57 protein-coding genes and 1 rRNA gene (1 of these 58 cut by a window edge) are annotated in these 57513 nt (G+C 45.0%); 27 read left to right on the top strand and 31 right to left on the bottom strand.

All coding sequences use genetic code 11. From position 1 onward, the window contains the following. From JGK16_RS02425 to JGK16_RS02410, 4 genes are all read right to left on the bottom strand, one after another. Positions 1-888: the 5' portion of a PAS domain-containing protein gene (locus JGK16_RS02425; protein WP_293202704.1), read on the bottom strand. Its footprint begins 2256 nt before the window's first position; 888 of the gene's 3144 nt are visible here — the first part of the coding sequence; the start codon lies at positions 886-888; the stop codon falls past the left edge of the window. Between the two features lie 833 nt (positions 889-1721). After that, positions 1722-2867 carry a serine/threonine-protein kinase gene (locus JGK16_RS02420; RefSeq protein WP_293175290.1) on the bottom strand — a complete coding sequence of 382 codons (1146 nt, stop codon included), beginning with the start codon at positions 2865-2867 and terminating at the stop codon, positions 1722-1724. A gap of 248 nt (positions 2868-3115) precedes the next feature. Then, positions 3116-3280: a hypothetical protein gene (locus JGK16_RS02415; protein ID WP_293175292.1), complete on the bottom strand. Its 165-nt coding sequence runs from the start codon at positions 3278-3280 to the stop codon at positions 3116-3118. A 457-nt stretch (positions 3281-3737) separates the two neighbouring features. Continuing rightward, positions 3738-4400 (bottom strand): glycosyl hydrolase 108 family protein, encoded by a 663-nt coding sequence (locus tag JGK16_RS02410; protein WP_293175294.1) that lies wholly within the window; start codon positions 4398-4400, stop codon positions 3738-3740. Between the two features lie 99 nt (positions 4401-4499). Between JGK16_RS02410 and JGK16_RS02405 the strand changes: the two genes are divergently transcribed. From JGK16_RS02405 to JGK16_RS02390, 4 genes are all read left to right on the top strand, one after another. Further along, positions 4500-6689 (top strand): tetratricopeptide repeat protein, encoded by a 2190-nt coding sequence (locus JGK16_RS02405; RefSeq protein ID WP_293189438.1) that lies wholly within the window; start codon positions 4500-4502, stop codon positions 6687-6689. Positions 6690-7046: 357 nt separating this feature from the next. Next, a complete protein-coding gene (gene miaE / locus JGK16_RS02400) occupies positions 7047-7643 on the top strand; it encodes a tRNA isopentenyl-2-thiomethyl-A-37 hydroxylase MiaE (protein WP_293175298.1) in 597 nt (198 codons plus the stop codon). 91 nt (positions 7644-7734) lie between these two features. Next, entirely contained in the window at positions 7735-8232 is a 498-nt protein-coding gene (locus JGK16_RS02395; protein WP_293189440.1) for a GNAT family N-acetyltransferase, read from the top strand. A gap of 72 nt (positions 8233-8304) precedes the next feature. Then, complete coding sequence (locus JGK16_RS02390; RefSeq protein WP_293189442.1) at positions 8305-9696, top strand: cytochrome P450; 1392 nt, start codon at positions 8305-8307, stop codon at positions 9694-9696. Positions 9697-9997: 301 nt separating this feature from the next. Here the strand turns inward: JGK16_RS02390 and JGK16_RS02385 are convergent, their stop codons facing one another. From JGK16_RS02385 to JGK16_RS02375, 3 genes are all read right to left on the bottom strand, one after another. Continuing rightward, a complete protein-coding gene (locus JGK16_RS02385; RefSeq protein ID WP_293189444.1) occupies positions 9998-13834 on the bottom strand; it encodes a PAS domain S-box protein in 3837 nt (1278 codons plus the stop codon). 670 nt (positions 13835-14504) lie between these two features. Continuing rightward, entirely contained in the window at positions 14505-15896 is a 1392-nt protein-coding gene (locus JGK16_RS02380; RefSeq protein ID WP_293175307.1) for a malic enzyme-like NAD(P)-binding protein, read from the bottom strand. A 1132-nt stretch (positions 15897-17028) separates the two neighbouring features. Then, on the bottom strand, positions 17029-17424 hold the full coding sequence (locus JGK16_RS02375; protein ID WP_293189446.1) for a hypothetical protein: 396 nt from the start codon (positions 17422-17424) through the stop codon (positions 17029-17031). A 347-nt stretch (positions 17425-17771) separates the two neighbouring features. Here JGK16_RS02375 and argS point away from each other — a divergent pair, with 347 nt between their 5' ends. Further along, complete coding sequence (gene argS, locus JGK16_RS02370) at positions 17772-19529, top strand: arginine--tRNA ligase (RefSeq protein WP_293189448.1); 1758 nt, start codon at positions 17772-17774, stop codon at positions 19527-19529. A 22-nt stretch (positions 19530-19551) separates the two neighbouring features. Here the strand turns inward: argS and JGK16_RS02365 are convergent, their stop codons facing one another. The 8 genes from JGK16_RS02365 to JGK16_RS02330 form a co-directional block, all read right to left on the bottom strand. Beyond that, the gene (locus tag JGK16_RS02365; RefSeq protein WP_293175313.1) at positions 19552-19950 is read right to left on the bottom strand and encodes a type II toxin-antitoxin system RelE/ParE family toxin; all 399 of its coding nucleotides are present in this window, start codon (positions 19948-19950) and stop codon (positions 19552-19554) included. After that, positions 19940-20437 (bottom strand): hypothetical protein, encoded by a 498-nt coding sequence (locus tag JGK16_RS02360; RefSeq protein WP_293189450.1) that lies wholly within the window; start codon positions 20435-20437, stop codon positions 19940-19942. Before JGK16_RS02360 ends, JGK16_RS02365 begins: the two co-directional genes overlap by 11 nt. Positions 20438-20498: 61 nt before the next feature. Further along, positions 20499-21341, bottom strand: coding sequence for a YheC/YheD family protein (locus JGK16_RS02355; RefSeq protein WP_293189452.1), 843 nt, complete (start codon positions 21339-21341; stop codon positions 20499-20501). 107 nt (positions 21342-21448) lie between these two features. Further along, a complete protein-coding gene (locus JGK16_RS02350; RefSeq protein WP_293175319.1) occupies positions 21449-21628 on the bottom strand; it encodes a hypothetical protein in 180 nt (59 codons plus the stop codon). Between the two features lie 72 nt (positions 21629-21700). Then, complete coding sequence (locus JGK16_RS02345; protein ID WP_293175321.1) at positions 21701-22132, bottom strand: DUF4279 domain-containing protein; 432 nt, start codon at positions 22130-22132, stop codon at positions 21701-21703. Positions 22133-22154: 22 nt separating this feature from the next. Continuing rightward, positions 22155-22394, bottom strand: coding sequence for a polymorphic toxin type 33 domain-containing protein (locus JGK16_RS02340; protein ID WP_293175323.1), 240 nt, complete (start codon positions 22392-22394; stop codon positions 22155-22157). 59 nt (positions 22395-22453) lie between these two features. After that, positions 22454-23143: an ImmA/IrrE family metallo-endopeptidase gene (locus JGK16_RS02335; RefSeq protein WP_293175325.1), complete on the bottom strand. Its 690-nt coding sequence runs from the start codon at positions 23141-23143 to the stop codon at positions 22454-22456. Positions 23144-23158: 15 nt separating this feature from the next. Continuing rightward, positions 23159-23482: a helix-turn-helix transcriptional regulator gene (locus tag JGK16_RS02330; protein WP_190739559.1), complete on the bottom strand. Its 324-nt coding sequence runs from the start codon at positions 23480-23482 to the stop codon at positions 23159-23161. Positions 23483-23520: 38 nt separating this feature from the next. Here JGK16_RS02330 and JGK16_RS02325 point away from each other — a divergent pair, with 38 nt between their 5' ends. The 9 genes from JGK16_RS02325 (at position 23521) to JGK16_RS02285 (ending at position 29341) form a co-directional block, all read left to right on the top strand. Next, positions 23521-23784, top strand: a complete 264-nt coding sequence (locus JGK16_RS02325; protein ID WP_293175327.1) for a hypothetical protein — start codon at positions 23521-23523, stop codon at positions 23782-23784. Further along, positions 23738-24004 carry a hypothetical protein gene (locus JGK16_RS02320; protein ID WP_265234661.1) on the top strand — a complete coding sequence of 89 codons (267 nt, stop codon included), beginning with the start codon at positions 23738-23740 and terminating at the stop codon, positions 24002-24004. The genes JGK16_RS02325 and JGK16_RS02320 overlap by 47 nt, the downstream gene beginning before the upstream one ends. A 156-nt stretch (positions 24005-24160) precedes the next feature. Further along, positions 24161-24862, top strand: a complete 702-nt coding sequence (locus JGK16_RS02315; protein WP_293175332.1) for a hypothetical protein — start codon at positions 24161-24163, stop codon at positions 24860-24862. A gap of 61 nt (positions 24863-24923) precedes the next feature. Next, a complete protein-coding gene (locus JGK16_RS02310; protein ID WP_293175334.1) occupies positions 24924-25292 on the top strand; it encodes a hypothetical protein in 369 nt (122 codons plus the stop codon). 57 nt (positions 25293-25349) lie between these two features. Then, positions 25350-26327 (top strand): hypothetical protein, encoded by a 978-nt coding sequence (locus tag JGK16_RS02305; RefSeq protein ID WP_293189454.1) that lies wholly within the window; start codon positions 25350-25352, stop codon positions 26325-26327. A gap of 133 nt (positions 26328-26460) precedes the next feature. Next, positions 26461-27552 carry a hypothetical protein gene (locus tag JGK16_RS02300; protein ID WP_293189456.1) on the top strand — a complete coding sequence of 364 codons (1092 nt, stop codon included), beginning with the start codon at positions 26461-26463 and terminating at the stop codon, positions 27550-27552. A 146-nt stretch (positions 27553-27698) separates the two neighbouring features. Next, positions 27699-28421, top strand: coding sequence for a DUF433 domain-containing protein (locus JGK16_RS02295; protein WP_293175340.1), 723 nt, complete (start codon positions 27699-27701; stop codon positions 28419-28421). Further along, positions 28418-28825, top strand: coding sequence for a hypothetical protein (locus JGK16_RS02290; protein WP_293175342.1), 408 nt, complete (start codon positions 28418-28420; stop codon positions 28823-28825). Before JGK16_RS02295 ends, JGK16_RS02290 begins: the two co-directional genes overlap by 4 nt. A gap of 234 nt (positions 28826-29059) precedes the next feature. After that, the gene (locus JGK16_RS02285) at positions 29060-29341 is read left to right on the top strand and encodes a YiaA/YiaB family inner membrane protein (protein ID WP_293149023.1); all 282 of its coding nucleotides are present in this window, start codon (positions 29060-29062) and stop codon (positions 29339-29341) included. Between the two features lie 176 nt (positions 29342-29517). Here JGK16_RS02285 and JGK16_RS02280 read toward each other — a convergent pair whose 3' ends face one another. The 4 genes from JGK16_RS02280 to JGK16_RS02265 all read right to left on the bottom strand — a co-directional run bounded on the left by JGK16_RS02280 (position 29518) and on the right by JGK16_RS02265 (position 32289). Next, entirely contained in the window at positions 29518-29985 is a 468-nt protein-coding gene (locus tag JGK16_RS02280; protein ID WP_293175344.1) for a ferredoxin, read from the bottom strand. A 494-nt stretch (positions 29986-30479) separates the two neighbouring features. Continuing rightward, the gene (locus tag JGK16_RS02275) at positions 30480-30866 is read right to left on the bottom strand and encodes a DUF1257 domain-containing protein (protein ID WP_293175346.1); all 387 of its coding nucleotides are present in this window, start codon (positions 30864-30866) and stop codon (positions 30480-30482) included. A gap of 40 nt (positions 30867-30906) precedes the next feature. After that, the gene (locus JGK16_RS02270; protein WP_194071124.1) at positions 30907-31116 is read right to left on the bottom strand and encodes a DUF2997 domain-containing protein; all 210 of its coding nucleotides are present in this window, start codon (positions 31114-31116) and stop codon (positions 30907-30909) included. 300 nt (positions 31117-31416) lie between these two features. After that, a complete protein-coding gene (locus JGK16_RS02265) occupies positions 31417-32289 on the bottom strand; it encodes an ABC transporter permease (RefSeq protein ID WP_293189458.1) in 873 nt (290 codons plus the stop codon). Between the two features lie 323 nt (positions 32290-32612). Here JGK16_RS02265 and JGK16_RS02260 point away from each other — a divergent pair, with 323 nt between their 5' ends. Continuing rightward, entirely contained in the window at positions 32613-33941 is a 1329-nt protein-coding gene (locus JGK16_RS02260; RefSeq protein ID WP_293189460.1) for a pitrilysin family protein, read from the top strand. Between the two features lie 373 nt (positions 33942-34314). Next, the gene (locus tag JGK16_RS02255; protein WP_293189462.1) at positions 34315-35343 is read left to right on the top strand and encodes a C39 family peptidase; all 1029 of its coding nucleotides are present in this window, start codon (positions 34315-34317) and stop codon (positions 35341-35343) included. A gap of 372 nt (positions 35344-35715) precedes the next feature. Here the strand turns inward: JGK16_RS02255 and nadC are convergent, their stop codons facing one another. Beyond that, positions 35716-36573, bottom strand: a complete 858-nt coding sequence (nadC, locus tag JGK16_RS02250) for a carboxylating nicotinate-nucleotide diphosphorylase (protein WP_293189464.1) — start codon at positions 36571-36573, stop codon at positions 35716-35718. Between the two features lie 295 nt (positions 36574-36868). Here nadC and JGK16_RS02245 point away from each other — a divergent pair, with 295 nt between their 5' ends. After that, positions 36869-37225, top strand: coding sequence for a DUF2281 domain-containing protein (locus JGK16_RS02245; RefSeq protein ID WP_293189466.1), 357 nt, complete (start codon positions 36869-36871; stop codon positions 37223-37225). A 101-nt stretch (positions 37226-37326) separates the two neighbouring features. On the opposite strand, the gene JGK16_RS02240 is transcribed toward JGK16_RS02245, so the two are convergent. Beyond that, the gene (locus tag JGK16_RS02240) at positions 37327-37893 is read right to left on the bottom strand and encodes a hypothetical protein (protein WP_293189468.1); all 567 of its coding nucleotides are present in this window, start codon (positions 37891-37893) and stop codon (positions 37327-37329) included. A gap of 130 nt (positions 37894-38023) precedes the next feature. On the opposite strand from JGK16_RS02240, the gene JGK16_RS02235 reads away from it, so the two are divergent. The 4 genes from JGK16_RS02235 to JGK16_RS02220 all read left to right on the top strand — a co-directional run bounded on the left by JGK16_RS02235 (position 38024) and on the right by JGK16_RS02220 (position 41715). Continuing rightward, positions 38024-40345 (top strand): calcium-binding protein, encoded by a 2322-nt coding sequence (locus JGK16_RS02235; protein WP_293189470.1) that lies wholly within the window; start codon positions 38024-38026, stop codon positions 40343-40345. 362 nt (positions 40346-40707) lie between these two features. Beyond that, entirely contained in the window at positions 40708-40992 is a 285-nt protein-coding gene (locus JGK16_RS02230) for a hypothetical protein (protein ID WP_293189472.1), read from the top strand. Then, entirely contained in the window at positions 40989-41441 is a 453-nt protein-coding gene (locus tag JGK16_RS02225) for a nuclease (protein WP_293189474.1), read from the top strand. The genes JGK16_RS02230 and JGK16_RS02225 overlap by 4 nt, the downstream gene beginning before the upstream one ends. 79 nt (positions 41442-41520) lie before the next feature. After that, the gene (locus tag JGK16_RS02220; protein WP_293189476.1) at positions 41521-41715 is read left to right on the top strand and encodes a hypothetical protein; all 195 of its coding nucleotides are present in this window, start codon (positions 41521-41523) and stop codon (positions 41713-41715) included. A 54-nt stretch (positions 41716-41769) separates the two neighbouring features. Here the strand turns inward: JGK16_RS02220 and rrf are convergent. From rrf to sufR, 3 genes are all read right to left on the bottom strand, one after another. Then, positions 41770-41886: ribosomal RNA gene (rrf, locus tag JGK16_RS02215) — 5S ribosomal RNA — on the bottom strand. A 265-nt stretch (positions 41887-42151) separates the two neighbouring features. Further along, positions 42152-42529: a hypothetical protein gene (locus tag JGK16_RS02210; RefSeq protein WP_293189478.1), complete on the bottom strand. Its 378-nt coding sequence runs from the start codon at positions 42527-42529 to the stop codon at positions 42152-42154. 202 nt (positions 42530-42731) lie between these two features. Further along, positions 42732-43421: an iron-sulfur cluster biosynthesis transcriptional regulator SufR gene (gene sufR / locus JGK16_RS02205; protein WP_293189480.1), complete on the bottom strand. Its 690-nt coding sequence runs from the start codon at positions 43419-43421 to the stop codon at positions 42732-42734. Between the two features lie 186 nt (positions 43422-43607). On the opposite strand from sufR, the gene sufB reads away from it, so the two are divergent. The 3 genes from sufB to sufD all read left to right on the top strand — a co-directional run bounded on the left by sufB (position 43608) and on the right by sufD (position 47518). Further along, the gene (gene sufB, locus JGK16_RS02200) at positions 43608-45047 is read left to right on the top strand and encodes a Fe-S cluster assembly protein SufB (RefSeq protein ID WP_293189482.1); all 1440 of its coding nucleotides are present in this window, start codon (positions 43608-43610) and stop codon (positions 45045-45047) included. A 360-nt stretch (positions 45048-45407) separates the two neighbouring features. Further along, positions 45408-46199, top strand: coding sequence for a Fe-S cluster assembly ATPase SufC (sufC, locus tag JGK16_RS02195; protein ID WP_293175376.1), 792 nt, complete (start codon positions 45408-45410; stop codon positions 46197-46199). Further along, complete coding sequence (sufD, locus tag JGK16_RS02190; protein ID WP_293189484.1) at positions 46196-47518, top strand: Fe-S cluster assembly protein SufD; 1323 nt, start codon at positions 46196-46198, stop codon at positions 47516-47518. Before sufC ends, sufD begins: the two co-directional genes overlap by 4 nt. 442 nt (positions 47519-47960) lie before the next feature. Here the strand turns inward: sufD and JGK16_RS02185 are convergent, their stop codons facing one another. The 3 genes from JGK16_RS02185 to JGK16_RS02175 form a co-directional block, all read right to left on the bottom strand. Continuing rightward, entirely contained in the window at positions 47961-48560 is a 600-nt protein-coding gene (locus JGK16_RS02185; RefSeq protein ID WP_293175380.1) for a TerD family protein, read from the bottom strand. Between the two features lie 201 nt (positions 48561-48761). Then, complete coding sequence (locus JGK16_RS02180; protein ID WP_293175382.1) at positions 48762-49331, bottom strand: TerD family protein; 570 nt, start codon at positions 49329-49331, stop codon at positions 48762-48764. Positions 49332-49457: 126 nt separating this feature from the next. Then, positions 49458-50018: an AAA family ATPase gene (locus JGK16_RS02175; protein WP_293189485.1), complete on the bottom strand. Its 561-nt coding sequence runs from the start codon at positions 50016-50018 to the stop codon at positions 49458-49460. A gap of 188 nt (positions 50019-50206) precedes the next feature. On the opposite strand from JGK16_RS02175, the gene JGK16_RS02170 reads away from it, so the two are divergent. Further along, positions 50207-50893, top strand: a complete 687-nt coding sequence (locus JGK16_RS02170; RefSeq protein WP_293175386.1) for a PEP-CTERM sorting domain-containing protein — start codon at positions 50207-50209, stop codon at positions 50891-50893. 118 nt (positions 50894-51011) lie between these two features. On the opposite strand, the gene def is transcribed toward JGK16_RS02170, so the two are convergent. Both def and JGK16_RS02160 read right to left on the bottom strand, forming a co-directional pair. Then, positions 51012-51545 carry a peptide deformylase gene (gene def, locus JGK16_RS02165; protein WP_293175388.1) on the bottom strand — a complete coding sequence of 178 codons (534 nt, stop codon included), beginning with the start codon at positions 51543-51545 and terminating at the stop codon, positions 51012-51014. Positions 51546-51646: 101 nt separating this feature from the next. After that, entirely contained in the window at positions 51647-52891 is a 1245-nt protein-coding gene (locus JGK16_RS02160) for an HhoA/HhoB/HtrA family serine endopeptidase (RefSeq protein WP_293189486.1), read from the bottom strand. A gap of 410 nt (positions 52892-53301) precedes the next feature. On the opposite strand from JGK16_RS02160, the gene dnaA reads away from it, so the two are divergent. Then, positions 53302-54672, top strand: a complete 1371-nt coding sequence (gene dnaA, locus JGK16_RS02155; RefSeq protein ID WP_293175392.1) for a chromosomal replication initiator protein DnaA — start codon at positions 53302-53304, stop codon at positions 54670-54672. A 324-nt stretch (positions 54673-54996) separates the two neighbouring features. Here dnaA and JGK16_RS02150 read toward each other — a convergent pair whose 3' ends face one another. Together JGK16_RS02150 and JGK16_RS02145 are read right to left on the bottom strand one after the other, a co-directional pair. Then, positions 54997-55713, bottom strand: coding sequence for a glutamine amidotransferase (locus tag JGK16_RS02150; RefSeq protein ID WP_293202701.1), 717 nt, complete (start codon positions 55711-55713; stop codon positions 54997-54999). An 11-nt stretch (positions 55714-55724) separates the two neighbouring features. Beyond that, positions 55725-56675 (bottom strand): diiron oxygenase, encoded by a 951-nt coding sequence (locus JGK16_RS02145; RefSeq protein WP_293189488.1) that lies wholly within the window; start codon positions 56673-56675, stop codon positions 55725-55727. Positions 56676-57194: 519 nt separating this feature from the next. On the opposite strand from JGK16_RS02145, the gene JGK16_RS02140 reads away from it, so the two are divergent. After that, positions 57195-57404, top strand: coding sequence for a hypothetical protein (locus tag JGK16_RS02140; protein WP_293175398.1), 210 nt, complete (start codon positions 57195-57197; stop codon positions 57402-57404). Positions 57405-57513 lie beyond the last annotated feature (109 nt).

Below are 57513 nucleotides of genomic sequence, written 5' to 3'. Positions count from 1 at the left end.
ACTTTTCGCATTCTGCCAAATCAGAACAGTAAAAACGATCGCGTTCAATACGCTTAACAGCGATATTCCTAGCTCCGGGGAGTAGGCTTGCAACCGCTCTCCCGAGATGATGAAGTAACCAGCCAAAGTCGGAATAACCATCGCCTGTGGCAACAACCGCCTTGCCATGATGCCGCCCGCGCGATCGCTCACAATTACTGCTATCAATCCTCGCTCTGGACTAGCAAATAAAATCCCCAGGCTCAGTAACATAAATGCTACGGAGGTGTGCAAAGCCATTCCTGTATAGCCAATTGTGTAAAAGAAAGGTTTGCCGTAGATGTAGCCGATCAAACCCAGATATGCAATTAAAAATGCACAACAGCTTAAGATTTGAACCCGCAGGTATTTGGGGCGGCGTAGAGACAGCAGCAGCAAGGCAGTTCCCTGCAATAAAAAAGCAGTGGCAGTATTCGGCGCCATCCGTCCCGGTGCTGAGATACTTGTGAGGTTAGAATTGTCTTTAAATAGCAGTTGGTCGATGCCTAAGTCTAAATTAGAGCTATATTGAATTAGGGTGAATAGACTGATTAATATAATTAAAAGTGAACTGGAAACAATTAAAGCTTTATCTATTTTTTGAGCTTTAATTGTTGTTGATTTGGCACGCCTGCGCTGTTGCAGAAACAGAGACAATCCGCTCAAAATAAAGCAGACCGCTGTGTTGGCTTTCATGCTCGGGAGTTCTGGAAAAATGCTCTTTAAGAGTTGCAGGTCGAAGATCCAACCCAACATGACTGTACAGCCGATCGCGATTACTGCAATACCAGCCTTTTTGGAAAAAGACTGGAGTGCTGCAATTGGGGTTGAGGGCGGCTGCACTTTTTGCGATCGTTCAAAAAATTCCAATTTCTCGCTCCCTCAAATTATGTGGGTTTCTAGGTGTTGAAGGTAACAATAAACACTCTACTTATATTGTTGCTAGATATACCAAGCTGCTTAAGAGATTGTTAAAACTGCGTAGATAGCACATAATACTAACTATGTTATCTAACTTGAGATAGAGTGTCAACTAAAGTAACAGGCTTTGATGTATAAGGCATTGGTCAGAATTCAATAATTTTTCTTGATTGTTAGTTAAAATAAAAAATTATTTTTTCTTTCGGATTTGTCCTTATTGTTTGTTACTTATTCCTTGTTCCTGCGAGGTGGTAAAAAGTGCGATCGCCCGATTCATCTTCCGGGCAGAGTGTTTTTACTCACTCATTCGAGGGGTAATGGTAAAGGATTGTGCGATCGACTCCGCAGGGCGCTCACAACAAAAATAGCAGTCGGATTGTCAACCGGCTGCTGTCGCTGTGGTTCGTGTTCTGCTATCAGTTGGCTCCGCTAACCTCACAAAAGATAAAACTGTGCGCTTGAAACCAATCCTACACAAACTTTCGTCCGCTTTCGCAGACTCAAGAGGGGGATATTCAAGCCGGATTTGGTATCAAATCTGACCTCAACGGTGTTGGGTTTCCTTCTTTCATTAATGACTGTTGACTGTTGACTGCTGACTGCTGACTGTTGACTGTTGCTAGTAATTAGTTAACGGTTGTGTGTTGTTAGTAAGTAATTAACGATATTACTGGTTATTAGTTACTGGTTATTAGCACGAAATAACCAATAACTAATAACCAATAACCAATAACTAATAACTAACAACCAATAACCAATAACCAATAACCAATAACTAATGACTAATGACTACAGACCAAATTTTGAACTGCTTCCAAAGCTTCGGTTGCTGACTGGTAACGCTGGGGGAAAGAGTACAGCACCATCTGGTCTAAAATGCTAGCAAGCTCCGGCGTCACGGTTGCATTTTTCTGCCAAATAAGATTGCCTAAATTATCGACTTTGAGTTGTTTCGGGCGCATCCCTGTCAAGGCTTGAATCCCGATGATCCCAACAGCATAAATGTCGCTGCAAAATTTCGGTGCGCCGATGGCTTGTTCGGGAGGAATGTATTCTTGATGAGTGCCGCCGCCGCGCGATTTGGTTTGACCGTTGCTATTTTGGGAGGTATTAATTTCTTTGACGGCCCCAAAGTCAATTAATACAATCTTGTTATCTGGTGAGCGCTTGATTAAGTTTTGAGGGTGCAAATCGCGGTGAATTACATTTTCTTTGTGAACGAAGACTAGCACTTCTAAGATATCTTTCAACAAAGCAATAACTTGATGTTCTTTCCAGGGTTGACCTTCGATGAGTTCTTGATACAGTGGTTGTCCTTCGATGAATTGATAGACTAAATAAAAATATCCATCTTCTTCAAATCGAGCTAACAATTCTGGTATGCGATCGTGTTGGCCTAAGCGATATAACACTCGCGTTTCTAGATCGAATAGCTTGCTGGTTTTCTCTGACTGGCTTTTCAGGCGCTTGACGAGACACAAAGGTCGATCGGGCAAATTTTCATCTTCAGCGAGATATGTATCGCTGTACTCGGTGCTGACTAAGTGTTCTCGGATTCGGTAACGCATCCGCAGCAGCCTTTGCAAGATCGGATCGACAGATTTAACAGGTTTTGTGCCTTTTTCTAGAGATCTCATGATACAGTCCCAAAGATTTGCTCCGACTACTCTTTCTTCTGGTCGAATAATTTCTGCTTGCTTCAATACCTTGGTGAGGTCTTTCCACAATTTGTAGCCGACATATCGCCCCAGGTATCCCACTGTGTACCCGCGGGCGATCGGATCGTTTTGCTGAATTTCTTGATACGTCAAACCAGTTAAAACGCCTTTAATTATCGACTGCTGCAACCGACTCAGGTTTTTTTCTGTTTGTTGGTATACCAGGTTGTCCAAAAAAGTTATTGCTTCTTCTACCGTCATAGGCTTCATATTTTAAGTGATTTGTACGGGAGTCACGCATTTTTCTATGCTTAAGTTTCTGTTATACATGATTTGACTTAACTTTGATAGCTTTGTCTACTGATTGAAATATATTTTTATAAATATGACTTTTATGACTTTAAGTTATGACTTTTATGAATTGACATGATTCATAGTTGCGATTATTGTATCAAGTACAAGTTTTAAATAGAGAATATATTCCCAAATTAGCACGTTGCAATTTTGACTGTACCCAATTAAAAAAAATCCTTAGTTAGCTTTTTACCCAGAGCGAAGCCGAAGGGCTGTCTTCCTTCTATAACTACAGCAAAGTGCGATCGACTCGGTACCGATCGTAGCGTTACTTTAATCGGCGCCAGCGGTAACGATTTTATCAGCGGCAGATAATCAAGTGTTGGCAACGGTGACTGGGTTCAATAGTTTGGTTACTGCATCGGATTTCGTGTTGCTGTAGATTCATTTTTTTAGATTCCCTACTTTTGCAAGGAGTGGGGAATCTCGCAACTACGATTTTTTCTGGATGATTTTACCGCAGAGGGCGCAGAGAGCGCAGAGGATAAGAGAGAGATAATCTTAAGAAGGAATAAGAAGGAAGAAGGAAGAAGGAAGGAAGAAGGAAGAAGGAAGAGGGAAAAAGGGGAGAATTGGAGAATTGAAGAGAGGGAGAAACGGCTATTAATGCCCAATGCCCGGGAGCATCTCAGTTTTGTAAAAAGCATTTTTTTTATTGTAGTGCTGTCCTCGCTCGCGTATTGTACAATACGCGAGCGGGGACAGCACTGTAAATGCAAAACTGAGATGCTCCCCAATGCCCAATGCCCAATGCCCAATTCCCAATTCCCAATTCCCAATTCCCAACTACTTAATCTTGTTTACGTAGCCCCACAAACTGTAATCGCGACTCAGCCAACCCCGGAAAAAAGCCATTTGACTCGGATCTTCTTGCACTCGTTTGTAGCGGTAAATAATCCGTTCGTTAATCATTTGCAGCGCCGTATTTTTGTTATTAGCAGATTTTAGTGCATCCCTCGTGCGCGCATCAAAAACACCAGTTTGCGGCAATCCTAAAGCTTGCTGCAAAAATGTAATAGAATTGTTAATACCAAAATTAACAGCAGTGTCAAACATGACGATCGCCAAAGCAGGCTGCATCGTACCCGACAGGCTCGAATCCCAGTAATATTTATAAATTTCCATGAGCTCTGCTTCCGACATCTGCGTCACGTCGAGGGGTGGCAGCCCGCGACTGTAGCGGTAGGAGTTGTATTCCGTTTGCAGGATGCCCCGATAGGTTCTGCCGCCCTTATCTGCGGGGTGATTGCTGAATCCGCCCTCAAAATATAGGGTGAAATAAAGGGCTGTTTGAAATAGTCGCTGCCGAAAGTCGGCTGTCTGCTTTTGCGCGAGAGTCTTTTGGGCAAAGGGTAAGGGGATTGCTAAGGCTAACAAGAGTATCCCCAGCAGGAGGTTTGGTTTCCACTTGATGTGATGTTGGCGCTGTGTCGCTTGCTTCTCGCTCATAAATTATCTGTGACGATCGCCCGTAGTTCCGATAAAACTGCTACTCTGCAAAATAATCTAAATTCAACCTTTAACTTGATAGCACAGATAGGGCGCCAAATGAATTCCGATTTTCGCAACCAATCCGAAACACCCCAATTAGAAGATGCTGCATCGCTGACTGTCGTTGCAGAAACTTATTACTCTGAAGGCAATTTAGCAGCCGCCGTGGCTGCTTGTCGCCGAGCTCTGGAATTGCAACCGAATTGGGCGGCGGCTTACGTGACAATGGGCAATGTGCAGCAAGCAAGCGGCCAGATTCAGGAAGCAATGCGGTTTTATTCGGAGGCGATCGCCCTGAATCCCGATTTTGCTGAGGCTTATGCTAATTTGGGGAGTATGCTCTACAAACAAGGGCATTTCGTGGAGGCGATCGTTAATTACCAAAAGGCGATCGAACTTAAACCAACTTTGGCTGCTGCTTACTGGAATTTGGCAGGCGCACTGAAGCAGCAAGGGCAGTCGGATGCAGCCGTAGCCTACGAGCAAAAAGCCCTAGAACTCAATCCCCATCTAGCTCAGGTAGATTTTCACATAAATTTAGGCGATAAATTAGCGCGGCAAGGGAAGTTAGACGAGGCTGTGGCTGCATGGCAACAGGCGATCGCATTTAAACCCGATTTACCCGAAGCCTACTGTCAAATTGGCATAATTTTGCGCCACCAGGGCAAAACAAAAGAAGCCATACCCAACCTGCAAAAAGCCCTAGAAATCAAACCAGATTTTATTGCCGCCCACCAACATTTGTGCGGCATCCTCCGAGATACTAGCGATTTAGCAGCCGCGCGGCAAGCCGTACACAAATACAGCCAAATGTGCGCCGAAACCGATCCAATTATGACGGCGATTTACTACGTCAGCACCTATCAAGTCTCGGGATTGAATCAAATTGCGCGCGATCGATTTTTAGAGTTAGAGTCGTACTTGCAACAAAACTTAGAAACGGCTAGCTCGGTAGAAATTAAATCGCTTTATGCAAACTTCTTATTCAGCACGCCCTACGTGCGAGATGACTTAGCAGCCAACTCTAAACTTTACAGATTAATTGCCCAAAAGTATATCGAAAAATGTATCAAACCTAATTTTTCTCAACCCGCAAATTACAGTTTCAAACCACAATCCCCAGCCAGCAAATTAAAAATTGGGTTTTTGTCCAATCACTTCAGCCGTCATTCTGTAGGTTGGTGCAGCGCTGACATCATTCGCGAATTGTCCGAGTTCACACCCAATTTATATCTGTACGCTTCCGAAAGAATTACTCCTGACGATCGCACTCAGCAATTTGATAGTTTGGGCAAACTCACTTTCCCCAAAACTTACCCAAACGGACTTGCCAATTCCGCAGAAATTATCAACCAAATTCAGCAAGATGAATTGGATATTTTAGTCGATTTAGATTCTCTCAGCGTCCCAATTCACGCTGAAATTCTTCACCAAAAACCCGCACCAGTTTGTGTCTCTTGGCTCGGATTTGACGCCCCTTACATATCCTCAGAAAATTACTTTCTTACCGACTGGCATTCGCACCCAGCAGGTAGGGAAAAATATTATGACGAGCAGCTAATTAGAATGCCGGATTCCTTTGTCGCAGTGTCAGGTTTTCAGAGGTATGGAGTCGATCCGGTGGCGTTGAGAAAGTCGAATCGCATCGGTTTAGATCAAATAGTTTACTTGTGCGTCACTCCCGGCAGAAAATTCAATTCCGACTTAGTAAAAGCACAAATTGCGATTCTCAAACAAGTGCCGAACAGTATTTTAATTCACAAAGCTTTGGGCGATGCTGCCGTATTTGAAGGTGCGTACCATCAAGCTTGTGAAGCTGAGGGAGTTAGCCGGCACAGAATTAAGTTTTTGCCCAGGTTTGCTACGGAGGAAGAACACAGAATTGTCTATTTGCTGGCCGATGTTTTGTTAGATTCTTATCCTTATAATGGAGGTACTCACACTTTAGAGGCTTTGTGGTTTAATTTGCCGGTGGTGACTCGCACCGGAGAACAGTTTTTGTCGAGAATGGGTTATTCGTTTTTGCAGGCTTTGGGAATTGAAACTGGTGTGGCTTGGTCTTGGGCTGAATATGTGGATATGGGTGTAAAATTGGGTAAAGATGGTGAATTAAGAAAGGCAATTCAAGCACAGTTGATGAAATCTAAAGACGCAGCCAATTTGTCGCCGTTGTGGAATCCGAAAAAGTTTGCTGGTGATATGTATGCGGTGTTTGAAAAGTTAGGCAAAGTCAATTCCCAAAAGTAGGAAAACGGCACAGTAGATTGTCCTCGGTTGCCTATCCTTACCGAGGCAAAAATAAACTAGATTGTATCAAATCTGGTCAATAGATCGTGATTGTTGTAGGGGCTGGTTCACCCTGATATTCAACACAAATCCTAAATCCAATAAACCCGCCCCGACCGGATATTACGATCGACCGGACATGATATCATATCAAATCAAATCCGGTTACATCGTCGGGCGTAGGGGCGGGGCGGGTTTATATAATTTGTCGATACTTATCTAATATTTCGGCGAACCCGCCCCTACAGAACTCGATCGAATACCAGGACGAATTAAACGGAAATGATCTAAAATCTCACATCTAAAATGTCAAATAATATGAGTTCAACACTGCCAACAATTAAGTTTTTGAAACAGCCGACTTCGCCAGCTTGGATCGAACAGGCGATCGCCCATTTGGATACAATCTTATTAGATCATTCTCATTGCGAGCGGAAAGCGGCCGGAGTAGCGTTAAATTTAATGTTTCGCTACCCAGCGCGGGAAAAATTGGTGCGGATGTTAACCGCCATCGCCCGCGAAGAATTGGAGCATTTCGAGCAAGTCAACCAGCGCTTAGAAGAGCGCGGGATCGCTTTGGGCCCTTTGGCTGCGCCTCCCTACGGTGGGGGTTTGTCCGCCCAAATTCGCAAGCAGGAACCGGAGAGACTTTTGGATTCTTTGTTGGTTTCTGGTTTGATTGAAGCGCGGAGTCACGAGCGGTTGGGGCTGCTAGGCGAACACTGTCCCGACGCAGAATTAGCTAAGTTTTACCGCAGTTTGATGGCTTCGGAAGCGCGCCATTACGGGGTATATTGGATTTTGGCAACAACTTATTTCGATCGCGCTCTTGTTATTGAGCGGCTGGAGCAATTATCATTGATAGAGAGCGAGTTGCTGGCAACTCTTTATCCTGAACCGAGAATTCATAGTTAAAAGTTGGGTGCATTTCCAGACTGTAAAACACTAATTATCAGTAAAATTACAGTTGCCAAAGTCCAAAAATAAGTATAATTAGTAACAACTAATGAGAACCCAACATCGGGATTTTTTAATTCGTTCGTGGGAAACGCGCGATCGGGCTGAGGCATTCCATTTAATTCAGAATGTTTTGGTAGAGTACGGTTTACAATGCGAAGTTCATGGCGCAGATCGAGATGTCTATGATGTAGAACTACACTATCAGAAGAAGGGCGGGGAATTTTGGGTAGTTGAAAAGCACGATCAAATAGTCGGTACGGCGGCTTACTATCCCATCGAGCGCGGGAAGAATGCTGTGGAAATTCGCAAAATGTATATTTTGCCAGCAGCAAGGGGACAAGGTTTGGGGAAATTTTTACTGCAAGAATTGGAAAGTAAAATAATGGCTCGCGGCTTTGATGAAATCTGGATCGAAACTGCTAGCGTTCTCAAAGAAGCTGTTAAAATGTACGAAACTAGCGGATATCTACCGACAACGGGTGTGGAAACAGCAAGGTGCGATCGGGTTTACGTAAAATCTCTCGGCGTCAACAAGCTAGAATAGAGATTCGCGATCGCTTGGAAATAGTAATAATGCTTTCAGTCATCTGAAACAACAAAAGCAGGATAAAAACCAATGACTATCCTCACAGAAAATTCTCAATCTCAAAATAACACTAGCAACAAATTGCTAGACGGCCCTAAACAGGGGAGATTTGTTCAGACAGTCCGGGGGATTTTAAATCCCCTCTATTATTTAGAGAAAAATTATAAGACATACGGCGACATTTTCACCACCCAATTCAGCAACTTTCCGCCCCAGGTAGTTATTAGCAATCCTCAAGCAATTCAAGAAATTTTCACAGCGGATAGTAAATTCTTTGAATCTGGTACGGGAAACCAAGTAACGTTACCTTTAGTAGGCCCCAATTCCTTATTGTTGTTAGATGGCGATCAACATTTGCAGCAGCGCAAGCTTTTAATGCCACCTTTGCACGGTGAACGTATGAAAGCTTACGGAGAAATCATCCGCGACATCACCGAAAAAGCAATTAATACTTGGACTCCTGGTAATACTTTCGTCGCCCAAGCAACCATGCAAAACATTTCTTTGGATGTGATTTTGCACGCAGTTTTTGGGCTGAGCGAAGGAGAACGCTACCAACAAATTCACCAATTAATGGTTGATATGTTCAGCGTGTTTAGTAATCCATTAAATGCTACCTTTTTGCTGGTAAAGTCACTGCAAAAAGACTTGGGGGCTTGGAGTCCTTGGGGACGGTTTTTGCGGCAGAGACAGCGTTTGGATGAACTGCTTTATCAAGAAATTCGCGATCGCAAAACTCAATCTCAACCCTTGGGCGAAGACATCCTCAGCTTGTTGGTTTCAGCCCGCGACGAAGCCGGAGAGCCGATGAGCGATGTTGAATTGCGCGATGAATTAATGACAATGTTATTCGCGGGACACGAAACTACAGCTACAGCTTTAGCCTGGGCTTTGTATTGGATTCACTATCTCCCGGAAGTTCGCGAAAAACTGCTGCAAGAACTCTCTTCTATTGATGTTGACAATTGCGATGGGATGGAAATTGCTAAACTGCCGTATTTGAATGCTGTCTGTTCGGAAACGCTGCGAATTTATCCGATCGTATTTTTTGCATTTCCGCGCGTTCCGCAAGCTCCGATGCAGTTAATGGGTTATGATATTCCTCAAGGAGTGATGCTTTCTACCTGCATTTATTTGGTTCATCACCGAGAGGATCTTTACCCCGAACCAAATCGTTTTAAACCAGAACGTTTTCTAGAAAGGCAATTTTCACCTTACGAATATTTGCCGTTTGGGGGAGGGAACCGTCGCTGTATTGGCGCGGCATTTGCGATGTTTGAAATGAAGTTAGTTTTGGCGAAAGTGCTGTCGCGATATTCTTTGGAACTTGCAGAAAATCGTCCGATTTTGCCAGTACGCCGCGGTTTGACAATGGCGCCCGCTGGCGGTGTGCGTCTGGTGGTAAAGGGTAGTTTGTCGTAGTGTCGTAGGGTGCGTCAGTATGCGCGATATTTGGTGATGTTGAGAAGCTAGTGGCTGACGCACCATAGTTTGTTGAAAGGTGCGTCAGCTTACAGGATTTTCTGGGGAGCATCTCAGTTTTGTATTTACAGTGCTGTCCCCGCTCGCGTGCTTACAAGCACGCGAGCGGGGACGCTCGCACTACAAGAAAAAATGCTTCTTGCAAAACTGAGATGCTCCCATTTTCTGTGCTATTTGAATCCCTAACTGACGCACCCTACGAATAACCAATAACCAATAACCAATAACCAATAACCAATAACTAATTTCTTTTTTGCCGCAGCGGAATCTCGATCGCAAATTCGGAACCTTCTCCCAATACAGAATTGCAGGTCAGCTCGCCTCCGTGTTTTTCTACGACAATAGAGTGCGAAATCGCCAATCCTAAGCCTGTGCCTTTGCCGATGGGTTTTGTGGTGAAAAATGGGTCAAACAAGCGCCGTTTCACGTTTTCGCTCATCCCGGGGCCTGTGTCAGCTATCCGCATCATTACGCAGTTATTGTCGGTTACTTCGGTGCGAATTCTAATTGCTAAATCCTTCCCTTCCTTGCATTCTGGTTTATTTGTCTCCATTTCCAATGCGTCGATCGCATTGCTCAACAAATTCATAAATACTTGATTTAACTGGCCGGGATAACATTCAACTAAAGGCAAGTTACCGTATTCTTTAATAATATTAATTTGCGGGCGATCGGCTTTATTCTTTAGGCGATTTTGCAAAATCATCAGCGTGCTTTCTATGCCTTCGTGAATGTCAACTTGCTTCATTTCGGCTTCGTCCAATCTTGAGAAAGTCCGCAGGCTCAAAACTATGTCGCGGATGCGATCGGCTCCGACTTTCATAGATGTGACAATTTTTGGTAAATCTTCAAAAATATAATCAATTTCCAAGGATTCTCTGGCATTTAAAATTGCTGCACTAGGCTGGGGGTATTCACGCTGGTAAAATTGCAGCATTTTTAGCAAGTTTTGAGTGTATTCGCTGACGTAGCTGAGATTACCGTAGATAAAGTTAACTGGGTTGTTGATTTCGTGGGCGACACCTGCTACTAATTGTCCCAAACTAGACATTTTTTCACTTTGAATTAATTGAGTTTGGGTGCGTTGAAGTTGGTGTAAAGTTTGTTCTAGCTGTTGAGTTTGAGCTTGAGCTAATCGAGCGGTTGTGCGGGTTTGGGTGTACAATTTTGCGTGGTCGATCGCGATCGCAATTTGAGCAATCACCGCTTGCATCAGTTCGACTTCTGAGTCGCTCCAATGTCGCACATACAAAGCCTGATAGCACGTAATCGCCCCAATATCGCCGGAAGCAGTGTGAATTGGTAGCGACAGCACTGAGTTAACTTCTATTGCCTGGAAAGCTTGGCGCAATTCTACATTGTCAAAAGTGCTAACATCATCAACTTGCAGAATTTCTCGGCGCAAAATTTGTTCTACTCCTGCACTAGATGTGTCCTCTACAACATAAGTACCTAGGAAACTTGGCAAAGCTACATTTTTGGCTTCGCAGACTATATTCCAAACCGGAGGATTGCTGTTGGGACGGTACCAAGTGAAGATGCACCAATCTGGCTGCATGAGATTGTGAATTTCTTGAACGGCGGTTGCTAAAATTGTGTCTAAATCTAAAGAAATGCGAATTTGGTTGGCTATTTGATTGAGTAGTTGTTCTCTCTGAGCTTGCTGTCTGAGGGCTTGTTCCGATCGCACTAATGTTTCTTCTGCAAGGAAGCGATCGGTTAAATCTTGGACGACTGCTTGAATAACGCTTTCATTTCCAACTTCGATGACTGTCAGCACGACTTCTGCGGGAAAATTCGTACCGTCTAAACGCTGGTGAACCCAATCAAAACGGTGATTACCACATTCAAAGGCGATCGCCATCATCTCATTCGCCATGCTCAAAGAGTCTCTGCCGTTGGGTTGGAAAGGAGGCGACAATTCGCCTGGATTCTTGCCGACAAACTGCCCTTGGCTAGTGGCTCCAAATAGTTCTATGGTGGCGTTGTTGACATTGCGGATACCGTTTTCATCTAACATTAAAACAGCCAAGCTGGTTGATTCGTAAAGTAATCGAAATTTGGCTTCTGACTGCTGTAATGCGGCTTCTGTTTGCTTGCGATCGGTAATGTCGGCAACCATTGCCAAAGCGCCGATATAGCGCCCTTCTTTGTCTGGCAATGGATTAGTAGAAAGCATCGCCCACAACTCGCTCCCGTCTCGGCGCAGGAACTTAAAATCGTGCTGTTCGCGAATTCCTTGACTGCGGCGGTTGAGATTGGCTTGGGCGATCGCGATGCCTTCTGCATCCATGAAAGCAAATAGTGACTGCCCGATCGCATCCTCTGCGGTGCAGCCTAGCATATCAGCCATTTTTTGGTTAACAAAAGTAGTTTTACCCTCCGCATCGATCATCCAAATGCCTTCATCGGCTGTTTCGACAATGCAGCGATATTTTTCTTCGCTTTCTCTGAGGGCTTCTTCTGCTAATTGGCGAGCCGTAATGTTTTGAGTCATTAGCAATCCGCCGGTGATTTCTTGCCGTTCGTTTCTGACTGGCAAAGTATAAGCGAGGTAAATGCGATCGCCGTAAGTAAATTCTGTAACAACTGTTTCTCCAGCCAGGGCCGCCAGATAATTTGGCTCGACAGCAGCGCAAAAATCCGGCTGGAATACTTCCCAGATTGTCTTGCCTTCCATTAACTCTTTAGAAAGCCCCACTCCTGCTAATTCTGTGCCTTCTACCAGGGTAAAGCGCATTTCGCGATCGAACAGCATCACCGCACTGTTGGGAATGTTGCTTGCCATAGTGCGGTAGAGCTGTTCGCTTTTTTGGAGGGCTGCTTCTGCTTGTTTGCGATCGCTAATGTCAATAACCAGTGCACCCATGCCGATCGCCTCACCGTCTTTGTCGAGTAGAGGAAAATAAGAAGCTGTCATGTGTCGCATAATCCCCGGATTTCTGGGATTCTCAGCGCTCATTTCCATGTTAATTAGAGGTTGCTTGGTTCTCAATATTTGTTCGTATAAAGGCTCTACCATTGGAGCGATTTCCGGCAATATTTCGCGTAAAGTCTTGCCAATGTGTTCAGCAGGACTCAGGCTATTTATTTCGGCTAGAAATTGATTAATTTGCACGTACCGAAGTTGGGAATCAAAAATGCAAAATCCTGCGGGTGCCTCCTGCAAAAAGGAATCAAATAGTGCTTGTCTCTGTGCTAATTCTTGTTCTATTTTTTTGCGATCGCTAATGTCTCTGATGCAGCCGACACTTCCAATAATTTCGCCACGAACGTCTTTTAACAGAGAAAGTGACAAGTGCGAGTAAAAATTTTCTCCAGACTTGCGCTGCATGGTAATCTCTAGATCCGACTCGCCTGTTTCTTCTAGCTGTTGAGCCACTAATATAGATAGTAATTCTCGCTGTTCTTGCAGATAAAGTAGAGCAATATTTTGACCGATTACTTCACTATTCTCATATCCGTAGAGTCTTTGAGCCTGTTTATTCCAACTGGTGATTGAGCCGCCAGCATCCGTGCAAATTACGGCTTCGCGAATTTGCTCTAAAATCTGATTTTGGAGTTGCAGTTGCGATTTTGCAAGTTCGAGTTCGGCGATTTTTTCTTGGAGTAGTTCGTGAGTTTTTGCCAACTCAGTATTCTGGTTTTCCAGCAATTTTTCTAGATGACAATTGCAGTGCGACGGCGCTGATTCCAGCAGCTCGCTATTTTCAGGCTCCCAATTAACAACTTGTTCAGCACTCAACCAAATCGCCCACTCTCCGTCTGTTTCAATTGCCCGCTCCGACACTCGCACGGGTACGAGATGGTTGTTTTTATGTTTGTATGCTGCTGCACACGTGCCCGCGCACCTATTTTTGGTTGGAATTTCTAGATACTTGTCTCTGGCAGTACACTGTGTTTGCACAATTTCCCAGTAGTTGAGGTTGAGAGTTTCTACAACTGTCCGACCAATAATATTCGCAAAAGCTGGATTTACGTCAAGAAAAGTCCCGTCCGTCCGGCACAATGCCAGCCCGAGCGGGGACGGTTCTAATAATTTGCTGTTGCTGCGCTCTTCTCCTAACTGGCTTTGCATCTGACCTAGCTGGGCTTGGGATAATTAATTATATCTTTATTATGTCGATTATCTGGTTTATTGGTGTGATTTTTATCACTCAGCAAAAAAGCAGGAAGAAGGAAGTTCGGCAACGGATTGTATAACGGATTTCATTCAGTTGACAGTTGACAGTTGACAGTTGACAGTTGACCGCTTGAGGGCAACTTCTACCTGGAAGTCCGAGGATTGGAGTAATGAATCGTCTGATTTTAATTTATCCCTAAAACGGAGAGGCTTTCAACCAATGATTTCTGGTAAGGGATAGATGTTGAGGTTCGGGGGCAGAAGGAAGAGGTTAAAGGTTCGAGGTTCGAGGGAAGTTCGGCAACTAGCAGTGTACGGAATTTAATGCCGATCCGCTGAGGGAGGAGAGAGGGACAAAGAGAGGATGGGGAAGAAAAAAGGAGTAAGAATGAACGGGAAGGAGGAAACGGAGAATGAGAATAAACCAGAAAAATCCCAAAACAAGAAGTACAAAACTGCGACAAAGACCATGAATTTATACATGGTATCTTCCCCCTTCCTTCTTCCCTCTTCCCTCTTTTCTCCCTCAACTGTCAACTATTCTCGACTGTCAACTGCTTTCCTGCTTTCGGAGTCAACTGTCAACTGTCAACTGTCAACTGTCAACTGTCAACTGTTCCTTCTGTTAATCGCGGGCGATACCTTCGGATCGGGCGGCCAACTGCACTGCACCGGCGACAGCAATGGCAACTCGCTCGTCAAAAACTGAGGGTATAATGTGTTCTTTGTCAAGCTGTGAAGGACTGACTAAAGAGGCGATCGCGTAAGCTGCACCTAGATACATACTGGTCGTAATCGTGCGAGCTTTGCAGTCCAAAGCACCTCGAAATATCCCCGGAAACGCCAAAACATTGTTAATTTGATTCGGGTAATCGCTGCGTCCGGTAGCAATAATCGCCGCATCCTCCATAATTAATTCTGGCTGAATTTCGGGAATGGGATTTGCCATGGCAAAAACGATCGGATTCTCGGCCATCGATCGCACCATCGATCGCGTGAGCACGCCAGGGGCGCTGACACCTAAAAATACATCCGCACCGGCGATCGCATCTTCCAAAGTACCGCTCGAAGCTACAGCAAATTCCAGTTTTTCTGGGTTCATATCCGTGCGATCTTTGGAAAGGACGCCTTTGGAGTCGCACATGATGATGTTTTCGGCACCTGCTTTCCGCAGCAAACGGGCGATCGCGACTCCGGCCGCACCGGCGCCGTTAATTACGATACACACTTCTGCCATTGTTTTTTTGACGAGTTTCAAGGCATTAATTAATGCTGCCAAACTAACAATCGCAGTTCCGTGTTGATCGTCGTGAAAAATCGGAATATTTAAGGTTTCCCGCAATCTTGCTTCAATTTCAAAGCAGCGAGGTGAAGAAATATCTTCGAGGTTAACACCACCAAAAACCGGGGCGATATTCTGCACTGTGCGAATAATTTCGTCAGTATCTTGGGTATTCAAACAGATAGGAAAGGCGTCAATTCCGGCAAATTCTTTAAATAGCATGGCTTTGCCTTCCATGACTGGCAGGGCGGCTTCGGGCCCCAAGTTTCCCAGTCCCAAAACTGCGCTACCGTCGGTAACAATGGCAACAGTATTTTGTTTGATAGTCAGGTTGTAAACTTGTTGGGGGTCATTGGCGATCGCAGTACAGATGCGAGCGACTCCTGGAGTGTAGGCCATTGCCAAATCTGACTGGCGTTTGAGGGAAATTTTGCTTTCTACGCTGATTTTACCGCCGCGGTGCAGGTTGAAAGTGCGATCGTACACGTCGATCACTTTGATATCCGCTAGCGCTTTCACTGCTTGGACTATTTCTTCGCTGTGCTCGGTGCTGTAAGCATCGACGGTGATATCGCGAACTGTAGTGGCGCGGGTTTGCTCGATCAAGTCGATTTGGCCAAAGTTGCCGCCCACAGAGCCGATCGCACTGGTGACGCTTGCTAGCATTCCCGGCTGGTTCGGCAGAGCAACGCGAATCGTTAAACTAAAGCTAGGGTTCGGTGTCAGTTTTACCATGATGGCTTGATTGGAGATTTGAGAATTGCAATCTTAGATTTTATCGCCAATGCTAGGCATAAAATTTAATAATTCAATTTTTCAACTTAAATTTTTAACAAATTCTATGAGCCTGGGATGCGATCGCACTATATATCCCCTTCAACAGTTGACAGTTGACAGTTGACAGTTGACAGTTTGAGATCGACCTCTACCTAGAAGTCCGAGTATTGAAGCAGTAAATAATTTTGTTTTATTTCCCCCTGCTTAAGGAGGAGGCTTTAAACCCATTCTTCTTGGTAAACTGCGTCAGTTTCTCTGTGTTTAAATTGTGGCGAAGCATGACCGCATATAAATTATTAGTTATCATCCCATATTTTCTGCGGTCATGCTTCGCCCCTACGGATGTATTCGCCAAACCCAGATGCACCCGACTGATGCACCCTACTAACTACTAACTATCTATTTTTTCCAATATTTCTGCTCGCTGCAAACTTAATGAATGTCAAGCAAAACTCTCTTTTGCAACGAGCAGTAAATGCACCTAATTCAACCTAAAATATCTCTTGTTAAAAAGCTTGCTGTGTATATCTTCTGCCCTCGAACCTCTTCCTTCTTTTGACGCGATCGCGTAGCCGAAGCAAGCCTTCTTCTCTCTTCCTTGACTTTTAAATCCGTTACATTCCGTACATTGCAAGTTCGGATGAACTTCCTTCTTCCTGATGACTGATGACTAAGACGGCGGGCCTGCACCATCCACCGCCCCTACCAACTAACTAACAGCTAACAACTGTCAACTGTCAACTGTCAACTGTCAACTGTCAACTGTTTGCTATCTTTTGAAGCGAGACACCGAGGAAAGTTAGTGCGGCTTTTTGGCGGCTTTGATTGGGGAGCTAAAAAGTAGATGCACGGCTGCTTGAGCCGGCAGGTAAAAATCAGATCGACTGATAAGCGGGCATGAAGGTATGTTAATTGTGCCTGCTTGTTGAACAATCTTTGATAGCGAGTGCAACCTTGCTTTCGATCGAATTACCTGCACGCTTTGCCCTGATGATTCCAGGGATTGTTACTAAGTAGGCAATGTCTCCCGCGCCGGTACTGGCACAGGTTCGGCGCAACACAGCAAGTTGCTGGTTGCTAAGTGTCAATTTTACCGATCGCTCGCAGCATCAGCACACATAATTGTAAAGAATTTGCAAGCGAGACAATCGGGGGGAACTTTTTCTAAGTTTTGCAGATCTACTTGTTCCTCGGCCTCGCTGCCGGGGGGAACGATGCACAGGGCAACTTGTCCGACTCCAGCCATGAGTTCGGCAACTCGCTCTAAAATGTTGTCCATTTTGCCAATTAGTTGCTCGGCTGCATCCAGACTCGGCGCGATAATGAAAAAGGTTTTGACTCCTTCGGGACAAGGGGCGAAACCGAGGGTACACTCTCGTAATAGTGCTTGAGTCGAAAGACTCAGAGGGTCATCGAAGCGATCGATTACAGCTTGATAAAAGGCTTGGGTCAGAGAACGATCGCCAAAAACAGGTTGAGATAACATAACTACTTCCTTCCGTAGAATTTTGGGGAGCATTAAAAAAATATTAACATACGTTAATGTAACTGATTTAAATAAATTATCTAGCGATCGCGATCGTTGACTAGATGTGATCTTTTTGGATTTGTGTAGCGATCGCAACTGTGATAAAATGTACTATGTGTTAATGCGGTCAGTGATTTCGACTGCACCAGCAGCTCAAACCTAAGCACACAAAATTTTATTGGGAATCGGGAAAGAGGGGGAGAGGGAAAGAGGGGGAGAGGGAAATTGCCTGAGTTGTAAGATTATTATTGACACAAAGTGCTTAATCTAGAGTTTAAAATAAGTATCCAATCAAAATATAAAAGATGAACTCGATCGCCCAACAGTTAAAAACAAGATTTGAAAAAGCCTTCACCTCCGCATTCGGCGAGAGTTATGCCGATACGGATCTGATGCTAGCGCCTGCGAATAATCCCAAGTTTGGGGATTTTCAGTGCAACGCGGCGATGAGTTTGGGCAAAAAGTTAGGCAAGCCACCGCGGGCGATCGCCTCTACGATCGTCGAAAATCTAGATATTGCCGACATCTGCGAAACTCCAGAAATCGCCGGCCCGGGTTTTATCAATTTGAAGCTGAAACCGGCTTATTTGGAAGCGCAGATAAGCGCGATCGCCGCCGACACCCGTTTGGGGATTTCACCGACTCAAACGCCTCAGAGAATCGCGATCGACTTTTCGAGCCCGAATATCGCCAAAGAAATGCACGTCGGACATTTGCGATCGACAATCATCGGAGATGCGATCGCCCGCACCCTCGAATTTCAAGGCCACGACGTAATCAGAATCAACCACATCGGCGACTGGGGCACCCAATTCGGGATGCTAATCGCCTACCTGCGCGAAGTACACCCCGAAGCATTAACAACTGCTGACGCCCTAGATTTAGGCGATTTAGTTGCATTTTACCGCCAAGCAAAACAGCGCTTCGACGCAGACGAAATCTTCAAAGAAACCGCGAGACAAGAAGTCGTAAAACTGCAAGCCGGCGCCGAAGACACCAGACGCGCCTGGAAATTGCTATGCGATCAATCCCGCCGCGAATTCCAAGTAATCTACGATTTGCTCGACATCAAATTAACCGAACGCGGCGAATCATTTTACAATCCATTATTGCCCGGAGTAGTCGAAGATTTAACCAATCTCGGTTTGCTAGTAGAAAGTGACGGCGCCAAATGCGTATTTGTAGACGGATTCACCAACAAAGAAGGCGAACCATTACCGCTAATCGTCCAAAAAACCGACGGCGGCTACAACTACGCCACCACCGACTTAGCAGCAGTGCGCTACCGCATTCAAAACGACAAGGCAAAGCGCATAATTTACGTCACAGATTCCGGACAATCCAACCATTTCGCCCAAGTATTTGCAGTCGCCAGAAAAGCCAATTGGATTCCCGAAGATGTCGAGATTGTCCACATTCCCTTCGGTTTGGTATGCGGAGAAGATGGCAAAAGATTAAAAACTCGTTCTGGGGATGCAGTGCGGCTGCAAGATTTGCTCGATGAGGCGATCGTCCGCACGCGCCAAGATTTAGAAGAGAGATTAGTCACAGAAGAAAGACAGGAGACAGAAGAGTTTATAGCCAACGTATCTCACATAGTTGGTTTGAGCGCCGTTAAGTACGCCGATTTAAGTCAAAACCGGGCGAGCAACTATGTATTTAGTTACGACAAAATGCTCGCATTGCAAGGAAACACCGCACCTTATATGCTGTATGCTTACGTGCGCGTGCAGGGAATTCGTCGCAAAGGTGAGATTAATTTTGACAACTTAGATGCTAGTGCAAAAGTAATTTTGGAGTCGGATGCGGAGTTAGTTTTAGCCAAGCATTTATTGCAGTTGAATGAAGTTGTAAATGCTGTTGGCGGCGATTTGTTGCCGAATCGAATCTGTCAGTATTTGTTTGAATTAAGTCAAAAGTTCAATCAATTCTTTGAGCAATGTCCGGTGTTGAAAGCGGAGGAACCGTTACGGACTTCGCGGTTAATTTTGTGCGATTTGACGGCACGGACTTTGAAGTTAGGATTAGGATTGTTAGGGATTCAAGTGTTGGAGAGGATGTAATCTAAGGTTTGTAGTGAGGACTTTAGTCCTTATCTTGTATTTCTTCTGTCGTTTCTCCTGCGTCTTCAATCAACTCGTTAAATTCGCTGATAATTGCTAAAACTCGATCGGCGGCAATATCTGATTGTTCTGATTTTGAATAAATGGCAATCAAGATAACGATCGTCATTGTTTGAAGGTAGTAAATGAATCTATATCCACCGCTTTTTCCTTTTTGAACATCGCTGTTTTTAACACGCACCTTAAATATTTCGTAACCAATCCCAGGTATCGGAACTCCCAGCAACTCTCCAGCTTGCAGTTTTTCAATAATTGGCTGAACATCCGATCGGATATGGCGGTACTTTTTAGAAAGAGCGCGTAAGTCGCGTTGGAATTCTCGCGTGGGTATAATCTGCCTTAAAGGAGGATTATTCTGCATCAATTCCATCCCACAGTTCAGAAAGCGGTATAGTCTGCCCTGTCATTGCTTCGTACCATCCTTGGCGAAAACACTCTTCTGCTGACTTCAGCGGTTCCTTAGCAAGAGCAATTTCTTGTTTTGCGCGTTTGGCAGCCGCCACAAGTTGCGGTTGTGTTTTTTTGAAAGATTCTTCCCATTGAAGCTCATCTTTTAAGTCTGCGATATACTCTTTCAAGTATTCTGCTACTTGCTGCTGTAAATTTTCTGGCAGAGACTCCATCATCTCGATCGCTGCATCAATACCTTCCCACAGTTCCGATACAGGTCTAGTTTTTCCGGTCTTTATTTCCAGCCATGCTTGCCGAAAGCTCTCTTCTGGAGATGGGAGTGCTTCTTCGTCTTCGTTAGCAAGAAGGATGATGCGAACTCTGCGTCCAGCAAATTTTTCGGATAGGGCTACAATCTCTTCCCACGTACCCTCTACTTCTAATACTTGTCCTGTCATTATGTTTTCTTGTGTAATTGTTGGATTTAGTTAATTGTAGCGCATCTCTAAAATCGAACATTTACGGCTTTTGATTAATAGTCAAGCTCTCCAACATATCTTTAAACATCTTTACAGCAATCCGGCGATGATTATCTCTCACAAAAATCTCAAAATTAGGACTTGAATTAATTTCAATTAACCAATATTTCCCATTTGTATCTAGCGCAATATCAAACCCACCATAATTAATCCGAATCTCTTCAAAAACAGGGCGAACAAAATTTTCAATTTCCGAAATAATCTCTGAGTCGGTAATATGCTTAGCTTTTGCACCCTCCCAGTGCAGCGGGCTTAAATTCCCCGCAAATTTAGCGTCTGATTTATCTTTTTCATACAGCAAAACCAGCTTGTGATTGAAAAAAACCGCCCGATATTCGTGTCGGATATCAATGTACTCTTGAGCTAGACAAACATAGTCATAATCTTTGCTATTGACATTAAATACAAGTTCAATCGCTGCTTGAACTTGCTCTTTCGTTTCACAAAGCAATACATTGTTTCCCGCCGAACCGCGATTTCTTTTCACAATCACGGGTAGCGAAAATGTTTTGCCAACTTCGGCTGCAATTTCTGCACAATCTTTAAACTCTAAATATTTGTGATACTTCTCCTCGCAAAAAGGCGAGAGAAATCCTAGGGTGTGAGGAGTTTGAATCTTGCCTTTTAGCAAGTGATAGGTATATTCTTTGTCTTTAAATATGTGTACGATTTGCTCGTTGTTAAACGGCATACTGAAATTGACAAAATAATAGTCTTGACCGTTCAGTTTGATTCTAACTAAGTTTTGGTTTGGTGCGAGGATTTCATAACTGATATTTAACTCTTGACAAGCTTCGAGAATCAGACTGATATTTGTCTGCATAATTTGCACAGTATATTTGTTTATGAGTTGCGCGCGCTGACTTTACTAAACCGGGTTTCTTCGTCTATTTCTCGTCACTCAACGTAAAAATCGTAGAAACCCGGTTTCTAGCCACCATGCTTCAACAGTTGACAGTTGACAGTTGACAGTTGACAGTTGACAGTTTGAGAGCGACCTCTACCTAGAAGGAAGAGGATTGGAGTAATGAATAGTCTAATTTTAATTTCTCCCCGCTCCGGCTTGGGGCTTTCAACCAATTCTTTCTGGTAAGCCCTGATTTTTTTCATTCATACTGTACCACAGTAGGAAGCAAGGAACCCAGAAGGGCGATCGCTCTTAACACAACAACACTATACCCCTCATGCTGCTACTGCTTCATCCGAGGCAGTCTCCTCTGGCAAAACATAAAAATCTACATCAATTGCCGCATTCAATTGATGTACCTTTTCAACGATACTTTTATCAAAATGAATCGCTGGCACACTGCCACTTCTGTAATAAATGACGCAAGCAATCTCCGCAGCATAAAACTTGCATAACTCTCGCAAAGGACTCCACCCAGGCTGAAGCTGTTCTAAAACCGAATTAATGTGTTCTTCTAAGTCGGCAGATTTTTCAATTTTAGAATACACACTCCAACCATTTTCTTTATGCCGTCTAGTACCCCTGGCACTAATTAAGTCCCCTTTCCTCCAACTTTCAGTTGGATTGATGCTTACCTTTGCAGTCACTTCGTCGGGATCGAATTCCATTCCAGTCAACATAAAGTAAGCGTAAATTTCTGACTCCATTTGCCCGCTCCTCTTTGATTAATTAAAAATCATTAATATTCAAATCAGTGAATTCACCTGTTCCAATACCACCTTTAGGTTTAACATAAATATTTCCTTCTGTGTCTTTGTAGAGGTCTCTTTTTGAAGCATTGCGTTTACCTTTGAGTAGATGAATATTTTCACCCCCTTTTTGAAGCCTCTCAATCTCATCAATAGTTAGCAGCTTGTCTTGTCTCCAGTTTCGCTCTTCTTCAGTATTCTCTAAATCTGTTTCCGTCATTCCTCACACCCTCAAAAGATGATAGAGATTTGAAATAAACTCTCAAATCCCATCGTACTTTATCCGAACAACCGCTGCTGACCGTTTGCTGCCTCTTTCCCGGCATAAATTTCGCGGGTTCCCTTGGGAATGTAAATCCAGCCAAACTCTTGCAAGCGGTTTGTCAAATTGGAAATGCTCACTCCCAATTCATCTCTCATTTTGTATAAATGCGACCACTTTGTTAAATCCCGTCCCTGTCTTTTATCTTCCAAAATACATCGGGGCATTAACAAGCAGCTTGCGAAATATTGCGCTTGCCATTCGATCGACAAAACCTTATTATCCGCACCCGCGCCCCGACACACAAACGGTTCCTCGACATCCTGGGCGGTTTTTTCTGTATCGCCCAAGTTGAGTTCCAACTGTTTCACAGTCCCGTCTGCTTCGTCTTGATTGACGTGCAGCACCCAGTGGCCGATTTCGTGGGCGATCGTCGATTCGATGAACCCCGGCGGTTTTTCGAGAATCAATTCGTTGATTTCGATTAACCGCTGCTGGGGTAAAATCCTGGCGGCGATCGCACCTTCCTCATCGGGCTCAATGCAGTCCCAGACTACGCCCAAATCCAGGAAATCAGCCACCGTTGTCGCTTCAAAAGGCCATTTCGGAGCAAAATTTTGCGTTTTCTGCATCTGCATCAGGATGTCCGAAGCCAAACGCTCGATCGATTCTTTGGGATAGAAGCAATACGGTTTAAAAATACTCACTGTGATAGGCCTCTGTTACGCTTCAAAAGATTGTTTGAGCCAATCTGGATTTTCTTGCATCCGCCGGAAAAGAGCCTGCATTTCCTTCGGATTCTGCTTCAGCAGCGCTTCGTACTGCTGAGGCAGTCTCCCCGCCAGAAAAATCAATTCCTCTTCGTTGATATCGAGATTCCGCGCTAATGCTCGGATTACCTCCTCTTTTGGCGCATAATCGGCGCGATCGTTCTCCAGCTTCGACAAATAAGTAAAATCCACACTTAACATACCCGCTAGCTCACGTTGTGAGTAAGCTTTGTCCTTGCGAGCTTGACGGATCAGTCTTCCAAATGTTTGTTCCACGGTTTTTCGCCTCCTGACAGGCATTCTAGCCTGTTTTGATGAAAAGTTCAACAAAATACTTGACGGGAAAATCAACACAGGCTACCATAGGTTTAGTTGACGGTTTAATCAACCAACTTAACCGCACAGGTATGGTTGAGGGTGCAAAATATCCCAGACAAAACACTAGATATAGCACCATTAACTTTAGAGGAGCGATCGGCGCTGGGCGTCAAAACGCTTGTACGCAGCAAATTAAGGAGGAACAGATAGCAAATGCTGAGAACCTGGACAGACACGCATTACAAGCTCGAAGACGATGACTGGCTATACATCGCCACCCACGAAGAACAAAGCTCGGCCTCACTGGTTTGTCCGGGCTACGCACGGGATGGCGAAGGCTTCAGCATCCACTTCACCCCAGCGCACTTAGAAACGTTAGAGCATTTGCTCACCGCGCTGCGAATTATTCAAGCTCAACAAGAGGCGATGCTTGAATACACATATCCAGAACCAAAAGCGACAACACATCTTATTCGGTAATCAATCGAAGGAAGAAGGAAGAGGGAAGAAGGAAGAAGGAAGAGGAAAGAGGGAAGAGAAATAATTAGATTTTTGTGACTTACCCATTACCAATTCCCCATTACCAATTACCCATTACCAATTACCAGCAAATAAATAACCAAGGAAAAACGAACAATGACTACTACAAAAGAAAGACCTACATTTTCAGTATTTGGAGCCAAACCGAGCAATGCTTTGCTAGTACCAGAAATCCCGATCGCAGTTCGCAACAACTGCCAAAGCGGCCAATGGGCGATCGGCGACACAGACTACGGTTCCAAGTGTTCGATCACCATCCTCAAATTTGCCAAATTCTTCGGTTCCCTCGGTCAAACTTCCCACACACTTTGGGGTCAACTTTGGTTCGTCGCAGAAACAGGCGAACTGCCCCAAGGAGTTGTGATGGTGACCTACATCAAAAACCGCAGCTTGAACGATTTTAACCGTTTAGTCGCATCAGTTCAATCGCGCGGCGTAGAGCCAGCAACCGGAATTTTTATCCCCGAATTTGTCAAACATTCCGGTCAAAAACCCGACGACAGCGGAGTAGTAAAACCGATTAATTACTACAGTTTAAAATGGTCGTGGATGGAGCGAAAAGACTGGGGAGTTATCGATCAAGCAGCAGCAGTTTTATCCGATCTGAGCAATCAATCGCGGATGATTGACTTGGAAGGAACCAGGGCTATGATTTGTTTAGATAACCTACCAGCAGCACAAGTTGCATCCTTGATGGCCGCTCACGCCAACGGTGAAAGCGATGCTATTGCTTTGAATTCCAACGGTAATATGTCGCTGCCATCAGCGGAAGACAGAGCAACTGCTGACTTGTTCTAATTTTGTGGAAAAGGCGCGATTTAATCGCGCCTTTTCCGTAACTGTGACAGCGAAAAGTAAAATGAAGAAATTAACGAAAATTAAAACCAAACCAAACCTGCAAGAAAGCCGTTTGCGAGAAAATTGCGAGCTACTCGACCAAATTCGGGCAGATACAATTAACGACATCGAAAGTCTCACCGAAGACTTCCAGCACATGAGTGTAGTTGCCGAATCTATCCGGCGAAATTACCAAGCTTTGCTCTCAGAAAATCAACTGCTTAAAGACACACTTGTAAGTATAGTTGACGATTGCGAGTGCTGGCAAGCCAATCGGTGCGCTCGCTGTAAAAAAATTCTCAAATCTCTTGAGAGCAATCATCCAAACTTCCCACCAAATGCAGCCAAAAAATATCGATCTATTCTCAGCCAACTCCGGAACTTAGGATAGTTCAACACGTCTTAGTAACAAGGTCTCGAAAAGTTTGAATCAGGAGCAACAAGCATTATGACACTAGCAAATGTTAAAGATAGCAAAGCCAAAATTTTGCAAAATTTTCAGCAGATTTTAGCTGAAAAGAAAAAAATTGAATCTAAAGTCGAAACGAAAGAACAATCAGCCGAAAAAGCTAAAAACAAACAACTCCTCGAAGTCGCCTCTACCTACACAATTGACAGCATTGTCAAAGGCTTGGCCGACTTACAATTAGATTTCGGTAGCATCACCAGCGGACTTTCCGAAAAACTGAAGGCGGAATCTTCAAAATTAGATGAGTTAAAAAAGGCGATCGACATTGAAGCTCAACAATTACAGGAGTTGCAGCAAATTCGAGTTGTAGCAGATGCCCTCCACATTTTAACTCAAGAGCATCAAGAAAAATTGACTGTACTCGAACAAAATGCTGCGAACCAACGTGAAATTATCGAAAAAGACACGACCCAAAAACGCAAGACTTGGGGGAAAGAACAGCAAGAATTTGACACCGCAGTTTCCGAAAAAACTGCATTCACAACTAAACAGCGCCAGCAGGAAGCGGCAGATTATCAATACGAATTGCAGCGCGATCGCAAAATTGAAACCGACGAATACGAAGAAACGAAGCGCAAACTAGAACGGGAATTGCAAGAGTCTACCCGCGAAAAAGATAAAAACTGGGCAGAAAGAGAAAAAGTCCTCAGCGACAATCAAGCGGAGTTTGAAAAGAATCAGACCAAAGCTGCGGGATTTGAAGAAGAACTCAAACAGGCTTACATCAAAGCTAAAGAAGAAGCAATTCAAGAAGTTTCCCGCGAAGCTAAAGTCAAGGCAGATTTAGCGGATAAAGAATGGGAAGGAAGCAAGCAGGGATATGAGTTGAAAGTACAATCTTTACAGCAGACAATGCAGCGCCAAACTGAACAAATCGCCGAAATTTCTGCACAACTGCAAGCTACGATGAAGCAAGCACAAGATTTGGCAATGAAAGCTTTTGCGAGCAAAGCTTAAAATCCGGTTGGTAGTGAGGCTTTTAGTCCTTTCCCCGGTTCGCAGTGAGGACTTTATTCATTATTTTCTCAACACTTGAGGACTGAAGTCCTTACTACGAAACAAATTCCCAAATATTAACAAATGAAAAGCCATGAACAAAAAACTTACGGACAAAAGCACTAAGGCTGAAATCTTAGAAGCGTACAAGGAAGCCGCGCAAGAAAAAGCTGCGTTAGAATTGCAAATTAAACAGCTAAATGCTTCTCCAAAACAACCATCAGCAGCAGCAGCAGCACCAGAAAAACCTATTGTGGAGGCACAAAAACCAATGGCTTTAAGTCAATCTCAACAAAAAATGCAGTCCACAATTGATAATTTAATCTTGCTACAATTTGGCTTTGGTGGCGCTGTCAGCGAGTTGTCGGAAAAATTAACTTCGGAAGCTGCTAAACTGGAAGAATTGCGGCGCACTGTGGGGGAGGAAGTTCAACAACTGCAAGAGTTGCACAGTTTAGAAGATGTTGCGGAAGATACGCTGGATAATTTAATTCAACAGTACGAACAAAGTGCGAAAACTTTTACTAACGAACTCACCGAACAGCGCGATACTGTTGAACAGGAATTGCTGGAACAGCGTCTAGCTTGGGAAAAAGAGCAGGAGTTGCAAAAGTTGGCTGTTACAGAACGCAATGAGAATCAGCAAAAAAATTGCGATCGGGATGAAGAGTTGTATGATTACGATCTGAATCTTCAGCGAGATTTGGATATCGAAGGATACGAACAGCGTCAGAAAAGACTGTATCAAGAAATTGAAGAGTTTCGTCAGGAACAGGAGAAACAGTGGGCGGAACGGGAAAAATCTATTTCGGAACGGGAAAAATTGTCTGCTGAAGTTAAGGCTAAGGTGGAAGCTTTCCCGAAGGAACTGGAAGCTAATATCAAGAATGGGAAAGATAATGGTCGCAATATTGGCAATTATCAAGCTAAGGTTAAGGCTGATTTGTCTGCTAAGGATATCGAGGGACAAAAGCAAAATTATGAATTGCAAATTCAAGGAATGTTGCAGACAATTCAAAATCAGGAATCGCGGATTGCGAGTTTGTCGAAACAGCTTGATTCTGCTTTGAAACAGGTTCAAGATTTGGCGGTGAAGGCGATTGAGGGTTCGTCGAATTTGAGTTCTTTCCAAGCTGTGAGGGAAATTGCGATCGAACAAGCCAAGACTCAGCAGAAAAATAAGTAATCCGCAGCGCTGTCAGCAGCTAAATAGGTTGCTTTAGATACCCGGTTTCTTGAAGAAGTCGGGTATCTGGGTATGGTCGGGAGAGATTTTTGCGATCGCCCGCGAACTGTGCAAAAATATAAGTATTTAGAATTAGGACAACTGCTATGGCTGATACTAACAACTTTGAACTGCGGGATATTCCGATATATTCTATCCCTCAAGCAGCACAATATCTCAGGCTGCGGAGAGATATGTTGCGACATTGGGTTGTTGGCTGGTACTCGCAAACAAAAACGGACAAGCACTTCTTTGAGCCGTTGATTGAGTTACCTCAACACAATAATCTTGAACTGCTGCCCCAGTCCAAAACTAGACTACTTTCTTTCACCAATTTGGTAGAGGCTCATGTGTTGATTGCTATTGTTAAGGCTACAGGCTTCTCCCGCCAGGAACTTAGTACGGCTCTCAAATGCGTCAACCGTAATTTTTCTAATCCTCACTTATACGCTCGAATTGAGTTTCAAGTCGAGGGAATTGCTCTTTTGTTTGAGAAATGCGGACAGAAGCTTGCAACATCGGACAGGAAGCAGGAAGCGAGGCAGATTCTAGACACTTATTTCGATCGCATTGTACGAGATGAAGCTGGATTACCTATCAAACTCTTCCCTTTCACGAAGCTACCAGGTTCCGACGAACCTAAAACAGTGATGATTGACCCCACAATCTCCTTTGGCCGCCCTGTTTTAGCTGGAACTGGCATTCCTACAGCTATGCTGGCAGAACGTTACAAGGCGGGTGATTCCATAGACGAACTTGCCGAGGACTACAATTGCTCGCGCCTCCAAATAGAGGAAGGTATTCGCTGCGAACTTCCGCTAGTAGCATGAATGAGATATTTTTTATTGACAGATGTTTAGGAAAAAAACTGGCAGATTCATTACGAAATGCGGGGGCGACAGTAGAAATTCATGACGATCATTTTAAGCAAGATGTCAAGGATGAGGATTGGCTGAGGATAGTTGGAGAAAGCAATTGGGTTGTACTTACAAAGGACAAGAAAATTGCTAGTCGTCCTTTGGAGTTATTGGCTGTGGCTCAAGGTAATGTACGGCTGTTTGCATTTGTGGGTGGCGATGTTTCTGGAGTTGTAGTGGCACAAGCTTTTGTAAATGCCTTGGAAAATATGCAACGATTTATTCGTGGGAATCAATCACCTTTCATCGCTAAGGTGTACCAGTCGGGTTTGGTAAAGCCCTGCAAGAACCGAAAAGAACTTTTGAGAATGCTCTAAAACCAGTGAGTAAATCATCCCAAATCAATCTCCCTTAGTGCAGTTTCCTAACTGTCTACTCCCACCAAGTCTTTAGAGAGCCTTAAACCCTATCTACAGCGATCGCATTTTTACTAAAAATATCGATCGCCCTGTGCACTTATCCAAACTGTCCCTATCTCTCCCGATCGCTTCATTTATACTCTCTATTATTGAAGTTAATGAACCAAAAGATATATTTTAGATAGAGGCATTATGCAGCAACAAATTGTACGTCAAAGAGATACTAATGCTTGGATTTTACAGTGCTGGGTTTCCTTTATTCTAGCTATTTCCACTACGGCTATAGGTGTCATTTATCTGCCCGTAGATATCTGGGTAAAAAGTTTCGTGGGTATGGGTTTAACTTTTTCGGTTGGTTCGTCTTTTACTTTAGCAAAAACGATTCGGGATAACAATGAGGCAACTAGATTGACTGCGAGAATTGATGAGGCTAGAGTTGAGAAAATTCTCGCGGATCACCATCCTTTGAAATAATCTGTTGTTCATAACTTGGGGGTTGACTCGGCGGTTGAAACCGCTGCTATACAAACGAAGTCCGCCTCCGCGGACTAAGAGTCGGAGAAAGTTATATTTTGTATAAAAAATGCCCGCGCAGGCGGGCTTTGTTTTTGTCGCCACAGGTTTCAAGCTGTGGATTTTGATTGTGGGTTTCAATAGTTGTGTTTGAACTTACGATCGCCCTTAGCCTTCTGGCGCTGGCGAACACCCGCCTGAACTGTAGCCATATCCACGGGAAAACCAACTACGGGAATCACCTGATCCTTACGCTCTTCTTCGAGGTTCTTGAGTTCGGTGTAGTCAACCCAGTGAATGCAATTTACCGGACAAGTGTCGATCGCCTCAGCAATCAACTCTTCGGAATCTCCGTCTTGTCGGACTACGCGCGATCGCCCGTAATCCGGCTCAATGTAGAAAGTATTGCGAGCAACATGGGCGCAATGCTTGCAGCCGATGCAGGTAATCTCGTCAACATAGACGCCTTTTTGGCGCAAAAATCCGCCCAACTCCGGTTCTAAACCAGTGCGATCGGGCGCATCCCGCAAAAATCCGCCCAACTCCGGTTCTAAACCAGTGCGATCGCCTGCTGTATCTATTCCGAGTCCAGAAAGCTCAGACATTTAGATCCCTCACAATATTGACACTCCCCGACCTAAAGGTACGGGGATTCTTAAGACATTTCTGTCAAAATATCCCGCGCAAGCGTGGGTTCCCAGGCTGACTACGTTTGCACTCTCAAGTGCGTAGTCATATCTCCTCAAAAATGTTTTGGGCGTAGACTTTCCCCCAGTCCGGGGGTAGGTTTTTAAATCTTGTCTGATTTGTTTATCCTACCATATTCATTTTTAAACAGTTGACAGTTGACAGTTGACAGTTGACAGTTGACAGCGAAGTGATAAGAACGGAGATTTAAACTCCGTTCTTATCACAATCTGCCTAAAGGCAGGGGCTTCAAACCCCCGCTATTCGGTGAAGATGGATTTTTTATTTTACTTAAAAATGGCAAAAAGCCGTGCTACAAGGACAGGGTTTTCAACCCAATTTTCTGATAATAAATAAGTCCGCACGGGCGGACTTGAGATGAGACTTGAATTGTAAAAATCTCAAACAACCCTTAAGCGCACCAGCGCTGAACCACCAAGCGGATCGAACCGTCTTGATTTTGCTTTTGCTCAGAAACTTGGAAACCCTGCTTAGCGCTTTCATTCACCACAGTATGGTAAGCGTAGCGCTGAGTCACCTTATTCAGAAAACGATCGACAGACCAAGCTTGCTGCCAAAATTGCAAATCCGCCACCAATTCATACTCAGTCCCGTTCCAGCTAAAACCTAAGTCATAGCCGTTTTTTTGCTCAATCACCACCTCAGCAGTGCTGGTGAGGCCGCGATAGCCGCGCACCTCAGTGGGGCCAGACTTCCAGTCGATACCCAAGTCAGTTAAAGCAGCTTCCAAAGAATTCAAATTGCGGATCTGGGTTTTAATTTGGCTAAAGTGTGACATGGTGGTTCCAAAAAAATTTAAGTGAACTGAACAAAAAAGATTACCAATCGCTAAAAGCCACTTGGGCCGTCGCTTCGGCTGACTGATGCAGCACTTGCGCGAAATATTCAGATGTTGACTCTTGATGAAGCACCACACCGAGCTGGGCTTCAATTGCTGCCGTTACCTCAGCGCAGGAAGCACCGACAATGCCGGTGACTGTTTCCTGTACGCGGCCATCTGGATAAATGACAAATTCTAGTGTTTCCATAATCCGGGCTGACTGAATAGGAACAATAATGACACCGACACCAGCAAGCCGGGGACGATGCCTCCTGAGGTCGCTTCTTAAGAGTTGGCGGACTGACAAACCGCTATATCAATTTTGACTAATTGATAGGTTTTGAGTCACAACTTAACAGAAGTTATTAATAGGTAGAAGCAATACATCAGTTGTATGTAAAGTTTCGCGTACATTGTGACACCAGTCAAGTTGATTTTAGATTTTAGATTTTAGATTTTAGATTTTGAAGCCAAAAGTATAAATTCTCCCACTGTCCGACTCTCCCCTTTAATTCCCCCTGGGGTCTAAAACGTCTCGCAGCCCGTCGCCTAAAAGGTTGAAACCCAGAACTGTCAAGGTAATCAGCAAACCGGGAAACAAAATCGTCCAAGGAGACGAAAGAGCGTATCCGCCTTTGAAAGCATCGGAAAGCATCGTCCCCAACTCTGGGGCTGGTGGCTGCGCGCCCAAACCGAGAAAACCCAAACCAGCAGCTTCTAGCGTCGCTGTACCTGTGGAAAGAGTTGCTTGTACAACAAGCGGGGCGAGACTTCCCGGCAAAATGTGGCGAAAAATAATCCGCAAGTCGCTGGCGCCTAAGGCCTTGACAGCTAACACAAATTCTTGTTCTCGCAGGGATAGCACCATGCTGCGTGTGAGGCGGATGTAAATCGGAATTTGGACGACGCTGACGGCGATAATTACGCTTTGCAAGCTGGGCCCGGTGACGGTAACAATGGCGATCGCCAGTAAGATCGAAGGGAAAGCTAGCAAAATATCCGCCAAAATCCCGATCGCACCTTCCACCCACCCTCGAAAATACCCAGCGAAGAGCCCCAACAGAGAGCCCACAAATAATCCCGCACCCACAGAAACCAGGCTGACAATCAAAGATATCCCCAATCCGTGCCATACCCGCACCAGCAAATCTCGCCCCAAACTGTCGGTTCCGAACCAATGTTTGACGCTAGGAGCCACTAAGCGCGACAAATAATCGCGATCGACCGCAGCATTATAAGGGTAAATTAGGGGGGCTAACACTGCCACAACAATCAGCGCTACAGTCAAAATTAAGCCGATTTTCCCAGAGGTCGATCGCCCAAATCGCTGCCAAGCAGGCTGTGAAAATATTAAATTTTTATGCAATTTTCGATTGTCCATTGAGTGCTGTCACCAAAAAACTGAGGACTTTGCACAAATTATTAAAATAAATTAACGATCGCGATCGGCAACGACGGAGCAGCCATCGCAGAAATCTTAACAGGACTTCCGCCTAGGAGTGAGGAAAAAACCCGGTTTCTCGCAGAATATTCGGTTTGGTAACGAGGTATCTAGGAAGAAACCGGGTTTTTAGCCATTTGGTGCGTCCAAGAGTGAAAAACCAGAACGATCGCAGTTTTTATAGCCAATGGCAGATGCCAAATGCCCGATCCCTTCGTAAAAGACCCTTTAAGATATAGATAACAAGATAATTTTAAAAGCGCATGACATCAACCCTACTCAAAGCCTCCTCCAAATCGCCCCTCAACGCCCCAACAGTGCGCCATTTCCCCAACGGCCTCACAGTTATAGCCGAACACTTGCCGGTCGATGCCGTTAACCTCAGCGTGTGGATGAATTTAGGCTCAGCCGTTGAATCCGACGAAATCAACGGTATGGCGCACTTTTTAGAACACATGATTTTTAAGGGAACTCCCAGCATTCCGAGCGGAGAATTTGAGCGGGCGATCGAACAACGCGGCGCTGTCACTAATGCAGCTACCAGCCAAGATTACACGAACTATTACATCACTACAGCTCCTAAAGATTTTGCCGAACTAGCCCCGCTGCAAGTCGATGTCTTGCTCAACGCCAGCATTCCCGATGACGCCTTCGATCGCGAACGGCTGGTAGTATTAGAAGAAATTAGACGATCCGAAGACAATCCGCGCCGCCGCACCTATCAGCGATCGATGCAATTAGCCTTTGAAGTCCTGCCCTACAAACGACCCGTACTCGGCCCGACTTCCGTCATCGAAAATCTTACCGCCCAACAAATGCGGGATTTTCACAGCAGCAGATACCAGCCAGGGGCGATGACAGCAGTCGCTGTAGGTAACTTGCCGGTCGATCGACTAATTGAAATTGTCGCAGAAAGTTTTGCCGCCAAAAGCACAGCACAAAACAGCACCATAAATCTGCCCGCCGTCAGCAGCTTTCACCCAGAATCGGAAATTCTCAACTACGGCCAAGAATCGCCATTTACCGAAACAGTCCGCCGCGAATTTGTAGACTCAGCACTTCAGCAAGCCCGACTGATTGTCATGTGGCGGGTGCCAGGTTTCGTGGAAATGTCCGAAACCTATGCCCTCGACGTTTTGGCGACAGTCTTGGGCCACGGGCGCACAACTCGCTTGGTTAAGGATTTGCGCGAAGACAGAGGGCTAGTCTCGTCAATTTCAGTCAGCAACATGACTCAGCGGCTGGGCGGTGTATTCTCGATTTCTGCTCAACTAGCGACAGAAAATATAGAAGAAGTGGAAGCAGCCATCGTCGGACACATCCGCACCCTGCAAACCGAACTGGTGACAGATGCCGAAATTTCCCGCATCCGCACCCAAGTAGCAAATCGGTTTATCTTCGGTAACGAAACTCCGAGCGATCGAGCAAGTTTGTACGGTTACTATCAGTCGATGGTAGGAGATATCGCTCCCGCCCTCAACTATGCCGCCTGCATCCAAGCTCAAACTGCCGAGGATCTTCGGGAAGCCGCCGTCAAATACCTATCTCCCGACGCGATGGGTGTGGTGGTAATTCGCCCCAGCGAAGCATAAAATCGACTTTTTGCTAAACAGCGCGATCGTTTCATGGCTAAGCTAGGGAGACTTGCAACGGCACAAAAAAGTTAAATTATCGTCATCTTAGATTAGAGAATACTGCGTCATATCACGTCCGATCTACGATCGTCACAAAAAAAGGTTCGTAGTACGGACTTTAGTCCGCAACTTAAGAGCGGACTAAAGTCCGTACTACGAACCAATCTTATTGCGATCGATCGACCGGACACGATATCAAGTTCGATCGGCTGTCGCCTTAAAGGTTTGTATCGAATCATGAATACAAAGCCCTTAAGGTGCGGACGATCGGTAAAATTGCCGTAATTTTCTGAGAGGATAAACTTGGAATCATTGAAGCGCGCAGGGAATCATGAAATTACAAAACTTTCTCAAGTCAAAAATTAGGTATGATTCTAGGGCGATCGCTGCGGACGACGAACTGAGCCGCCAAATTCAAAGTCGCCTCATTGACCTAGGTTTACTGAAACCTCCAGTAGACGGCATCTTTGGCCCTCTTTCTACCGCAGCCCTCCACCGATTTCAAACCCTGATGAAGTGCGGCGAGCCGGGTTTTTTGGGAGCAATCACAGCCCAAAAGCTGATCGAAACCAAACCGGCGGACATTCCCAAACCTCGCCCCATCCTGAAAATCCTCAAAGACACAATTTTTAAATCAAAACCGCTGGCGTCTTCTCAACTTCAGGAAGCGGAAAAACAAGTAATCCCAGCGGGAAAAGAGTTTGAACTGCTGGCTTTTGCTCCGATTCGCGGCCATATTAGAGTTGCTCTCCGCAACGAGTCTTTCAAAGGTTCAGGGATTTGGTATGTTTACGGAGGACACGCTCAAGTTACTCTAGACGGCGTTTTGCTGTATCCCAAACCGAATCCGCCGACTGTCAGACTGGGCATTCCTTATCGATCGCAAATGGATAACTTGTACAATCCTACAGGTTCTTGCAATGTTACTTCCATCGCGATGTGTTTGGACTTTTTGAGAGTTCCCCGGCGCCAAAAAACCGGACAATATGAAGATGAACTCTACCAATATGCGATCGACAAAGGTTACAGTCGCTGGGAACCGAGAGATTTAGCCAAAATTGTTAGAGATTACGGCGCTCAAGATTACTTTACCGAGAATGCAACGATTGATGACGTTCAAGATTGGCTCGCCAGCGGAAATCCCGCTGTCATCCACGGATACTTCACGTCTTTCGGTCACATTATAGTTGCCACAGGCTACGACAGCGAAGGATTCTTCGTTCACGATCCCTATGGCGAATGGTTCCCCACGGGTTATGACACAACTGTCAGCGGTTCTTACTTGCACTATTCCTATCGCTTAATCCGCAGCGTTTGTATGGCTGATGGGAATTTTTGGGTGCATTTTATCTCGAAGTAGTTATTGGTTATTGGTTATTTGTTATTTGTTATTGGTAATAACTAACCAATAGAACCCTCCCAAAATGCCAATTTTGAACAGGCAGGATGCCTGTTCCACAACAATTATGGGAGATGTCTAATAATTGACTGTTAACAGTAGTCAGTTGATAGTTGTAAACCGGAGTATCTCATTTTTATAAAAAGCATTTGTCTTATTATAGTGCTGTCCCCGCTCGCGTATTGTACAATACGCGAGCGGGGACGCTCGCACTATAGATAAAAAACGCGAGCGGGGACGCTCGCACTATAGATAAAAAACTGAGATGCTCCCACTGACAACTGTCAACTGTCAACTGTCAACTGTCAACTGTCAACTGTCAACTGTCAACTGTCAACTGATTTTCATACTTAAATCCAGCCAAGTCGATCGCGTAATTGGAGCACTCGTAGAAATATAGTCAACTCCGGTTTCCGCCACACTCCGAATAGTTTCCAAAGTCACATTCCCGGAAGCTTCAATTTTTACCCGATCGCTCTTTTCCCGAATTATTGCCACAGCCTGCCGCATCAAATCGAAGGACATATTATCTAACATGATGATATCCGCCTTGTGCTGCAAAGCTGTCTCCACCTCCGCCAGAGTTTCCGTTTCAACTTCGATCGTCAGCGGATAGGGGATAGAATTGCGAATTAGGGCGATCGCCTCGGCAATTCCCCCAGCCGCCGCAATATGATTGTCTTTAATCATCACCGCATCATCTAATCCCATGCGGTGATTGCAAGCACCGCCGACTTGAGTCGCGTATTTTTCCAACAATCTCAATCCTGGTGTTGTCTTGCGGGTATCCACTAATTGCACGGGCAAATCGGCAATTTTGTCAACATATTTTTGAGTTAAAGTAGCGATGCCGCTCAAACGCATTGCCAAGTTTAATGCAACTCTTTCTCCGGTTAGCAGCGCATCGAAATTGCCGGAAATCTCGGCGATTACTTCTCCTTTTTCGCACAGTTTCCCTTCGGGTACTTGGGGTATGAAACTGAGGCTGCTGTCTAAAAGTTTAAATGTGCGATGTGCGATCGGCAATCCGGCTATGACTCCAGCTTCTTTGACAATCCATTTAGCAGTACCCTGGATGCTGGCTGCGGGGAATAAGGCCGATGTTGTGCGATCGCCCCTACCGATATCTTCTAGCAGCCAGTTGTGCAGTAGGGAGTCTAAAACTATCCAAGGTGGCAATATTGCTGTCATGTTTTTGTCGGTTGTTATATCAATAGGAATTACGCATCAAAACCCAAGAAACCGGGTTTTTGCGATTGAATTGGGCTGTAACAAAGAATCTCGGAAAAAACCCGGTTTCTGACTACCCGTGCGTCTAGGACTGCTACTAGGAATAATAGTCGATCGGGTGATTTTCGGCAAGTTGCAGAATGATGATGGTGTGAGTGCGATTTTGGGCGATCGGGCTAGATAATCGGCTATTCTGTTGCTGACATTGGGTTTTGGTGCTTTAATGGAGTAGATGGGGCGATCGCGAGCAGAAACCATGATACAGCCAGTCATTTTAGAAAAATTAGAAGAACTCCCTGAGTCTCTTCAGACAGAAGTGCTTCATTACATTGAGTTTTTGATAGAAAAGCAGGCTAAAAACTCAACCCAAGAAAAGCCAACAAAGAAGCGTCGAGTTGCCGGAACAATGAAAGGAATGTTTGTTCTACCGCTGCCTGATGACTTTGATGAGCCGCTTGAGGATATGAAGGAATACATGGTTAACCGATACGCCCAAGAGGCTCCTCAAACCGAAAAAGCTGCCAAGCGAGGCGGACTGGGAATTTGGAAAGATAAAATCTCGATGTCTGATGATTTTGATGAACCTCTCGAAGATTTAAAGGATTATATATAAACATGAATATTATACTGGATACCCATACTTTTCTCTGGTACTTGGAAGACAGTAAAGAATTAAGTTATAAAGCAGCATAAATTATTGAATATCGCCCTTAGCTATGATAATTCACGCAATATTTTGTCGATTACCGCATCCGGCAAACCAAGCAACTGAGCGATTTGAGATGGTTCGATACCTTGACTGTGCAATTTGCAAACGACTTCAGCGACATCAATTTCCAGCCGTTCGATCTGAGTTTTGAATTTCGATTCAGTGGGGCGATTGTTGTCAGAGTTGCTAGGTCCAGAAGGACAGGGTTTGAGGTTGAGGGTGTGAACGTATTTGACGTATTGATGAATATAATCTCTGCCGAAGTTTGAAGTATTGCTGATATTTCTACGATCTAGCGCAGCTTTGAGATTGCCTTTTTGCATCTCTTCATCCATCACTGCGGAGAGAGTTTTGAGCAGCTTGTAGCCGACTTCTCGGACATATTTTGTAGTGTAGCGGGTGTCGCGGGCGATCGTTTCGTAGGTTTTGCCATCATACATTCCCTGCAACACTAACTGTTGTAGCGTGTTGAGATGTTTGCCTGTTTTTTCAAATATTAGACCATCGACCAATTTCAGCAGTTCGTTATCGTCAGGGACGGCTTGCAACGGGCGATCGTCGTTGGGCTGCATGGGTTAAGTGAAGAAATATAAAGTTAAGGAAACTTCGGGCTTTTTCAGTCTTTTTCGGGCTTTTTCAGCCATGACATAGATGAGACAGGTGAGGTAGATTTCTTAAATCACCAACACAAACCAACAGTGTATGCCTGACAATTTAGCTTTGCTGGACAAGAACGATGACATATTGAACGGTAGCAGCACCAAGGATCGAGAGGATTGTGGCTGTGGATCGAAAAAAGCCGCGACTCAAGAGACGCTATCAAATTCTCAGAATATCCAGAATATCTTTAGCTTGGGAAGCAACGATACGCTAGAAAGTTCTGTCACGCAAGACTTTTTGAATGGTAACACAGGAAACGACTTTATCTCCGGTAGTGCTGATGGCGATATTGGGCGATCGACTTCTCAAGTCGGTAGTGGCTCACTTTCGATCGATGGTAGTGCTTACATTTTGACAGAGGGAAGCGACACATTTACGATTCCCCTTGGCTTGCTCGATACTCTTTTAGGTGGTTTGCGAGGCTTAGGCGGTGCGGATTCGATTACAGGCTCAGAATCCGGGGATATCGTCTATGGCGACGAAGGAAATGACCGAATTGAGGGCCGAGGTGGTGCTGATTTGCTCTACGGCGGCTTGGGAAACGATTTTCTCAGTGGCGGTGCGGACCAAAATGGTCTCCTTGGCGGTGAAGGTGCAGACACCTTGCAGGGTGGTGAAAATGCTGATGGTGTCAACGGAAACGCAGGTAAGGACGTAATCTTCGGCGCAGGCGGAGACGACTTTTTGCGGGGTGGTCGCGGTAACGATATTATCAATGGGCAAGATGGCGATGACTTCCTGATTGGCGATTTGGGCAATGACACTCTGACTGGTGGTGCGGGTCAAGATATATTTTTTCTGCGCTCTGAGGCGGCTTTAGGCTCTCCTACTTTTGACTTAATTACTGACTTTCAAAGAACGATCGATTTCATCGGACTTAGCACAAATCTTAGGGAATCCGATATTGTTTTGGAGTCGAAGGTGCAGCCGTCGGGCGGTTCGGCTGTGGATATTAAGGTGGTTGCAACAGGGGCTTTGTTAGGTACTGTGTTGGGAGTGACACCAGAGGATTTAAGAGGTCGATTCAGACCTTATGATGTGGAACCAGAGCGTCCTGAAGATAAAGTCACAATTGATTTACCGGAAGTGAAAAAGCTATCTGATAACAAATTTCAGATGGAATTTCCGGCGAGTGATGGTAGCAAATATATAATTGTTTTTCAAGATGATGCTGACGGACGTTTTGTAGAATCAGTTATATTTGTACCCAATCGCACAACGGGTGTTCGTGGTAGTACAACGCGCTTCAGTCGAGATGGTACAAGTGCGGATATCACGCTTGAGGGATCTAATGAAACGGCGCGAATTGAGTATCAACAGAGCAAAGAAACTGGAAAGCAGGATCGAGGTGTTATATCGCGGCTCAAGGATGGTCAGATTATTGACTCTGTAACTTTTCCTGTGCCAACCGAGCCAACTCCAATATCGACTACTCCTGAGCCACCAGTTACTTCTCTTCCAGCTACCAATCCAGATTTTGCAAAAGCTTGTGAGTCGCTTAAAAAGTTCTGTGAAGGAGCTAACAAAGTGGGTGGAGTGGTGGATTTTGCTGCTAACGTTGCAATCGTTGGTGGTTTAGCCTTTGCTCCGCTTGAACTTGTTGGATTAGGATTGAAGGGAGTATCGACTGCGTTAAAAGTCGTTAATTACAGTTGTATAGTGCTTAGGGGTGATGATAAAGACGTTGCTGGTGCAGTAATTCAAGAATTGTTTGGAAAGGCAATTGAGAAAGTGGCCAAATCAGGAGAACTTGCAGGAGACTTGGCAGAAGGTACAGGAAAGAAGTTAGATCTAGCTGCATCTACTGCTGGACTCATTGATTTATTTCAGAAAAAGGAGCCAACAGCCTCTAAAACAGACTTTTTACCTAAGCTCCGAAAGTCTCTGGGGATAGACTTTTGCGATCGACCTGCGACTACTCCTCAACCAGCACCAACTTGTTTGGAACAAGTCTTTAAGGCAGAAGTCATCCCTTCAGTTCTCAACTATGGAAAAACGGTAGAAGTCAAAGTCACGTACTGCGATCCACAAAACAAAATAAACAACATATTCGTAAAACTTGGGACAAGAAGTGGTGAAATACAAACCAAAAACATTCCCGTTTCCTCTTCGAGTGGCACGGTAAGTTTTGAGATCCGAAGCAAGTCAAACTCTTATGGGGACTGTTATGACTTTGATACTGCGTCCGGTGGTAGCCCAGGAATATCGCAGAGTGTGGTCATTGAAGGTATAAGAGACAACGCTAATGGGTTCGCTTCATTCGGGGCTCTGCCTAATTTTAGGCTTGGTGGTGGATTAGTTTTTCCTATCCCTGGCGGTACTATATTCGACAGTTCCGGTGTGTGTGATATGGAGTTGGTTTAAGGGCGATCGATATTTAATAAAATTTGTAGGGGCGGGTTCACCGATGATTTGTGCCACCCACCGATAATCTTGATAAACCCGCCCCCACCCAACGAATAATCCCGAATAACCATCCTCGCCTTATCGTTAAATTGAATTAATTGTTAATTTTTGGGTGGGTGGGGGCGGGTTTTTGTCATTTGTCGATGGGTGTCAAATATTTCGGCGAACCCGCCCCTACAGTCATCATTTGGTGTGCTCGCCATTGGTAGGAGCAATTCCCCCGTGGTTGCCCGTTTTGCGATCCTCTGTTTTTTAATGATCGATCGCCAGTTTAGCCTAGTAGGTTGTAAAATATAAAAGTATAGCTATAAAAACACCCTATGACACTCACCCTCACTCTGACACGAGAAATAGAGCAATACTTAACACAAAGAGCAGAAGAGCAAGGGCTTTCGACAGAAGCATACACTCTGCAACTGCTGATAGAACATATTCTGCTAAAACAAACGCAGACAAAATCGGTTAATCTGCTTCAGTCTTGGATGGATGAAGAAAATGCCGAAGAGCAGCAAGAAACAGGTGAGTATCTAATTCAGGCTCTTGACGAAGATCGTTTATCCGATCGCAAGCTATTTCCTATTGAATTAAAAGGTGTAAGTTGGTGAGCAGAGTCGTTGTTCTGGATGCAGGCCCAATTGGTTTAGTTACGAATCCAAAGCTATCTCCTGAAAGCACCCTTTGTACTCGCTGGTTGCAAACACTTATTACATCCAATATTCGAGTGATTATTCCCGAAATAGCCGATTACGAAGTTCGCCGAGAGTTGCTGCGGGCAAACAAGGTAAGGGGTATTGCTCGATTAGATGAATTAGCCAACTTGGTCGAGTATTTACCCATTACAACTGTTGCTATGCGACAAGCTGCGATGTTTTGGGCACAAGCTCGTCAGCAAGGACAACCGACAGCAGGTGATAAGACGATTGACAGCGATATGATTTTGGCAGCACAGGCGATGACTCTTGATGTTGTGGATGTTGTAATCGCGACAACAAATGTCGGTCATCTTTCTAGGTTTGCGACCGCCGATTTATGGCAAAACATCAATCTCGGTTGAGATTCTGGTGCTGATTAGACATCTTCCGTAATTATTGTGGAACAGGTGTACGCCTTATGAACTACTAGGAAATTAATTTATGTTGCAAGATGAAATCGTAGAAGAAATTCACAAAATTCGTGAAGAGTATGCCAAATCTTTCAATTATGACTTGGATGCCATATTTGCAGACTTGCAGAAGAAACAAGCTGAAAGCGGCAGAGAAGTTGTGAAATTGTCGCCAAAGCGCCTTCTAACAGGGCGTTGGAGCGGACGGGGCAAAAATATTCTGTGAAAAAACTAAAGCTCTTTTCCGTTGTTGTGGGAAAAGAGCTTTAATTTATTATTAACCTGGCACCGAGCTATTTTACCGGGCAGTGACCCGCCGAGTATCTTCGCCATAGCAACGTTTAACAACCGAGTTCGGGATGGATCGGAGTGGTTCCATTACATCATAAGCACCAGGAAAGCTTTGAAAACTTTGAATCCTGTGTCTGCGTTAAGTTTGATGCGCTGCATCTCTTTTGCTCGACATTTATTACATTACCAAACTCCCCTCAGTTTGTCAAGCGTTTTTTGAAATATTTTTTTGCTGAGATGTTGCACCTTTCTCGCTGAACAGGCTTTCCGGCCTGTTCCACAAAGAGTAAATTCTCTTGTGGGGAGTAGGGGTTGGGCATCCTGCCCGCCCATCAGCCCGATCGCAAATCCAAAAACGCAGCATCCATACCCTACTCTCTGCGAATCTTCGCATCCTTCTCAAACCACGCCACAACCTGCTTAACTGTTAATTGCTCGATCGCCCCTCCAGCTTCCACAGCAATCTGCCTCAAAGGCCGCAAAGACGCAACCACCAAATTCGTAAAAAAGTTTTCAAAACTAGCATCAAGCTCGATCGACCCTTTAATACTCTCATCATTCTTAATCCAATCCATCACCTGCCCATTAGTCACCTCAGCCACCGGCAAACCAGTCTCCCCAGCAATTTGCTTCAACACCCTCAAAGCATAAATAGCCAGCCGCGCCGAAAACTTCTCCTTCGACGACAACAGCGCCATATCAACTTCCGCGCACTCTTCCGGCTTTAAAAAATCAGCTAATGGTTCCATAGTTATTAGTTACTTGTTATTAGTTACTTGTTACTTGTTATTTGTTATTTGCGATGCCCTGAGCGTAGTCGAAGGGTTATTTGTTATTGCTAATCCGTGACATCCGTTAAATCCGTTACAAAATCCGCTGCCGAACCGACATCCGTTAAATCCGTTACAAAATCCGCTGCCAATCCGCCATCCGTGACATCCGTTAAATCCGTTACAAAATCCGCTGCCGAACTTCCTTCCTCGCAATAATCAAATAACCGCAACGGTGCTCCCCATCAATAATCCAGTGAGTGCGCTCGATCGTACAATCCGGCAACACAGCCGCAAACATCTCCAACTCATTACCACAAACACTCGGAAAAGTTTCAGCCACATTAGAAATAGCACAATTGTGTTCCATAAACACAAATCGATCGCCCTTATCGCGATCGCACAAATCATCATCCACAGAATCTACAGGATACCACTCAGCCATGTAACCTTCATCCCTGCGAAGCTCCATCAACCTAGCCACCCGCTCTTGCAGCGAACCCGCACCCATCACCCTGCGGTACTCCATCGCCTTACGTTGCCACTGTTTTCGCAAGATAGAAATCACTTGCTCGCGGCCAACAGTCTCAGCCAACGTATCCAGAAAAGAAATCGCAAAATCGCCATAACGATTCGGGAAGCGATCGCGCCCCAGACTGGTAAGCTCATAAATGTGCTGCGGTCGCCCCATCCCAGCCTGAACCGACCGATACTGAATCAGCCCCTCCCCCTCCAAATCCTTCAAATGACGGCGAATCGCCTGGGGGCTGACATCCAAAGACTCCGCCAACTGGAGAGCCGTCGCTTTATCCCCCTTGAGCAAAAACTGCAAGATGTCTTGTTTAGTGGAAGTCTGCTGAGTCTGCATCATCTTCACAAAAAAATATTTCTGAGACTTTGACAATATCACTATTGTTAATGTAGCTTAAAATATAGTAAAGCAACAGATTTGTTGTTTAACTTCCCAGAGCAGTCCAGCAGAACTCGCTCAAGCCCAGACAGTCATTGCCCCGTCTGCCATCCAGAGATTTATCTAGAACACTGAACACGCAAAATAATGAGTTCTACAGCCCAAACCCTAGTTAACCAGCCCTACAAATACGGTTTCGTTACCGACATCGAGTCAGACACCATCCCCCGCGGCTTGAGCGAAGATGTAGTGCGGATGATTTCCTCCAAGAAAAACGAACCGGAATTTTTGCTGCAATTTCGCCTCAAAGCATACCGCAAGTGGCTGACCATGACCGAGCCAACCTGGCCTCATGTCAACTATCCCGCGATCGACTACCAAAACATTATCTACTATTCCGCGCCAAAACAAAAGCCCAAAAAGCTCAACAGTTTGGACGAAGTTGACCCGACACTATTAGAAACCTTCGAGAAACTAGGAATTCCCCTATCCGAACAAAGACGACTCGGAAATGTCGCCGTCGATGTCGTTTTCGACAGCGTTTCAATTGCCACAACCTTTAGAGAAAAACTAGCCAAAGACGGCGTTATCTTCTGTTCCATCACAGAAGCTGTCAAAGATTATCCCGAACTAATCGAAAAATATCTTGGCACTGTCGTACCAGTCGGTGACAACTTTTTCGCAGCTCTTAACTCCGCCGTATTCACCGACGGCTCCTTCGTTTTCATTCCCAAAGGTGTCAAATGCCCAATGGAATTGTCAACCTATTTCCGCATCAATAATGAAGATTCCGGCCAGTTCGAGCGCACCCTAATTGTTGCAGAAGAAAACAGTTCTGTATCTTACCTAGAAGGCTGCACCGCGCCAATGTTTGACACCAACCAACTACACGCCGCCGTCGTCGAATTGGTAACAATGGACAATGCCGACATCAAATATTCCACAGTGCAAAACTGGTACGCCGGCGATGCTAATGGGAAAGGCGGCATTTACAACTTTGTGACAAAGCGCGGTTTGTGTCAAGGAGTCAATTCCAAGATTTCTTGGACACAAGTAGAAACCGGTTCCGCGATTACTTGGAAATATCCCAGTTGCGTGTTAGTTGGTGACAACTCGGTGGGCGAATTCTACTCGGTAGCCCTGACAAACAACAAGCAGCAAGCTGATACCGGCACCAAAATGATCCACGTCGGCAAAAACACTCGCAGCACGATTATTTCCAAGGGAATTTCGGCGGGGAACTCTTCTAACAGCTATCGCGGCTTAGTGAAAATGGGGCCTAGTGCGAAAGGCGCTCGGAATTATTCTCAGTGCGATTCGATGCTGATTGGCGATAACGCTCAAGCGAATACTTTCCCTTATATTCAAGTGCAGAACCATACTGCTAAAGTGGAACACGAAGCCTCGACTTCCAAAATTGGGGAAGAACAATTGTTCTTCTTCGCCCAGCGGGGAATTTCCGCAGAAAATGCTATTTCGATGATGATTAGCGGTTTCTGCAAAGATGTGTTCAATCAGTTACCGATGGAATTTGCTGCGGAAGCTGATAAGCTGTTGAGCCTGAAACTCGAAGGAAGTGTCGGGTAGAACTCACATCTTGCACTATTATCAAAAAACCTGTAGGGGTGGGTTCACCAAAAACCTTAAAAGGTGCAAACAGGTTAAATAAACCCGCCCCCACCCACCAAAAAGCCCCTGATAGAACTCACATCTTGCGCCATATATCAAACACCTGTAGGGGCGGGTTCACCAAAAACCTTAAAAGGTGCAAACAGGTTAAATAAACCCGCCCCCACCCACCAAAAAGCCCCTGATAGAACTCACATCTTGCACCATTATCAAAAACTTGTAGGGGCGGGTTCACCAAAAACCTTAAACGGTGCAAACAGGTTAAATAAACCCGCCCCCACCCACTGTAAACTGCATTGAGGCCAAGGAAAAAAAGAGATGATTGTTGAAAATAGTCCAGTAATTCTATCCGTCCGCAATTTAACTGCGAATGTTGAAGATACCCAAATCCTGAAGGGTTTGAACCTAGAAATTAAATCCGGCGAAATTCACGCCATCATGGGCCCGAACGGTTCAGGGAAAAGCACATTATCCAAAATATTAGCCGGCCATCCCGCTTATACAGTAACAGGTGGAGAAGTGACATTTTTAGGGCAGAATCTACTGGAATTACCGCCAGAAGAACGCTCTCTGGCTGGTGTGTTTCTAGCATTCCAATATCCTTTAGAAATTCCCGGCGTTAGCAATGTCGATTTCTTGCGCGTGGCTTACAATGCTCACCGCAAACATCGTGAATTGGAAGAATTAGATGCTTTTGATTTCCAAGATTTAATCGAGGACAAGCTGGATATTGTTAAGATGAATCCGGCTTTCTTGAGCCGCAGCGTAAATGAGGGTTTTTCCGGTGGTGAGAAAAAGCGGAATGAGATTTTGCAAATGGCGCTGTTGGAACCGAAGTTAGCTATTTTGGATGAGACTGATTCTGGTTTGGATATCGATGCTCTCAAAATTGTTGCTGGCGGTGTGAATCAGTTGTCAAATGCTGAAAATTCGATGTTGGTGATTACTCACTATCAGCGGTTGTTGAATTACATTATCCCTGATTTCATTCACGTCATGGAAGCTGGTAGAATTATCTTAACTGGCCCGAAAGAGTTGGCGCTGGAATTGGAAGAGCGCGGTTATGACTGGGTTGTGGAAGAAGAAGCAGCAGGAGTTGGCGCGCGATGATAAATACTCAGGTTGCTACTAGGGAAATGTTTTTGGCTGATTTGGTTAATCAGTGCGGTAAGTTGGAGGTTGCTAATAGCGAAAGTTCGACTTACGGGTTGCAGGATTTGCGGGATGCGGCGACTGAATATGTGCTGGCTGCGAGTTTTCCAACTGTGAGGGATGAGGAATGGCGCTTTACTGATTTGTCGCCGGTTTTGCAAGTTCCTTTTCATGTACCGCAGAGCAATCAGTCAAATGTTAAGCTGACTGATATTATTATGCCTGTGAAAAATCGGGATGATTTACCATTAAGATTGGTATTTGTTAACGGTTTTTATGCGCCGGATTTGTCAACGGGGAATTTGCCGGACTTTTATGTAGGTAATCTATCCAATGTACCGGAAAAATATCGATCGCGCATCACCGATGTTTTGAGCAAGCACAAACAGCAAACTGAAGTGTTCACAGCCTTGAATACTGCGGGTTTGGTGGATGCTGCGGTGGTGTTCGTACCGGCTAATATGCCGATCGACCTTCCGATTCATTTGCTGTTCCTGACTGCACCAGGTGCATCTGGGACGATGTGTCAGCCGCACTGCTTAATCATAGCTGAGGCTGGCAGCAACATCACTGTCGTTGAGGATTACGCAACTATCGGCAATGTACCCGCTTTTACGAATGCTGTGACGGATGTTGTTGTCGGTGAAAACGCCACGGTGAATCATGTTCGGCTTCAGCGCGAAGGTTTGGATGTTGTTCATGTGGGCAAAAGTGCGATCGAGCAAGCGCGCAATAGTCGTTATACTTGTCATGCTATCAGTTTGGGCGGCAAAATATCGCGGCACAATTTAGAAGTATTTCAGCGCGGCGAAGGCACCGAAACAACTTTAAACGGCTTAACCGTAGCCTTTGGCGAACAGTTGGCGGACACTCACAGTTTAATCGATTTCAATCATCCCCACGGCACAAGTCGGCAATTGCACAAGTGCATTGTCGGTAACAAAGCCCGCGCTGTATTTAACGGCAAAGTTTTTGTTCGCAAAGCCGCACAATTAACAGATGCCGGACAATTGAGCCGGAATTTGTTGCTGTCGCCGAGAGCACGTGTCGATACAAAACCGCAGTTGGAAATTGTGGCGGATAACGTTAAATGTTCCCACGGTGCAACTGTCAGCCAGTTGGAAGATGATGAACTTTTCTACTTGCAAAGCCGCGGCTTAGATTTAGAAAGAAGTCGCTATTTGCTGATTGATGCTTTTGCGGCGGAAATGCTCAATCAATTGCCGATTGTTGGAGTGGCAAAAATGCTTTCTACCTGCATGGCTATCCAAGAATAACTGATTGGTTAGCATACAAATTAGGACACAGCAATGCTGTGTCCCTACCCATAAATATTGTACAATTTTCAACAAATCTGTAAGGGCGGGTTCACCAATCACATTTACTTCCCACAAACAATCTATATAAACCCGCCCCACCACCACAGACAATCTAGATAAACATAGATTTTTATTTAAATCAAAAATTGTGGTTGTCAATTTTTGATTTATTCAACTAAATGTAATCCCCGTCTGTTTTACCAGAAAGAATTGGTTTCAAGCCTCTCTCCCTTGTAGGAATAAACTAAAATCAGACTATTCATTGCTCCTATCTTTTTCCTTCTAGCCCAAGTGCTGTCAACTGTCAACTGTCAACTGTCAACTGTCAACTGTCAACTGAATGAAGGCGGGTATATGTGAAAAGATGAATTATCTTTTGAACACAAGTGAAGCTTTTTATTCACCGCATAAACGAACCGACAACACCGTTCAAATCTTCAGCCAAAGGATTTCCCAAGGCCTTAAATTTCCACTCGCCACCTTCTCGATAAACTTCTCCCATCAACATATTTAATTTGCCTTCATAGGAAGGATCGCTTGACAAGCGATAGCGAGCAATTTCTTTTCCGGCTGCATCTACAGCCCTCACAAAAGCATTTTCTACCATGCCAAAATGCTGTTGTCTGTCTTTTCCATTGTAAATATTTACGCCCAAGATAATTTTGTGATATTCTGCTGGTAAAGAGCTTAGTTTCACAAATATTTGTTCGTCATCTCCGTCTCCGGCTCCCGTGAGATTGTCGCCGGAATGAACAACTGTTTTATCCTTCGACTCTAAATGAGAGTAATAAATTACATCTTCTTTGTAATTTTTTAATTTGCCATTTTCTCCCAGCAGCAAAGCGTAGGCATCTAAGTCAAAATTTGCACCGCTGCTTCTACCGAAAAGACCTGTTTTAGCTTGCGCTACATCCCAGCCCAAAGCTAATGTTAATCGGGATAAGTCGAATTCACTTTTGCTGAGTACGATCGATTGTCCTTTTGTCAAGTTAATAGCCATATCTTTGTAATTGTGTAAGGTTTATCGTGCAATACAGTTCTGATCAGATTTAGGTTGAAACCGCGCCTATACAAACAAAGCTCGATATCAGCGGGTTGAAGAACGGGCGATTGAAATTACCTGACTTTCTTCAGTCCGCCTCTGGGGACTTTGTTTTTTTAGACGAGGTTTCAATCCTACGTCTTCTCTATTTCCTTCTGATCAGGCGTACTTATCTACAAAGCTTTGCAAGCCGGAATTATAGCCTTGTCCGACAGCTTGGAACCTCCACTCGCCATCTTTCTTGTAAAGTCTGCCAAACTCCACCGCAGTCTCCCGAGAAAAATCCTCGTCCAAATCGTATTTCGTTACTTCTGTATTAGTAGTGGTGTCGTAAATCCTGATAAAAGCATTCCGCACTTGACCAAAATTTTGTCTTCTCGATTCCGCTTCGTGGATTGTCACGACAAACACAATCTCTTCTACCGCTGGATCGACTTTGGTTAAATCAACTGTAACGGTTTCATCGTCGCCAACTCCTTCTCCGGTTCTGCTATCTCCGAGATGTTTTACAGAAGAATCCGGCGACTCGTTGTTATTGTAGAAAACAAAGTATTTTTCGCTGGGAATTTTACCAGCAGCGCCCAGCATAAACACGGAAGCGTCTAAGTCAAATGCCCCTCCGGTGTCTGTAGCGTTGATATCCCATCCCAAACCGATCCCGGCATTTTTCAGCCCCGGTGCTTCTTTAGAAAGATTGATTCTTCCGCCTTTTTCCAAGTTGATTGACATTTGCTCTCCTGTTCGCGACATCACTGATGTTATTTAACAATTATACGACAAATTTTAAATGTCAAGGATCATATGTCTTCTCTTTAAACGATTGATTTAGGAGCGCGCATTCGGCACATAGCGATGTCAACTCACTGATTCATCCTGTAAATGTGCCAAAATCCGATCGACCGTTTCTGAAACCGTTAGATGGGTTGAATCCAGCCAATAACCGAGATGAGGGGTTTCGGTGCGGAGGATGCGATCGAATTCATAAACCATGGTTTCGTTGGCATATCCGGTCTTCAATCGTGCTGCATCCCGTGCCGCTACAACCTCTGCCGAGGGACACAGAACGATCGCACACAACGGCACATCATGAAACGAGGCAACTATCTCAGCAAGTGCCGAACCAATGATAATGTCTTGATAGACAACGGTAAAGCCAGCCTGGAGATATTGTCGCGCTGCCATTGCTGCCAGGTGATAGCGCAATTGAAGTTGCTGATATGCCTCTGCTGACAAATTTAACGTCATTTGGGCCTGCCCATTCACGATCGCGCGACGAAAGATATCCCCGCGCAGGTGAACGCTTTTGGGCAACCTTTCGGCAAGTGATTGGGCAACTGTTGATTTTCCAGCAGCCATATTTCCGGTAATTAAAATAATTTGTGGCTGATGATTTTCAGGTTGTTGATTGCTGTTCATAATGTTAAAAATTATACCACCAACTTTTAATATCAATAACAACTATACAAGAAAATGAGTGATAAAAATATTTTAAAACGTAAACGTTTGTGAATATTGTAGATACTTGCTTGCCATTATTTATTATGAGGGATATTCTAGTTACATCGATTAGAGAGCGAGTTGATTAGGGACTTCATTGAAAAGTTATGACCAATAATACTCGAAACATACTGGCAGTTTTAGCAGGGACAGCGATCTGCTACGGAGCAATTTCAATAGCCGATATGCCGATCGCCCGCTCGGCAGTTCTCACGTATAATTTGAAGGCGCCCGGATTTGCCAGCGGTTTGGTTAAGTTTAGCAACTCTGGGATTGCAGGAATAGGCATAGAAGAAGCTACAGTTTCTGAAGGGAGATTAAATACTGTATTTGTTGCCGGATTAGCTGGACCAAGTTCGCCAGAATATCGATTGCCACGCAGAGAATATTATGATTTAGCAGGAGCAATAGCTTTATTTTTTGAAGGGGAATTTCGCGGCATAAAAGCTAGGGGTTCAGACAGATTAACCGAAGTAGTTGACATTCCAGACACAGGATTTGGAGAGTATTACACGAGATACGAGTCAGGAGCAGCCTGGTCTTTGGATACCAATGGATTATCTAATCCCGGTCGGTGGATATCTGGATTTGAGGGATATACTGAAACTTATATCTACGCTCGCACTCATTTTCTTGGTGTTGAGCGATCGCCCTATCGCTCTGGTAACACTATGTTGTATGAACTGGCAGACACGGCAGCCGAACCAGTTCCCGAACCAATGACTGTTGCGGGAACTGCTTTAGCATTGGTTGGTTTTGCGGGTTTCAAGCAAACAAAAAAGATGGCATCTTGAGGATGCAATCGCCGTACTTATGTAATCTCAAAATCTCGAATTTACTACTTTGTATAGGTTGCACGAACAGTCTGCTCACCAGTACAATGAGTAACAATCGGCTAACAGTATTGCACAGCTAAAGTAATTTAACAAATTGCTGCTGATACTCATCCTCTGTCATCAGTTCTGTCGTGCTTTCCACCCTGTCTAAAAACACGATCCCATCTAAATGGTCGTATTCGTGCTGAAAAATCCGAGCCACAAAGTCTGTCAATTCTTGTCTGTGGAGTTTCCCGTCTCTACAAGTGTATTCAATTTCGATCGCCCTACTTCTCGGCACCAATCCCCGAATCCCCGGAATACTCAAACAGCCTTCCCAGTCTTTGGCTGTATCTGTTGATGCCGCGACAATCCGGGGATTAATCATCGCTGTCGGTTCCATGTGCGGTGCTTGGGGATACCGCAGGTTGGGGCGGGATGCGACGATGAACAGCCGATCGCACATCGCAGCTTGAGGGGCGGCAATTCCCACTCCGTGCGCGTGTTGGACGGTAGAAATTAGGTTGTCGATTAGCTGTTGAATGCGATCGTCCTTCACATTCTCGACAACTTGCGACGGTTGGCGCAGTACCGGATTTCCTAATTGTGAAATTTGCAAGATTTCTGGCATAGTTATTGGTTAGTTGTTATTTGTTATTGGTTATTTGTTATTTGTTATTTGGTTATTGTTAAATAACTACTGCCAACTGCCAACTGCCAACTGACAACTGATTATCGAACTTGTTGAACGGGCAAACTCCCCGGTTTCACACTCAAATTAACTATTTGCCCGTTGCGGTTGATTTCCATTTGCAAATTGCCGCCAACCTTCGCATTTTGCACGAAGTCCTGAACAGCTTCCGACTGAATAATCGGCTGATTGTTAATCTTTTGAATCACATCTCCAGCCCGCAAACCTGCGGCGGCTGCGGGAGAATTAGGAACAACACTCACAATCGCCACACCGCGATCGACTGCAACTCGCAAATTGCTGTTAGCATTGCCGTTAATTTGCTGCTTCACCTCTGGAGTCAGCGTCGCCATTTCAATACCCAGATAAGCGTGTTCGACTTTCCCCGTCGCAATCAGTTCCTTCGCCACCTCTTGCGCCGCCTGAATCGGAATCGCAAACCCCAATCCTTGAGCACCTTGAATAATCGCCGTATTCATCCCGATCACTTCACCCGAAGCATTCAGCAGCGGGCCGCCGGAATTTCCCGGATTGATTGCAGCGTCTGTTTGAATAAAACCAATGCGCTTGTCGGGTACGCCCACCTCGGTACTCGATCGCCCTGTAGCGCTAATTATCCCCGCTGTCACCGAATTGTCCAAACCCAAAGGATTGCCGATCGCGATCGCCCATTCCCCAGACAGCAGCTTATCAGAATTGCCGATCGTCACCACAGGCACATCATTCGCCTCAATCTTCACCACAGCAACATCCGTCACCTTATCCGCCCCCAACACCCGCCCCTGATAGCTGCGGCCGTCCTTGAGAGTGACATTTACCGTATCCGCGCCCTCTACAACGTGAGCGTTAGTGAGAATCACGCCGTCAGTCCCGATCGCAAAACCCGAACCAGTACCCCGTTCGATTCCGCCCCTGCCGCCCGAATTTGGTTGTCCACCAAAAAAATCCTCCGGCGAAACCCCTCTATTTCCCGGTTTCACCTTGCGCGAAGCATCGATCCGCACCACAGCCGGCCCCACTTTTGCCACCGCAGCCACAATAAAATTCACATTAGCCGCATCCCCCGACAAGGGAACAGGCGGCAAGACTTTGCTAGCTTGAGGCTTAGTATTAGCAGGCGGCACTTCCAATCTCGGTTGCAGGGTTCTTTGTCCCCCATCCCCCGAATTTGCACGCAATTGAGAAACCGACAGCCGATCGCCCAACATGGCGGCTCCTGCTCCCGTTACCAGCAGCAATATATAAATTGCCGGTTGCTTCCAAAATTTGCCAGTAGAACTCTTCATCGCGACGTTTTAAGGCTTTCGGGCCAAATTTAAATACTTGCCTAGCAGCTCTTTGATACCTGCTATATCCGCAGAGCCACAAACAAAATTTTTGGGCGATCGGCAGACTCACCTAAACTGTAACATTCAGCTTCTCATTTTAGATTTGAGATTGCCGATTTTAGATAGGACGTACGGTTGAAACCGCGTCTAGACAAACGATGTCCGCCGGACGCCGACTGAATAAAATCAAGAATTCCTACCCGCTTGCAGTAGATTTTGTCTCCATAAGTATGATGTCAACCGCTCACTCTTGAACCTGCGGAGGCAGGTTTTGTATGTATAGACGCGGTTTCAACCGCCCGGTCTTCGGCTAAACTAAACTCTCTAGACTAGAGAATCTCTTGAATGCCGATCGGCAAAGGTAAGCAGTGGACATTACGCTCGAAAGTCTGTGGAATCAGATACTTGAACGTCTCCAGGTACAACTGAGCAGGCCTAGCTTTGAGACGTGGATCAAAACGGCCAGAGCCGAACAACTCGAAAATAACTGTTTGATCGTCAGCGCCCCCAACCCCTTTGCTCGCAATTGGTTGCAAAAATACTACGTCAAAACCATCGCCGACGCAGTTGAAGAAATTCTCGGCTATCCCGTAGAAATTTACTTGACAATTGCCGGGGGAAATGAAACAGGTGGTAGCAACGACTCCGCCATGATTTGGCCATCCCCGATCGCCGATAGCCCCGAAAGCCACTCCCTACACCCGCCGAAACCTGCCCATTTAAACCCCAAATACGTATTTTCCCGCTTTGTCGTCGGTTCCAACAACCGCATGGCCCACGCAGCAGCCCTCGCAGTAGCCGAGTCTCCGGGCCGAGAATTCAATCCCCTATTTTTGTGCGGCGGCGTTGGTTTGGGCAAAACTCATCTCATGCAGGCGATCGGTCATTATCGCTTAGAAATTGACCCCAGCGCCAAAGTTTTTTACGTTTCAACTGAAAAATTCACTAACGATTTAATCGCTGCCATTCGCAAAGATAGTATGCAAACTTTCCGCGATCACTATCGCGCAGCCGATGTTTTATTAATAGATGACATCCAATTTATCGAAGGCAAAGAATACACCCAAGAAGAATTTTTTCACACTTTTAATACATTGCACGAAGCCGGAAATCAGGTAGTTTTAGCTTCCGATCGCCCGCCGCAGCAAATCCCCCGCCTGCAAGAGCGCTTGTGTTCCAGATTTTCGATGGGATTAATTGCCGATATTCAATTGCCAGACTTGGAAACACGCATGGCAATTTTGCAGAAAAAAGCCGAGTATGAAAACATGAGGCTGCCGCGAGATGTCATAGAATACATTGCTTCTAGTTACACTTCCAACGTTCGGGAATTAGAAGGTGCTTTAATTCGAGCCGTAGCATATCTTTCTATTACCGGTTTGCCGATGACTGTGGAGAATATCACCCCGATTTTGAACCCGCAAACTGAAACCGTAGAGGCGACACCCGATGCAGTCATTGCAGTTGTGGCTGAGGTGTTTGATGTTTCTGTGGAAGACTTGAAGGGTGTTTCCCGCAGGCGAGAAATTAGCTTTGCCCGTCAAATCGGGATGTATTTAATTCGGCAGCATACCGATTTGAGTTTGCCGAAGGTTGGCGAAGTTTTCGGCGGCAAGGATCACACGACAGTGCTTTATAGTTGCGACAAAATTGCTCAGTTGCGGAATACCGATCCGACTTTAGCCCAAACTTTGCGTCAATTGAGCGATCGAATTAACGCTGTCAGCCGCAAAAGTTAAGAAGAAGAAAGAAGGAAGCCATGACAGGGATTCGGACGGGTGCATCTCAATGAGTGCAAATATATTCGTAGGGGCGAAGCATTTCGGTAGTCAATCTCTGGTTATCACTAATAAATTGTCTACCGAAATGCTTCGCCCTTGTAATATCATGCGTGAAAAAATGTTGCAACAATAAAATTGTTGGGCGATGTGAAACGGAGGGTTGTTTCGTTCACCCAATGTGTAAGGTGCGTCGCCCCACCGATTTTCACTCTTTTTTAGAGATTGTTTAGGGCGACACACCCTACATATACTCTCAAACTGTCAACTGTCAACTGTCAACTGTCAACTGTTGAAAGCCTGCGGTAAAGACGCTAACCAATCTTCCCAGAACTTCGCTGCTTGAACTGATAAATGTCCAGCATAACGAATTGTATCCTCTCGAAGTTTAGCGACTGTGATATCAGGCGTTGCTCCAATTTCACACGCATGACCAATGAACCACCGTTCTAATCCTTGAGCTGTGACTTCTGGATGAAACTGCAACGCCAATCCTCCTTTTTTCCATGAAAAAGCTTGGTTTTGATAAATCGCACTAGCCGCTAAATGAGTGCTATCAGTAGGCAGATCGAAGGTATCTCCATGCCAATGAAGAACGGCTGTTTTATCTCCTGCTAAGTGAGCAAGTGGTGTTTGCTGACCTGCTAGACTCAGGTTTAGAGGAGACCATCCAATCTCTTTTTGCAATCCAGGATAAACTTTCGCTCCTAAAGCACGAGCCATCAACTGTGCCCCCAAACAAATCCCTAGCGTAGGCAAATCGTTAGCAAGACGATATTCTAATAGACGTAACTCATCAATTAGAAACGGATAATCCTGCTCATCGTAAGCTCCAATTGGGCCTCCAAGAATTATCAGCAGACTTGTGTTGCGATCGATCTGAGTCAAATCATCCGATCCAGCTTCTAAATATCTGACTGTGTAGTTTTGCTGATTCAATGCTTCAGCTAAACTTCCCAGATCCTCAAAGGCAATATGTCTAATGACAGTGGCGTGTTTCAAAGTAGTCACCCTTAAATCAATTCGTAATCTGCGAAAACTTGCTCAATTGTACGATCGTCCAACACTCCAGCGGCTGCAAACATTTTTAAGGTTGGATTGGCAGCTTGTCGAACAAATTTAGCAATTTGGCTGGGTACGTAAACCTCTTCTAGAATTCCTTCCGAATCCTTTGCATTAAAGCCTAAGCGCCTCAGAATACTGTATTCGAGTTGGCGATCGGGGCCCAGAAATGCCCATACCAGTTGTGGCAGTAATTGTCCCATTTCCTCTTGCTCATAGGATCCAAGGCTTTGCCAAAGGATGGGGAACAAGCCACGAAAATAAACGCTGTGCAACGCTTCGTCAGCCGCATGATCGCCGATAACCGCACGGACAATAGGAGAGACTTGAGCATCGTGGGGAACATTGTTAAGAACCTTTGTCACCAGAGTTTCTGAGATTGTGACAAAAAACAGTTGAATGAGATGGGGCGACAGCCGAGTTTGATGTTCAGCAATAATTTTCTCGATGATGCGATCGAAGTGTGGACGACCAATAACCGATCGATCGAGTCCGAATGCCTCCTCCACCTGAGTTGAAAATAATTCAACAAAGAGAGCGTGTCCTCCTTCATCGCAATAAATTCGCAGAGCATCATTGCGCTGAAGCGTGCTTAAAAAAATGGGTGCATTTCCTTGAGCCAGACTGCTGCAAACAGGATTGACATGACTCAATTCCAACAAAGTTGTGAATTGTAAATGAGCAAGGAGTCGATAAGCTAGAACCGTTACCCGATGAGTTGAATCTGACGCAATGGCAGGATGATCGGCTAACGGGACGAGATCTGGAGAAAAGGGTAAACCTTCAATGTTACCTTCCCGAAGAGGTTTGTTCCGTATCCAACTTGATTCATTCCATCGGCCCAAAGGGCTTTTGTAGTTTTCCTGAAAGATAGATGCACCTAGCTTGTTCACTGTCATCATGAAAAAGTTCCTTGACATTAAGGGAAACAACGTTACAGGCAATAAATATTTACAATTCCTAATCAACTCCGTTTCATTAGTAACAAACATTTACTACTATATATGATGTGGCGTCATTGGAGCTAACTAATGCTCCAATTAAAGATATTTTGAGTGTACCATTGCTGGAATATTTCGTCTTGTATGATTTCTAACGAAAAAGGATACTAAAAATCTAGCGATACCAATCCTAGTATCAACACAACGCCCAAATATATGGTGCTTTGTATGGGCAAACCCTCTAGTGGTTACTATCCATAGGATGCTTACCCTTAGTCCTAAAAGTTTCGTTGAAAGTTCGAGAACGAGACTCGATCGCTACGTATAGCCTTTCTCAAAAAGATGAGGTATAACTGACAGCTTACATAACCGTTTAAACCAAGAGGGCCCAAGCCCAACAACGTCCGCGAATCTTTCTGATAACCGCTGTATTTACGAGAGTTGTTTCCAGAGTGGAGTTGGCAACTCCCTGGTGGTGGTATGCAGTTTTGGATTAAGCTTCCACCTAATCAGCCCGCAGACGAGATTGTGGATCTCGCAGCAGAACGAGGAGTGGGTTTGTGGTCAGGGGCAGCTTACTTTGAGCCTGATGCAAAAGAGGCAAATTATTATTTGGTACTTGGATATGGTGCAGTTACAGAATCTGATATTCATCAAGCATTCAATATACTTAAGGGTTTGAGGCTTTGACGGTAAACAATGATGTCCTCACTAGAATTAGCTGGATGCTTAAGTAGGGAGGCGACTTTTTTGTTAAACGGATTCTATGATATCGAGGTTTGGCGACTGTAATATCAGG

Source organism: Microcoleus sp. PH2017_09_SFU_O_A, from assembly GCF_020738625.1.
Taxonomy (GTDB): Bacteria; Cyanobacteriota; Cyanobacteriia; order Cyanobacteriales; family Microcoleaceae; genus Microcoleus.
This window is presented reverse-complemented; position numbering and strand designations above follow the sequence as displayed.

Coding starts and splice junctions, on each gene's coding strand:
- JGK16_RS02210 (WP_293189478.1), bottom strand. CDS start 42,529: ATGGAACCATTAGCTGATTTTTTAAAGCCGGAAGAGTGCGCGGAAGTT.
- JGK16_RS02175 (WP_293189485.1), bottom strand. CDS start 50,018: ATGAACAGCAATCAACAACCTGAAAATCATCAGCCACAAATTATTTTA.
- JGK16_RS02185 (WP_293175380.1), bottom strand. CDS start 48,560: ATGGCTATTAACTTGACAAAAGGACAATCGATCGTACTCAGCAAAAGT.
- JGK16_RS02395 (WP_293189440.1), top strand. CDS start 7,735: ATGAGAACCCAACATCGGGATTTTTTAATTCGTTCGTGGGAAACGCGC.
- JGK16_RS02235 (WP_293189470.1), top strand. CDS start 38,024: ATGCCTGACAATTTAGCTTTGCTGGACAAGAACGATGACATATTGAAC.
- JGK16_RS02320 (WP_265234661.1), top strand. CDS start 23,738: ATGCTGAGAACCTGGACAGACACGCATTACAAGCTCGAAGACGATGAC.
- JGK16_RS02280 (WP_293175344.1), bottom strand. CDS start 29,985: ATGTCTGAGCTTTCTGGACTCGGAATAGATACAGCAGGCGATCGCACT.
- JGK16_RS02295 (WP_293175340.1), top strand. CDS start 27,699: ATGGCTGATACTAACAACTTTGAACTGCGGGATATTCCGATATATTCT.
- JGK16_RS02350 (WP_293175319.1), bottom strand. CDS start 21,628: ATGAAAAAAATCAGGGCTTACCAGAAAGAATTGGTTGAAAGCCCCAAG.
- JGK16_RS02420 (WP_293175290.1), bottom strand. CDS start 2,867: ATGAAGCCTATGACGGTAGAAGAAGCAATAACTTTTTTGGACAACCTG.
- sufB (WP_293189482.1), top strand. CDS start 43,608: ATGAGTTCTACAGCCCAAACCCTAGTTAACCAGCCCTACAAATACGGT.
- JGK16_RS02255 (WP_293189462.1), top strand. CDS start 34,315: ATGAAATTACAAAACTTTCTCAAGTCAAAAATTAGGTATGATTCTAGG.
- JGK16_RS02410 (WP_293175294.1), bottom strand. CDS start 4,400: ATGAGCGAGAAGCAAGCGACACAGCGCCAACATCACATCAAGTGGAAA.
- JGK16_RS02180 (WP_293175382.1), bottom strand. CDS start 49,331: ATGTCAATCAACTTGGAAAAAGGCGGAAGAATCAATCTTTCTAAAGAA.
- JGK16_RS02240 (WP_293189468.1), bottom strand. CDS start 37,893: ATGCAGCCCAACGACGATCGCCCGTTGCAAGCCGTCCCTGACGATAAC.
- JGK16_RS02140 (WP_293175398.1), top strand. CDS start 57,195: ATGCAGTTTTGGATTAAGCTTCCACCTAATCAGCCCGCAGACGAGATT.
- nadC (WP_293189464.1), bottom strand. CDS start 36,573: ATGACAGCAATATTGCCACCTTGGATAGTTTTAGACTCCCTACTGCAC.
- JGK16_RS02220 (WP_293189476.1), top strand. CDS start 41,521: ATGTTGCAAGATGAAATCGTAGAAGAAATTCACAAAATTCGTGAAGAG.
- JGK16_RS02230 (WP_293189472.1), top strand. CDS start 40,708: ATGACACTCACCCTCACTCTGACACGAGAAATAGAGCAATACTTAACA.
- JGK16_RS02170 (WP_293175386.1), top strand. CDS start 50,207: ATGACCAATAATACTCGAAACATACTGGCAGTTTTAGCAGGGACAGCG.
- JGK16_RS02270 (WP_194071124.1), bottom strand. CDS start 31,116: ATGGAAACACTAGAATTTGTCATTTATCCAGATGGCCGCGTACAGGAA.
- JGK16_RS02145 (WP_293189488.1), bottom strand. CDS start 56,675: ATGATGACAGTGAACAAGCTAGGTGCATCTATCTTTCAGGAAAACTAC.
- def (WP_293175388.1), bottom strand. CDS start 51,545: ATGCCAGAAATCTTGCAAATTTCACAATTAGGAAATCCGGTACTGCGC.
- JGK16_RS02365 (WP_293175313.1), bottom strand. CDS start 19,950: ATGCAGAATAATCCTCCTTTAAGGCAGATTATACCCACGCGAGAATTC.
- JGK16_RS02265 (WP_293189458.1), bottom strand. CDS start 32,289: ATGGACAATCGAAAATTGCATAAAAATTTAATATTTTCACAGCCTGCT.
- JGK16_RS02385 (WP_293189444.1), bottom strand. CDS start 13,834: ATGCAAAGCCAGTTAGGAGAAGAGCGCAGCAACAGCAAATTATTAGAA.
- JGK16_RS02355 (WP_293189452.1), bottom strand. CDS start 21,341: ATGCAGACAAATATCAGTCTGATTCTCGAAGCTTGTCAAGAGTTAAAT.
- JGK16_RS02390 (WP_293189442.1), top strand. CDS start 8,305: ATGACTATCCTCACAGAAAATTCTCAATCTCAAAATAACACTAGCAAC.
- JGK16_RS02305 (WP_293189454.1), top strand. CDS start 25,350: ATGACACTAGCAAATGTTAAAGATAGCAAAGCCAAAATTTTGCAAAAT.
- JGK16_RS02260 (WP_293189460.1), top strand. CDS start 32,613: ATGACATCAACCCTACTCAAAGCCTCCTCCAAATCGCCCCTCAACGCC.
- miaE (WP_293175298.1), top strand. CDS start 7,047: ATGAGTTCAACACTGCCAACAATTAAGTTTTTGAAACAGCCGACTTCG.
- JGK16_RS02290 (WP_293175342.1), top strand. CDS start 28,418: ATGAATGAGATATTTTTTATTGACAGATGTTTAGGAAAAAAACTGGCA.
- JGK16_RS02275 (WP_293175346.1), bottom strand. CDS start 30,866: ATGTCACACTTTAGCCAAATTAAAACCCAGATCCGCAATTTGAATTCT.
- JGK16_RS02315 (WP_293175332.1), top strand. CDS start 24,161: ATGACTACTACAAAAGAAAGACCTACATTTTCAGTATTTGGAGCCAAA.
- JGK16_RS02375 (WP_293189446.1), bottom strand. CDS start 17,424: ATGTTATCTCAACCTGTTTTTGGCGATCGTTCTCTGACCCAAGCCTTT.
- JGK16_RS02340 (WP_293175323.1), bottom strand. CDS start 22,394: ATGACGGAAACAGATTTAGAGAATACTGAAGAAGAGCGAAACTGGAGA.
- JGK16_RS02310 (WP_293175334.1), top strand. CDS start 24,924: ATGAAGAAATTAACGAAAATTAAAACCAAACCAAACCTGCAAGAAAGC.
- sufC (WP_293175376.1), top strand. CDS start 45,408: ATGATTGTTGAAAATAGTCCAGTAATTCTATCCGTCCGCAATTTAACT.
- argS (WP_293189448.1), top strand. CDS start 17,772: ATGAACTCGATCGCCCAACAGTTAAAAACAAGATTTGAAAAAGCCTTC.
- JGK16_RS02300 (WP_293189456.1), top strand. CDS start 26,461: ATGAACAAAAAACTTACGGACAAAAGCACTAAGGCTGAAATCTTAGAA.
- JGK16_RS02160 (WP_293189486.1), bottom strand. CDS start 52,891: ATGAAGAGTTCTACTGGCAAATTTTGGAAGCAACCGGCAATTTATATA.
- sufR (WP_293189480.1), bottom strand. CDS start 43,421: ATGATGCAGACTCAGCAGACTTCCACTAAACAAGACATCTTGCAGTTT.
- JGK16_RS02380 (WP_293175307.1), bottom strand. CDS start 15,896: ATGGTAAAACTGACACCGAACCCTAGCTTTAGTTTAACGATTCGCGTT.
- JGK16_RS02405 (WP_293189438.1), top strand. CDS start 4,500: ATGAATTCCGATTTTCGCAACCAATCCGAAACACCCCAATTAGAAGAT.
- JGK16_RS02345 (WP_293175321.1), bottom strand. CDS start 22,132: ATGGAGTCAGAAATTTACGCTTACTTTATGTTGACTGGAATGGAATTC.
- sufD (WP_293189484.1), top strand. CDS start 46,196: ATGATAAATACTCAGGTTGCTACTAGGGAAATGTTTTTGGCTGATTTG.
- JGK16_RS02285 (WP_293149023.1), top strand. CDS start 29,060: ATGCAGCAACAAATTGTACGTCAAAGAGATACTAATGCTTGGATTTTA.
- JGK16_RS02360 (WP_293189450.1), bottom strand. CDS start 20,437: ATGACAGGACAAGTATTAGAAGTAGAGGGTACGTGGGAAGAGATTGTA.
- JGK16_RS02325 (WP_293175327.1), top strand. CDS start 23,521: ATGAAAAGTTCAACAAAATACTTGACGGGAAAATCAACACAGGCTACC.
- JGK16_RS02245 (WP_293189466.1), top strand. CDS start 36,869: ATGATACAGCCAGTCATTTTAGAAAAATTAGAAGAACTCCCTGAGTCT.